The organism is Dechloromonas denitrificans, from assembly GCF_001551835.1.
GTDB lineage: Bacteria > Pseudomonadota > Gammaproteobacteria > Burkholderiales > Rhodocyclaceae > Azonexus > Azonexus denitrificans.
Map to the genome: position 1 here is coordinate 603,679 of NZ_LODL01000021.1, position 56,828 is coordinate 660,506.

Annotated in this window: 61 protein-coding genes and 1 tRNA gene (1 of these 62 running past the window's edge); 39 read left to right on the forward strand and 23 right to left on the reverse strand. The window is 56.9% G+C overall.

Features of this window, described 5'->3' with window-relative positions; translation table 11 throughout:
• Positions 1-63 precede the first annotated feature (63 nt).
• Positions 64-765, reverse strand: coding sequence for a nucleotide-binding protein (locus AT959_RS13965; RefSeq protein WP_240481838.1), 702 nt, complete (start codon positions 763-765; stop codon positions 64-66).
• A gap of 12 nt (positions 766-777) precedes the next feature.
• Here AT959_RS13965 and AT959_RS13970 point away from each other — a divergent pair, with 12 nt between their 5' ends.
• Positions 778-1,578 carry an IclR family transcriptional regulator gene (locus AT959_RS13970; protein WP_066884062.1) on the forward strand — a complete coding sequence of 267 codons (801 nt, stop codon included), beginning with the start codon at positions 778-780 and terminating at the stop codon, positions 1,576-1,578.
• A 5-nt stretch (positions 1,579-1,583) separates the two neighbouring features.
• On the opposite strand, the gene AT959_RS13975 is transcribed toward AT959_RS13970, so the two are convergent.
• Positions 1,584-1,657: transfer RNA gene (locus AT959_RS13975), tRNA-Thr, on the reverse strand.
• 46 nt (positions 1,658-1,703) lie between these two features.
• On the opposite strand from AT959_RS13975, the gene AT959_RS13980 reads away from it, so the two are divergent.
• The 14 genes from AT959_RS13980 to AT959_RS14045 all read left to right on the forward strand — a co-directional run bounded on the left by AT959_RS13980 (position 1,704) and on the right by AT959_RS14045 (position 19,059).
• Entirely contained in the window at positions 1,704-3,464 is a 1,761-nt protein-coding gene (locus AT959_RS13980) for a GGDEF domain-containing protein (protein ID WP_066884064.1), read from the forward strand.
• A 288-nt stretch (positions 3,465-3,752) separates the two neighbouring features.
• Positions 3,753-4,559 carry a glucose-1-phosphate cytidylyltransferase gene (gene rfbF / locus AT959_RS13985; RefSeq protein ID WP_338032514.1) on the forward strand — a complete coding sequence of 269 codons (807 nt, stop codon included), beginning with the start codon at positions 3,753-3,755 and terminating at the stop codon, positions 4,557-4,559.
• A complete protein-coding gene (gene rfbG, locus AT959_RS13990; RefSeq protein WP_066884075.1) occupies positions 4,556-5,614 on the forward strand; it encodes a CDP-glucose 4,6-dehydratase in 1,059 nt (352 codons plus the stop codon). The genes rfbF and rfbG overlap by 4 nt, the downstream gene beginning before the upstream one ends.
• Positions 5,607-7,007 carry a lipopolysaccharide biosynthesis protein RfbH gene (rfbH, locus tag AT959_RS13995; RefSeq protein ID WP_066884077.1) on the forward strand — a complete coding sequence of 467 codons (1,401 nt, stop codon included), beginning with the start codon at positions 5,607-5,609 and terminating at the stop codon, positions 7,005-7,007. The genes rfbG and rfbH overlap by 8 nt, the downstream gene beginning before the upstream one ends.
• Entirely contained in the window at positions 7,004-7,573 is a 570-nt protein-coding gene (locus AT959_RS14000; RefSeq protein WP_205629918.1) for a dTDP-4-dehydrorhamnose 3,5-epimerase family protein, read from the forward strand. The genes rfbH and AT959_RS14000 overlap by 4 nt, the downstream gene beginning before the upstream one ends.
• Positions 7,573-8,478 carry an NAD-dependent epimerase/dehydratase family protein gene (locus tag AT959_RS14005; protein WP_066884079.1) on the forward strand — a complete coding sequence of 302 codons (906 nt, stop codon included), beginning with the start codon at positions 7,573-7,575 and terminating at the stop codon, positions 8,476-8,478. The genes AT959_RS14000 and AT959_RS14005 overlap by 1 nt, the downstream gene beginning before the upstream one ends.
• Before the next feature lie 57 nt (positions 8,479-8,535).
• Positions 8,536-9,255: an FkbM family methyltransferase gene (locus AT959_RS14010; RefSeq protein WP_066884082.1), complete on the forward strand. Its 720-nt coding sequence runs from the start codon at positions 8,536-8,538 to the stop codon at positions 9,253-9,255.
• A gap of 81 nt (positions 9,256-9,336) precedes the next feature.
• Entirely contained in the window at positions 9,337-10,365 is a 1,029-nt protein-coding gene (locus AT959_RS14015; RefSeq protein WP_066884084.1) for a radical SAM/SPASM domain-containing protein, read from the forward strand.
• A complete protein-coding gene (locus AT959_RS14020; protein WP_066884086.1) occupies positions 10,362-11,189 on the forward strand; it encodes a methyltransferase domain-containing protein in 828 nt (275 codons plus the stop codon). The genes AT959_RS14015 and AT959_RS14020 overlap by 4 nt, the downstream gene beginning before the upstream one ends.
• A gap of 91 nt (positions 11,190-11,280) precedes the next feature.
• Complete coding sequence (locus AT959_RS14025) at positions 11,281-12,930, forward strand: B12-binding domain-containing radical SAM protein (protein ID WP_066884088.1); 1,650 nt, start codon at positions 11,281-11,283, stop codon at positions 12,928-12,930.
• Between the two features lie 286 nt (positions 12,931-13,216).
• A complete protein-coding gene (locus AT959_RS14030) occupies positions 13,217-14,272 on the forward strand; it encodes a glycosyltransferase (RefSeq protein WP_157651307.1) in 1,056 nt (351 codons plus the stop codon).
• Positions 14,269-15,432 carry an FkbM family methyltransferase gene (locus AT959_RS14035; RefSeq protein ID WP_066884092.1) on the forward strand — a complete coding sequence of 388 codons (1,164 nt, stop codon included), beginning with the start codon at positions 14,269-14,271 and terminating at the stop codon, positions 15,430-15,432. The genes AT959_RS14030 and AT959_RS14035 overlap by 4 nt, the downstream gene beginning before the upstream one ends.
• A 10-nt stretch (positions 15,433-15,442) precedes the next feature.
• Positions 15,443-18,238, forward strand: coding sequence for a glycosyltransferase (locus tag AT959_RS14040; protein WP_066884094.1), 2,796 nt, complete (start codon positions 15,443-15,445; stop codon positions 18,236-18,238).
• Positions 18,235-19,059, forward strand: coding sequence for a glycosyltransferase (locus AT959_RS14045; RefSeq protein ID WP_066884096.1), 825 nt, complete (start codon positions 18,235-18,237; stop codon positions 19,057-19,059). The genes AT959_RS14040 and AT959_RS14045 overlap by 4 nt, the downstream gene beginning before the upstream one ends.
• Here AT959_RS14045 and AT959_RS14050 read toward each other — a convergent pair.
• Complete coding sequence (locus AT959_RS14050) at positions 19,056-21,482, reverse strand: tetratricopeptide repeat protein (RefSeq protein WP_157651308.1); 2,427 nt, start codon at positions 21,480-21,482, stop codon at positions 19,056-19,058. The two genes, AT959_RS14045 and AT959_RS14050, sit on opposite strands and share 4 nt — an antisense overlap.
• A 176-nt stretch (positions 21,483-21,658) precedes the next feature.
• Here AT959_RS14050 and AT959_RS14060 point away from each other — a divergent pair, with 176 nt between their 5' ends.
• The 8 genes from AT959_RS14060 to AT959_RS20605 all read left to right on the forward strand — a co-directional run bounded on the left by AT959_RS14060 (position 21,659) and on the right by AT959_RS20605 (position 27,310).
• Positions 21,659-22,471, forward strand: coding sequence for a flagellin N-terminal helical domain-containing protein (locus tag AT959_RS14060; RefSeq protein WP_066884102.1), 813 nt, complete (start codon positions 21,659-21,661; stop codon positions 22,469-22,471).
• A 93-nt stretch (positions 22,472-22,564) separates the two neighbouring features.
• Positions 22,565-22,948, forward strand: coding sequence for a flagellar protein FlaG (locus tag AT959_RS20590; protein ID WP_157651309.1), 384 nt, complete (start codon positions 22,565-22,567; stop codon positions 22,946-22,948).
• A 32-nt stretch (positions 22,949-22,980) separates the two neighbouring features.
• Positions 22,981-24,387, forward strand: a complete 1,407-nt coding sequence (gene fliD, locus AT959_RS14070) for a flagellar filament capping protein FliD (protein WP_066884105.1) — start codon at positions 22,981-22,983, stop codon at positions 24,385-24,387.
• Positions 24,388-24,390: 3 nt separating this feature from the next.
• A complete protein-coding gene (gene fliS, locus AT959_RS14075) occupies positions 24,391-24,795 on the forward strand; it encodes a flagellar export chaperone FliS (protein ID WP_066884107.1) in 405 nt (134 codons plus the stop codon).
• A gap of 3 nt (positions 24,796-24,798) precedes the next feature.
• Complete coding sequence (locus tag AT959_RS14080; RefSeq protein WP_066884109.1) at positions 24,799-25,077, forward strand: flagellar protein FliT; 279 nt, start codon at positions 24,799-24,801, stop codon at positions 25,075-25,077.
• Positions 25,078-25,080: 3 nt separating this feature from the next.
• Complete coding sequence (gene fliK / locus AT959_RS20595; RefSeq protein ID WP_083518411.1) at positions 25,081-26,157, forward strand: flagellar hook-length control protein FliK; 1,077 nt, start codon at positions 25,081-25,083, stop codon at positions 26,155-26,157.
• The gene (locus tag AT959_RS20600) at positions 26,138-26,431 is read left to right on the forward strand and encodes an EscU/YscU/HrcU family type III secretion system export apparatus switch protein (protein ID WP_083518412.1); all 294 of its coding nucleotides are present in this window, start codon (positions 26,138-26,140) and stop codon (positions 26,429-26,431) included. The genes fliK and AT959_RS20600 overlap by 20 nt, the downstream gene beginning before the upstream one ends.
• A 93-nt stretch (positions 26,432-26,524) precedes the next feature.
• Positions 26,525-27,310, forward strand: a complete 786-nt coding sequence (locus tag AT959_RS20605; RefSeq protein ID WP_083518413.1) for a flagellar brake protein — start codon at positions 26,525-26,527, stop codon at positions 27,308-27,310.
• Between the two features lie 58 nt (positions 27,311-27,368).
• Here AT959_RS20605 and fliE read toward each other — a convergent pair whose 3' ends face one another.
• The 3 genes from fliE to AT959_RS14105 are packed head-to-tail and all read right to left on the reverse strand — an operon-like array spanning position 27,369 to position 30,230.
• The gene (gene fliE / locus AT959_RS14095; RefSeq protein WP_066884114.1) at positions 27,369-27,689 is read right to left on the reverse strand and encodes a flagellar hook-basal body complex protein FliE; all 321 of its coding nucleotides are present in this window, start codon (positions 27,687-27,689) and stop codon (positions 27,369-27,371) included.
• Positions 27,690-27,745: 56 nt separating this feature from the next.
• Complete coding sequence (locus tag AT959_RS14100) at positions 27,746-29,116, reverse strand: sigma-54-dependent transcriptional regulator (protein WP_066884116.1); 1,371 nt, start codon at positions 29,114-29,116, stop codon at positions 27,746-27,748.
• Positions 29,109-30,230: an ATP-binding protein gene (locus AT959_RS14105; protein ID WP_240481839.1), complete on the reverse strand. Its 1,122-nt coding sequence runs from the start codon at positions 30,228-30,230 to the stop codon at positions 29,109-29,111. Before AT959_RS14105 ends, AT959_RS14100 begins: the two co-directional genes overlap by 8 nt.
• A gap of 247 nt (positions 30,231-30,477) precedes the next feature.
• On the opposite strand from AT959_RS14105, the gene fliF reads away from it, so the two are divergent.
• The 13 genes from fliF (at position 30,478) to fliR (ending at position 41,155) form a co-directional block, all read left to right on the forward strand.
• Positions 30,478-32,157, forward strand: a complete 1,680-nt coding sequence (gene fliF / locus AT959_RS14110) for a flagellar basal-body MS-ring/collar protein FliF (RefSeq protein WP_240481840.1) — start codon at positions 30,478-30,480, stop codon at positions 32,155-32,157.
• A complete protein-coding gene (fliG, locus tag AT959_RS14115; protein WP_066884122.1) occupies positions 32,150-33,151 on the forward strand; it encodes a flagellar motor switch protein FliG in 1,002 nt (333 codons plus the stop codon). Before fliF ends, fliG begins: the two co-directional genes overlap by 8 nt.
• Positions 33,152-33,166: 15 nt before the next feature.
• Positions 33,167-33,874, forward strand: a complete 708-nt coding sequence (locus AT959_RS14120; protein ID WP_066884124.1) for a flagellar assembly protein FliH — start codon at positions 33,167-33,169, stop codon at positions 33,872-33,874.
• Complete coding sequence (gene fliI / locus AT959_RS14125; protein ID WP_276203689.1) at positions 33,871-35,274, forward strand: flagellar protein export ATPase FliI; 1,404 nt, start codon at positions 33,871-33,873, stop codon at positions 35,272-35,274. Before AT959_RS14120 ends, fliI begins: the two co-directional genes overlap by 4 nt.
• Before the next feature lie 6 nt (positions 35,275-35,280).
• Positions 35,281-35,733, forward strand: a complete 453-nt coding sequence (fliJ, locus tag AT959_RS14130) for a flagellar export protein FliJ (RefSeq protein WP_066884128.1) — start codon at positions 35,281-35,283, stop codon at positions 35,731-35,733.
• 60 nt (positions 35,734-35,793) lie between these two features.
• Positions 35,794-36,807: a flagellar hook-length control protein FliK gene (locus AT959_RS14135; RefSeq protein ID WP_083518414.1), complete on the forward strand. Its 1,014-nt coding sequence runs from the start codon at positions 35,794-35,796 to the stop codon at positions 36,805-36,807.
• 31 nt (positions 36,808-36,838) lie between these two features.
• Positions 36,839-37,402 (forward strand): flagellar basal body-associated FliL family protein, encoded by a 564-nt coding sequence (locus AT959_RS14140; protein WP_066884132.1) that lies wholly within the window; start codon positions 36,839-36,841, stop codon positions 37,400-37,402.
• 6 nt (positions 37,403-37,408) lie between these two features.
• On the forward strand, positions 37,409-38,425 hold the full coding sequence (fliM, locus tag AT959_RS14145; RefSeq protein WP_066884134.1) for a flagellar motor switch protein FliM: 1,017 nt from the start codon (positions 37,409-37,411) through the stop codon (positions 38,423-38,425).
• The gene (fliN, locus tag AT959_RS14150; RefSeq protein WP_066884136.1) at positions 38,418-38,864 is read left to right on the forward strand and encodes a flagellar motor switch protein FliN; all 447 of its coding nucleotides are present in this window, start codon (positions 38,418-38,420) and stop codon (positions 38,862-38,864) included. The genes fliM and fliN overlap by 8 nt, the downstream gene beginning before the upstream one ends.
• Positions 38,865-38,961: 97 nt before the next feature.
• Complete coding sequence (gene fliO / locus AT959_RS14155) at positions 38,962-39,369, forward strand: flagellar biosynthetic protein FliO (protein ID WP_157651310.1); 408 nt, start codon at positions 38,962-38,964, stop codon at positions 39,367-39,369.
• Entirely contained in the window at positions 39,362-40,105 is a 744-nt protein-coding gene (gene fliP / locus AT959_RS14160; RefSeq protein WP_066884138.1) for a flagellar type III secretion system pore protein FliP, read from the forward strand. Before fliO ends, fliP begins: the two co-directional genes overlap by 8 nt.
• Entirely contained in the window at positions 40,102-40,371 is a 270-nt protein-coding gene (fliQ, locus tag AT959_RS14165; protein WP_066884140.1) for a flagellar biosynthesis protein FliQ, read from the forward strand. The genes fliP and fliQ overlap by 4 nt, the downstream gene beginning before the upstream one ends.
• Position 40,372: 1 nt before the next feature.
• Positions 40,373-41,155, forward strand: coding sequence for a flagellar biosynthetic protein FliR (gene fliR, locus AT959_RS14170; protein WP_066884142.1), 783 nt, complete (start codon positions 40,373-40,375; stop codon positions 41,153-41,155).
• Here fliR and AT959_RS14175 read toward each other — a convergent pair.
• From AT959_RS14175 to flgB, 12 genes are read right to left on the reverse strand one after another with little or no spacing between them, the layout of a single operon-like run.
• Positions 41,149-41,631 (reverse strand): hypothetical protein, encoded by a 483-nt coding sequence (locus tag AT959_RS14175; protein ID WP_066884143.1) that lies wholly within the window; start codon positions 41,629-41,631, stop codon positions 41,149-41,151. The two genes, fliR and AT959_RS14175, sit on opposite strands and share 7 nt — an antisense overlap.
• Complete coding sequence (gene flgL / locus AT959_RS14180) at positions 41,628-42,575, reverse strand: flagellar hook-associated protein FlgL (protein WP_066884144.1); 948 nt, start codon at positions 42,573-42,575, stop codon at positions 41,628-41,630. The genes AT959_RS14175 and flgL overlap by 4 nt, the downstream gene beginning before the upstream one ends.
• Before the next feature lie 22 nt (positions 42,576-42,597).
• A complete protein-coding gene (gene flgK, locus AT959_RS14185) occupies positions 42,598-44,274 on the reverse strand; it encodes a flagellar hook-associated protein FlgK (RefSeq protein ID WP_157651311.1) in 1,677 nt (558 codons plus the stop codon).
• Between the two features lie 51 nt (positions 44,275-44,325).
• Complete coding sequence (gene flgJ, locus AT959_RS14190) at positions 44,326-45,300, reverse strand: flagellar assembly peptidoglycan hydrolase FlgJ (RefSeq protein WP_066884148.1); 975 nt, start codon at positions 45,298-45,300, stop codon at positions 44,326-44,328.
• 6 nt (positions 45,301-45,306) lie between these two features.
• Entirely contained in the window at positions 45,307-46,401 is a 1,095-nt protein-coding gene (locus tag AT959_RS14195; protein ID WP_066884150.1) for a flagellar basal body P-ring protein FlgI, read from the reverse strand.
• 23 nt (positions 46,402-46,424) lie between these two features.
• Positions 46,425-47,081 (reverse strand): flagellar basal body L-ring protein FlgH, encoded by a 657-nt coding sequence (locus tag AT959_RS14200; protein ID WP_066884152.1) that lies wholly within the window; start codon positions 47,079-47,081, stop codon positions 46,425-46,427.
• A 9-nt stretch (positions 47,082-47,090) separates the two neighbouring features.
• The gene (flgG, locus tag AT959_RS14205; RefSeq protein ID WP_066884154.1) at positions 47,091-47,873 is read right to left on the reverse strand and encodes a flagellar basal-body rod protein FlgG; all 783 of its coding nucleotides are present in this window, start codon (positions 47,871-47,873) and stop codon (positions 47,091-47,093) included.
• Between the two features lie 13 nt (positions 47,874-47,886).
• Positions 47,887-48,630, reverse strand: coding sequence for a flagellar basal body rod protein FlgF (locus tag AT959_RS14210; RefSeq protein ID WP_066884156.1), 744 nt, complete (start codon positions 48,628-48,630; stop codon positions 47,887-47,889).
• Positions 48,631-48,649: 19 nt separating this feature from the next.
• Positions 48,650-49,960 carry a flagellar hook protein FlgE gene (gene flgE, locus AT959_RS14215; protein ID WP_066884158.1) on the reverse strand — a complete coding sequence of 437 codons (1,311 nt, stop codon included), beginning with the start codon at positions 49,958-49,960 and terminating at the stop codon, positions 48,650-48,652.
• Positions 49,961-49,975: 15 nt separating this feature from the next.
• On the reverse strand, positions 49,976-50,650 hold the full coding sequence (locus AT959_RS14220; RefSeq protein ID WP_066884160.1) for a flagellar hook assembly protein FlgD: 675 nt from the start codon (positions 50,648-50,650) through the stop codon (positions 49,976-49,978).
• Positions 50,651-50,662: 12 nt separating this feature from the next.
• Positions 50,663-51,076, reverse strand: a complete 414-nt coding sequence (flgC, locus tag AT959_RS14225; protein WP_066884162.1) for a flagellar basal body rod protein FlgC — start codon at positions 51,074-51,076, stop codon at positions 50,663-50,665.
• A gap of 10 nt (positions 51,077-51,086) precedes the next feature.
• Entirely contained in the window at positions 51,087-51,494 is a 408-nt protein-coding gene (gene flgB, locus AT959_RS14230) for a flagellar basal body rod protein FlgB (RefSeq protein WP_066884164.1), read from the reverse strand.
• A 58-nt stretch (positions 51,495-51,552) separates the two neighbouring features.
• On the opposite strand from flgB, the gene flgA reads away from it, so the two are divergent.
• The 3 genes from flgA (at position 51,553) to AT959_RS14245 (ending at position 53,152) form a co-directional block, all read left to right on the forward strand.
• On the forward strand, positions 51,553-52,341 hold the full coding sequence (gene flgA, locus AT959_RS14235; RefSeq protein WP_240481841.1) for a flagellar basal body P-ring formation chaperone FlgA: 789 nt from the start codon (positions 51,553-51,555) through the stop codon (positions 52,339-52,341).
• A 62-nt stretch (positions 52,342-52,403) separates the two neighbouring features.
• A complete protein-coding gene (gene flgM, locus AT959_RS14240; protein WP_066884168.1) occupies positions 52,404-52,688 on the forward strand; it encodes a flagellar biosynthesis anti-sigma factor FlgM in 285 nt (94 codons plus the stop codon).
• Positions 52,688-53,152, forward strand: a complete 465-nt coding sequence (locus AT959_RS14245) for a flagella synthesis protein FlgN (protein WP_066884170.1) — start codon at positions 52,688-52,690, stop codon at positions 53,150-53,152. The genes flgM and AT959_RS14245 overlap by 1 nt, the downstream gene beginning before the upstream one ends.
• A gap of 43 nt (positions 53,153-53,195) precedes the next feature.
• Here AT959_RS14245 and motD read toward each other — a convergent pair whose 3' ends face one another.
• The 5 genes in view from motD to flhF are tightly spaced (each overlapping or abutting the next) and all read right to left on the reverse strand, a layout consistent with a single transcriptional unit that may run on beyond the window.
• Positions 53,196-53,978: a flagellar motor protein MotD gene (gene motD, locus AT959_RS14250; protein WP_066884172.1), complete on the reverse strand. Its 783-nt coding sequence runs from the start codon at positions 53,976-53,978 to the stop codon at positions 53,196-53,198.
• Positions 53,978-54,718, reverse strand: coding sequence for a flagellar motor protein (locus AT959_RS14255; RefSeq protein ID WP_066884174.1), 741 nt, complete (start codon positions 54,716-54,718; stop codon positions 53,978-53,980). The genes motD and AT959_RS14255 overlap by 1 nt, the downstream gene beginning before the upstream one ends.
• A complete protein-coding gene (locus AT959_RS14260; protein WP_066884176.1) occupies positions 54,711-55,463 on the reverse strand; it encodes an RNA polymerase sigma factor FliA in 753 nt (250 codons plus the stop codon). Before AT959_RS14260 ends, AT959_RS14255 begins: the two co-directional genes overlap by 8 nt.
• Positions 55,463-56,350: a MinD/ParA family ATP-binding protein gene (locus AT959_RS14265; RefSeq protein WP_066884464.1), complete on the reverse strand. Its 888-nt coding sequence runs from the start codon at positions 56,348-56,350 to the stop codon at positions 55,463-55,465. Before AT959_RS14265 ends, AT959_RS14260 begins: the two co-directional genes overlap by 1 nt.
• On the reverse strand, positions 56,343-56,828 hold the final stretch of the coding sequence (flhF, locus tag AT959_RS14270) for a flagellar biosynthesis GTPase FlhF (RefSeq protein ID WP_066884178.1). The gene runs 984 nt beyond the window's last position; only the last 486 of its 1,470 coding nucleotides appear in the window; the start codon falls outside the window, past its right edge; the stop codon is at positions 56,343-56,345. Before flhF ends, AT959_RS14265 begins: the two co-directional genes overlap by 8 nt.

The window sequence follows — 56,828 nt, forward strand, 5'->3', positions numbered from 1 at the left end:
CAGAGGGGCGCATTATCTAGAGTTACCGTCTTCACGTCAAGATATATCAGCAGTCGAGCCAGGTCAGCCTCCCAGCCACTCCAACAAAGGCGCCCATTGCTCAACATCGCGCCTATGCTTTGCTCGAGGCGGATCAAATACCGTCTGTCCGCCAGCAGCAACGTTTACGTAGTTCTGAGTATTGCGCAAATACGCAACGATCGGGATATCAAAATGCTTGAGAAACTCTTCCAGCATACCAGCAGCCTTGGTGCGAGGATCGACACGCATGGCGACAATACCCACCTTGCCTCGACTCCCCCGCATTTCACTGCGGATGGAATTCAGAAAATCCTCAGTTGCTGCCATGTCAAACACAGAGGGCACCAAGGGCACGACGACCTTATCAACAACACGAAGGTAGTCCGTCAGCTTGTACCCCTGCAAACCGGCTGGCGCATCAACCACCACCCAATCAGCCTCCTTAGGCAGATTCAGCACAATCTGATTACCGGCAAAGTAGCCTGTGACCGGTGGTAGTGCGGGTTCACGGAAAGCCATCCAGCGCAAAGCTGATTGCTGGCGATCCAAATCACACAGCGTGGTTTTTTTACCCTGATTGGCAAAATAGCCTGACAGATTCGTCGCCAGCGTTGTCTTGCCAGCCCCGCCCTTTGGATTCGCCACCATTACTGCGCGCATATAGACCCCTCGAATATTTATTCGCAGATTATATTCGGCCGACGCAAGCCCGTCATAGATGCATAGAATGTAGGTTTTGCTCAATCTAGAAAAATCATGATCACCAAAGTGGCAAGTGAGCGGCAAGGCATACAGTCCGTCGAGGTAGGGTTCCGTCTGTTGAAGGTTCTGGCCGCCGCCAACCGCCCGATGATGTTGCGTGACATCGCCAAGGGCGGCGGCATGCCAGCCGCCAAGGCTCACCGCTACATGGTCAGCTTTCTTCGCATCGGCATCGTCGAACAAGATGTAAGCAGTGGACGCTATGACCTCGGCGCCTACGCACTGGAGCTGGGCCTTTCAGGACTGGGACGACTAGACCCCGTCCGCTTGGCAGGCCCGATTCTGGAGTCTCTATGTGAAGAGATACACGAAACGGTCGGCCTCGCAGTCTGGGGAACTTACGGGGCAACGATCGTCCGCATCGTTGACGCAGGAGCTCCGATCACCATCACCGTTCGCCCCGGCACCGTCCTTTCGCTCTCGAAATCAGCCACCGGACGCGCTTTTTCGGCGTTCTACCGCTCGCCGTTCCTCAAAAAGATACTCGATGAAGAACTGCGCGAAGCCGCTGAGAGCAGCGATATCTCGATCACCACCTTACGCAGGCAGCTGGAAAAAACGCTGACCGATTTCCGCAACCACGGCATTGCCCGCGCCACCGGCAGCCTGACTCCCGGCATCAACGGCTTCAGCGCCCCTGTTTACGACCATACCGGCAGCATGGTGGCAGCAATCACCTCACTGGGATCAGTCGGGGAGTTCAATGTAGAGTGGGATAGCCCGGTGGCCAAGGCAATGATTGAAGCGGCACTCGCCTTGTCTCACCGCCTCGGTTTTGGCAGCGTAAAGGAGTGAACCGCTGGTGCCCCCGAACGGAATCGAACCGCTACCTGATGATTACAAATCAACTGCACGACCTTCATGCTACGGGGGCGCCTTACGACGGGGCCGGATTATAGCGTGATCGCCTGAAGAACAACATGACGACACTCACCAATCCTTTTGAAATTGCCCGCGAGACCCTTCGCCTGCTGGCCACGCGACGCATTCCACCGACGCCTGACAACTATTTGACGCTCTACCATGAGATAGCTGGAACCAAGCCTAGCACCGACAGCTTTCCAGAAAAACAAATGCGTTCGCTGGCTGCCGCGCTCCCCAAGAGCACCCCCGAACAACTGCGTCTCGCACGCCAACTGGACGAAGCAGTCAAAGCGGCGAACTGGGAGGATTACAAAAATCGCCTGGTCGATTTCATCAGCGCCCTCACCGAAGCCCAAAAGCTAGCCTGGTCCGACGTCATCACCGACCTTGTTCGTCAGTGGGATGCCAAGCATGTCGGGCTCACCATCGCCCGCAAACGAGAGTCACTTGAACATGTACTAACTGCCAGCGGCGCCAATCCGGAAACTTTGTTCAATCGCCTGCAAAATCTGTTGCGCTCTTGGGGACAAGGCAAGGAGGATATGGCCTCTACTGGTGAAGTCGTTCCGTCAGAAATCCATCCTTCGACGATGTCGACCGCAGCACACGCTGACCAGCTACTCCCTGAACTGCGCCAGCTATTTGCCTTCACACTGGAAACGTCAATTTCCACCCAACTGCTTGAAAGCCCACAACTGGCCGGTGACGCCAAGGCACTTGCAACGGATATCCGGAGCGCCAACAGCGTTGAGGAGATGCAGGGATTTCTGACCCGACTAAAACGCTTCGCCTTTAAACTTGAACTACTGGCCGAAGACCAAGCTGAGCTACGGCACAGCCTGCTTGGCCTGCTCAGCCTCCTCGTTGAAAACATCACCGAACTTGTCTTGGATGATCGCTGGCTTCACGGCCAAATTACCATCGTTCGCGACATCATCGAAAAACCGCTCTCACAACGCACTCTTGACGATGCGGAACGGCGACTGAAGGAGGTTTTGTTCAAGCAGGGGCAACTCAAAGCAAGCCTCTCCGAAGCAAGAGAAGCCATCAAACACATGCTTACCGGCTTCGTGGATCAGTTAGCCGACTTTGCAGAGGCAACATCCGATTATCACGACAAGATTGAAGACTACGCAGGCAAAATTAGCGCGGCTCAAGACATCGCCGCCCTCGAAACAGTTCTCGGGGAAGTCATGCGCGAAACGCGCAACATCCAGTTCAACGCCCAGCGCTCACGTGATGAGTTGAGGTCGACTCAGAAAAAAGTCCATGAAGCCGAACAGCGGATCCTGGAACTGGAGCGCGAACTGGAAACCACCAGCGATCTCGTCCGCCACGATCAGTTGACCGGCGCCCTCAACCGGCGCGGCCTGGAAGACATGTTCGCCAAGGAGATCGCACGTTCGAAGCGCCATGAAACGGTGCTCTCCGTTGGTCTGCTCGACATAGACAACTTCAAGAAGCTGAACGACTCACTGGGTCACGATGCCGGCGACCAGGCGCTGATGCATCTCGCCCGCGTCTGTCGCGAAACCCTGCGCCCGCAGGACACCGTGGCACGCTATGGCGGCGAAGAGTTTGTCATCCTGCTACCGGAAACCCCACTCGATGACGCAGCCATTGTACTCAGCCGCCTACAACGCGAGCTGACCAAGAAGTTTTTCCTGCATGACAACGAAAAGATCCTGATTACTTTCAGCGCAGGGGTGGCACAAATGGCTCCGGAAGACACCCCAGCCGTCGTAATCAAACGTGCCGACGAAGCCATGTATCAGGCAAAACAGACAGGCAAGAACCGGGTCGTCAAAGCACCGTAAACAATCAAACACAGGGCTCTTAGCTCCGCCACAAAGATACCGGGTAACGAAAATCGGGTTGATATAATCGCCCCGCGCTAAAACCAGCGAAGAGCCGCTCTACAAGAAGCAGATTATGCAGATTCGACAGTGGTGACGGCTCTCTGGATTCGCCAGAGAACAAAACATTCAAGAAATACACGCAATCGACGATAACAACCCCGGGGCCGGCTGATTGGAGCGCCACGCCAGCGCATGCGAAAGATACGATTGTGCGTGTGGGGTTGGGCGACGTGACGGATATATTCGATGAATCAAGCAGTAAAACGGAGGAGTCAAAGATTGAAGGCTGTAATCCTAGCTGGTGGCCTTGGCACCCGGATTTCTGAAGAGACCCATCTGAAGCCCAAGCCAATGATTGAAGTTGGCGGCAAACCGATCCTCTGGCACATCCTCAAGATGTACTCCCACCACGGCATTAACGATTTCATCATTTGCTGTGGCTACAAGGGCTATGTCATCAAGGAGTACTTCGCCAATTACTTCCTGCACATGTCTGATGTAACGTTCGACATGGTAAATAACCGCATGGAAGTACATGAACGGCATGCCGAGCCCTGGCGGGTAACGCTCGTCGACACCGGCGAACACACCATGACCGGCGGCCGTCTCAAGCGGATTGCCGATTTTGTCAAAGACGACGAGGCCTTCTGCTTTACCTATGGCGACGGCGTTTCCGACATCGACATTTCCCGCCTGATTACCTTCCACAAAAGCCACAACAAGCTGGCGACCATCACCGCCGTACAACCGCCGGGCCGCTACGGCGCCTTGAACATCGCGGCAGGCGCCGTCGCTGAATTCATCGAAAAGCCACGCGGCGATGGGGGCTGGATCAACGGCGGCTTTTTCGTTCTCTCGCCCGAGTGTCTAGACTATATCGACGGAGATGCCTCCGCCTGGGAAGGTGAACCGCTAGCCACACTGGCCAAGGCAGAACAACTGGCGGCCTTCGAGCACCCGGGCTTCTGGCAGGCGATGGACACCTTGCGTGATCGCATCCACCTTGAATCACTGTGGGAAAACAACCGCGCCCCGTGGAAACTCTGGAAATGATGGCCAGCAGCTATTCCGGTAAGCGCGTTCTGATTACCGGCCATACCGGATTCAAGGGAAGCTGGCTAAGTCATTGGCTCAACGCTCGTGGTGCCCAGGTTTCCGGCCTGGCCCTCGCGCCGGAAACCCAACCCAACCTATTTAACGAGCTAGGGCTCGCCCAGCATATTGACCATCGCCTTTGCGACCTGCGCGACCGCGATGCGCTGGCCCGGCACGTTGCTGCAATTCAACCGGAAATTGTCTTCCATCTCGCGGCCCAGGCACTCGTCCGACGCAGCTATCAAAATCCGGTGGAAACCTTCGCCACCAACGTGATGGGCACGGCGCACCTGCTGGAATCCTGTTTCGCCACCTCGTCCGTCCGTGCGATCGTAGTCGTCACCTCGGACAAATGCTATGCCCCGAGCAGTTCAGCCTGGGGCTACCGCGAATGCGACCCGCTGGGGGGGCACGACCCTTACAGTGCCAGCAAAGCTTGCGAGGAATGGGTTGCCACCGCCTGGCAAAAAAGCTTCGGCGGCAAAGCCGGTGCCCCACTGATCGCGACCACTAGAGCCGGCAATGTCATCGGCGGCGGCGACTGGGCGGAAGATCGCCTGATTCCCGACCTGGTCCGCGCTCGACAGGCGCATCAAAGCGCCCGCATCCGCAACCCCAATGCCGTTCGCCCTTGGCAACATGTTCTCGAACCACTGGCCGGCTACCTGCAACTTGGCGAGCGCTTGCTGGCCGAGGATGGCAAGTACGCATGCGCCTGGAACTTCGGCCCGGAAATCGGTGCCATGCGCCCGGTGGCTGATCTTTGTGCCGCCCTCGAGCCCGTCCTCGGCCTTGACTGGCAGATCGACGCAACAACGGAACACCCTCACGAGGCTGAGTTCCTCAGGCTGGATAGCAGCCGCGCCCGATTGCTGCTTGACTGGCAACCACGCTGGTCCTTCGATGAAACCATGCAGCTCACCGGGCAGTGGTATGCCCGCCATGCCGCCGGCGAATCGGCCAGGGACCTGTGTAACGAACAACTGCAGAAATACCGGAACAGCAATGGATAACACCCCAAGCCGCGATGCCATTCATCGCGCCGTCAGCCAGTACATCGCCGACGCTGCGCAAGACAACACCTTCATCCCTGGCCAAACGCCCATCCCGCCATCGGGCAAAGTGGTCGGTGAACCCGAAATCCAGGCCATGATCGACGCCTCGCTTGATGCCTGGCTGACCACCGGTCGATTCAACGCCGAGTTCGAAGCCCGCCTGACGGCCTTTCTTGGCGTCGAGCGCAGTATTACCGTCAATTCCGGATCCTCGGCCAATCTCGTCGCCGTTTCATCGCTCTTTTCTCCGCAGCTAGGGAAAAATGCACTGCGTCCGGGCGATGAAGTGATCACGGTCGCTGCCGGCTTTCCGACCACCGTCAATCCGGTCATCCAAAACGGGGGTTGCCCTGTTTTCATCGACATCTCCCGCGACACCTACAACATCGATGCGAGCCAGCTCAACGCTGCACTCTCGCCTAAAACCCGGGCCGTCGTTCTCGCCCATACGCTGGGCAACCCCTTCGATCTGGCAGCCGTAACGCGCTTTTGTGCCGAACACAATCTATGGCTGATCGAAGACTGCTGCGATGCCCTCGGCGCCCGTTATACGCTGCCCGAAGAGGAAGCCGGCTGGCGGGCCACCTTACCGGAAAATGGAGGCGACACCCTGTGGCGACGGGCCGACCCAGCCGAACACAGCGGCAAGGTCGGCAGTTTTGGCCATCTCGGCACGCTTTCCTTCTACCCCGCCCACCACATCACGATGGGCGAAGGGGGGGCCGTTTTTTCCAGCAATCCGCAATTGATGCGCATTGCGGAATCGATCCGCGACTGGGGTCGGGATTGCTGGTGCCCGCCGGGAAAAGACAATACCTGCGGCAAGCGTTTTTGCTGGAAACTGGGCGATCTACCCGAGGGTTACGACCATAAATATGTCTATTCCAATCTCGGCTACAACCTGAAAATCACCGACATGCAGGCTGCCTGCGCCCTGGCTCAGATGGACCGCCTCCCCGGCTTCATCGAGGCGCGACAGCGTAATTTCGCGTACTTGAGCGAGCGCCTGGCACCGCTCGAAGAATTCCTGATCATGCCCTGCGCCACGCCATGCAGCCAGCCGTCATGGTTTGGTTTTCCGCTGACGCTGAAAAAAGACACCGGGACGCATCGCCTGGATTTGCTGCGTTATCTTGAGCAATATCATATCGGTACCCGCTTGCTGTTTGCCGGCAATTTGACCCGACAACCCTATTTCGCGACGCGTCATTTCCGGGTTGCCGGCGCCCTGAGCAATACCGATACCGCGGCCGAAAGCGCCTTCTGGGTCGGGGTATGGCCGGGTCTGAGCGAAGCCCATCTCGATTATGTGGCGGACCGGATTGGTGAGTTTTTCGGAGTCGGCTTTTGAGCCACCCGGCCTTCGGCATTCACAGCACGGCATTGCCGGGCTGCCTTGAGCTATCCGCGCCCCACCAGCAGGACGAGCGGGGCAGTTTCGTCAAGATCTTCCACCGGGATGCCTTTGCCGCGCTCAAGCTGCCGGTGGACTTTCCCGAGGTTTATTACTCGGTTTCACAGCGCGACGTTGTGCGTGGCCTGCATTTTCAGACCCCCCCGGCCCAACATGCCAAGCTGGTCTACTGCCCGCAAGGCCGGGTCAGGGATGCCGTCCTTGACCTCCGCGCCGGCTCCCCGACCTTTGGCCAACACTTCGTTGTGGAGCTATCGAGCGAAGCCGCCAACATGCTCTACATTCCGCCCGGCCTGGCACACGGTTTCCGAACGCTGAGCGACACGGCCATCGTCGTCTATCACGTCAGTAGCCAGTATTCGCCCGAGCATGACCAAGGAATTCGCTGGAATTCAGCCGGGATTGCCTGGGGTATCGAGCACCCCATACTTTCCGCACGGGATGCCGCACACCCCGCACTGGCAGATTTTGCAAGCCCTTTCCATTACGAAGGGGAAGCGTGATGCGGATCCTGGTTACCGGCGCTGGCGGATTTGTCGGGCAACACCTGATACCGCAGCTGCTTGCCGAAGGGCATGCGGTAGCCTGCCTGACGCGCGACCCGGCGAAGCTGCCAGAGGCCTGGGCCGATCTCCCCCGGGCAGGCACGGACCCTGACGGTCTGGGCATTCGTGCCCTTTGCCAGCAATTTCGGCCCCAAGTGGTCATCCACCTAGCCAGCCATTACATCACCGAGCACAGTTTCACCGACATCGCGCCGCTCATTCAAGCCAATCTACTGCTCGGCACCCAGTTGCTGGAGTCGATGCGGGAATCCGGCTGCGATGCCCTAGTCTATGCTGGCACATCGTGGCAACACTATCGCAATGAAGAATACTGCCCGGCCAATTTGTACGCGGCAACCAAGCAGGCGTTATCAACCTTGGCAGAATACTACCGGGATGCCTGTGGCCTGCGTATATTGGAGCTTCATCTTTACGACAGTTACGGCGAAGATGACCCGAGAAAAAAGTTAATCAATCTACTTGAGCTTTCCAGCCAATCGTCCGATAAATTAAAAATATCGGAAGGTCGCCAGTTGCTCCACCTAGTCCACATTGATGATGTCTGTCGCGGCTTTGAGTTGGCTTGCCAGCAAGTAAGTAATTTCGCTGCCGGCGAAAGAAAGGTATACCGATTGCCGGCAGGTGAACTTCTCAGCCTGCGAGAGTTGGTTGCCCGCTTTGATGCGGCGGCCCCCACTTACCCCGCACAACTGGAGTGGGGAGCCAAACCCTACCGGCTACGAGAGGTCTTTGAACCTTGGGAAGACGCCCCCGCGCTGCCCGGCTGGCAAGCAGAGGTTTCAATCGACGAAGGAATGCGGCGTCTTCGATGCCCTGACGTGGCCCGCTCAAAGAAATCTTAGTATCACCCAACCACTCCCCAAAAGGGCAACGCGACACTTAACTAGAAGGCTTAAGTGATGGTGCAGCAAAAAACAGTTTTTGATCTAGGCATGAACAATGGCGACGACACCGCCTATTATTTGCACTGCGGTTACAAGGTAATTGCCATTGAAGCAAATAATGAGCTTTGCAAGGCCGCATCCATTCGTTTTCAGCGCCAGATCGAAAACAATCAATTAAAAATAATAAACCAGGCAATTTCAAATGAAGAGAAGGAACTTACGTTTTACGTAAACACTCTAAATTCTCACTGGAGCAGTCTCGACATTAACTGGGCTAGTCGAAACGACAGCCAGTTCGTTGAATTAAAAACGCGAGGAGTTACTTTGTCATCGCTTTTCGAAAAATTCGGTTGCCCTTATTTCATGAAGGTCGATATTGAAGGCGCCGACTTGATTGCCATTCAGCAGTTAATTGGTCAGAAATCAATTCCCGAATTTTTAAGCATCGAAGATTGCAGGTACGGTTTTGAATACATCGATACTCTTCGAAAAATCGGATATAAAAAATTCGCACTGTCAAACCAGGCACTCGTTCCGCAATCCCCCGACGTTAAGAGAAATTACGAATTTCCGGCTGGGGCATCGGGAATGTTCGGCGAGGATCTAAAAACTGTCTGGCTTGAGCATGATGACTTTGTTGAACAATATGGCACTCTGGTCAGAAACCGTACAACCCTGCAGAAGATTGCCGACGATCCAAATTCAATCTGGTGGGATATCCATGCCCGCTTTTAATTATTCCAGAAAGCTAGCGACCGGCGATTTGGCCACCGCATACAGCACCAAGAAAACCTGGCCAGAACCAAGGAAAATCCAATGAAGGCTCAATTAAAACCCCGAATTAATCTGGAAAACAGGACACCACTGGAGCAGGTAATTCCCTTATCGACCCCATATGTACTGTTTGTGGACCCAGCCAACACCTGCAACTTCCGTTGCTCGTTCTGTCCGACAGGTGATCGTGAACTCATTAAATCGACAGGCCGTTGGCAAGGGCGCATGGATTTCGAGGTATACAAGAAGGTCATCGACGATCTGGGTGATTTCGACAAACCGCTCAAGGTACTCCGCCTCTACAAGGAGGGCGAACCCCTATTGCACACACAGTTCGCGGACATGGTCCGCTATGCCAAGAACAGTGGTCATGTTGAATATATCGACACCACAACCAACGGCTATTTGCTGACCCCCGACCGTGTCGACCAGATCCTGGATGCAGGGATCGATCGAATCAATATTTCCGTTGACGGCATGTCCAAGGAGCAATACTGGGAACTAACCCGCACCAAGGTCGATTTCGACGACTTTGTCAGCAAGGTCCGCTATCTCTATGAGCACAAGGGAAATTGCGAAATTTGCGTAAAGATTCCAGGCGACATTCTCAACGAAACCGACAAACAACGCTTTTTCGACACGTTTGGCGACATTGCAGACCGCGTTTCAATTGAGAACTTCGCCCCCTGCTGGCCGACATTTGATATTGAAGAACGTATGGGCATCCAGATCACCGAGGGAATTTACGGCAATTCCATCATGGATACCCAAGTCTGCCCCTACATATTCTATTCAGTTGCTGTCAACTCAGATGGTAGCGTCAGTCTGTGCTTCCTCGACTGGGCCAGAAAACTAGTCATCGGCAATGCACGCACAACAAGCCTGAAGGACATATGGAATAGCGCGGCTCTCCAGCAGCATCGTATCGCTCATCTTGAAGGACGCCGTAAGGAAAATCCGACTTGCGCGGCCTGCGGCCAATTAAGCCACTGCTTGCCCGACAATATCGACGCCCATGCCCAGAACCTGCTGGCGAAATTTGTAGATAACCAGGCCATAATAAAAACATGAACATGGAGGCCTTTCCGGGAGAAGAGGTCTACCTCTGGCTATTCGACGATGTCGCCAAACAGCTAGAGGAAGGCCAGATCAAATCAGGTCGCGAGCATTTCGAAAAAACTGGAAACAAGGAAATACGCGATGGCGTCCGGCAGTTGGCGACTCGAAAAATGCTTGCTTACCGGTGGTTGCGAGGCAGCGGGATAGAAATCGGCGCGTTGCATAATCCGCTCCATGTGTTTTCGTCGACAACACAGGTTCGCTATGTTGATCGTCTCAATGAAGCCAACTTGCGCTGCCACTATCCCGAGTTGAATGCGCTGGATCTGGTCCCGGTCAGCATCATTGACGACGGGGAAACCCTTTCGTCCCTGCCTGATAACTCCCAGGACTTCGTGATCGCCAATCATGTTATTGAACATACCGAAGACCCCATTCGTGCCTTAAACACCTGGTTCAGGGTGCTGCGGCCGGGCGGCACGCTCTACCTAGGCGTCCCGGACAAACGATTCACCTTTGACCAAAACAGGGTCAACACCCCCTGGATTCACTTAGTCGCAGATCACACTTGCGGCCCAGAAGGTTCGCGCAAGCAACACTACGAAGAGTGGATCAGGTATATCGGCAAACATACCGAATACGCAGAGGTCGAAATATTGGTCCAGCAACTGATGGCCCAGAATTACTCGATTCATTTTCATGTCTGGGATGCTGAAAATTTTACGGACTTTCTCAACAACTATCGGGAAAGCTACAACCCTGGTTTCGGCCTGAATGAGTTTCAGCAAAATCTGGCGTCTCAGGAAATGATCTATATCCTCAAGAAAGACGAATAACTGCGAGCAGTGAAAGAGCCAACAATTAATGGGGCGACAAGACAAACCATAACTGCCCGTTTTCCCCACAAGCAGAGAGGAAATTATTACCATGAACCAGGCAGCAAAAAAAATCCTGTTTGTTATCCCGCCCTATTTCAATATCGATGATTTTCTGAATCAGCATCACAGTTATGTGCTGCCCTCGTTTACCGTTCCCTATGGCGTACTATCGCTAGATGCTTTCCTGAAGGGTAAATGTGTCTCTTCCGTAGAAACCAGGATTCTTGATCTGAATATATTTCTCAAGGCACTGGTCGACAGCAAACGGACAGATGTGGACTGCATGGCCTTATTTGCCAAGCAGGTAATGGAAAGTATCGAGGAATTCAAACCGGATTTCGTCGGCATTTCTGCGCTGTTCAACTCCTCTTTCCGTTACATGGAAGCACTGGCCAGCGCGGCAAAAAAGGCGAGTCCGACAGCATTGGTCGTTGCCGGCGGAGGCCTGCCATCCGCTGCATCCTACAAGATGCTGGACTCCTGCCCGTCGCTGGATGCGATTTGCAAAGGAGAAGGCGAAATTCCTCTCTGTGAGTTGCTGGATGCCGTCGTGCCGCAGGAGATCCTCGAAAACCATGCCTCGTGGATCACCCGCCGGGGTTGTGACAAGGGCAAGATTGCCGCGCATACCTTTGTCCAGAATCTCGACGACATTCCGCCGCTGAATTACGGAATCATTGATCTGGACAACTACAACTCCCGCTCGATTGACAAACGCTTTGTCGGCCAACCCAAGCGGGAAATGGCAATCCACACCTCACGCGGCTGCCCGTTCCTCTGCGTCTTTTGCTCAAATCCTTCGCTACATGGTCGCGATGTTCGAATGATGAGCATCGACCGGGTAATTGCCGAAGTCCAGCGAATGAAGGATCGGTTCGGCCTGACCGTGCTGATGATAGAGGATGATCACTTCTTCCACGACGTTAGTCGCGCTAAGGAGATTCTGCGCCGCGTGATCGATCTCGACATCCGGATCGAATTTCCGAATGGGGTGGCGGTGTACGCGATTGATGACGAGGTCGCTTCGCTATTCAAGGAGGCCGGCGTTTCAACGGTTGCGCTTGCTGTCGAATCGGGCTCTGACTATGTCTTGAACCACATCATCAAGAAACCGTTAAAAAAGAAACTGATCCGGCCAGCGGTTGAGGCATTACGGCGGCACGGTGTGCTGAGTCACGTTTTCATCGTCATTGGCCTGCCCGGTGAAATGCCGAATCATCGCCAAGAGACGCTCGAGATGCTGCTCGATGTAGGCTTTGATTGGGCACATATTTTTTGCGCAATCCCGATCTTTGGTAGCCGGCTCTACGATATCTGTGCTGACAATGGCTACATCGAAAACGCCAACCAGTTGGACTACATTGCTACAAAATCCTTGATTCGAGCGCCTGGCGTGGATCCGGAGGAAATTGAGAAACTGGCCTACGAAATCAATCTTCGGGTCAATTTTGTCGACAATCACAACGTAAAACTGGGCAATTACGACACCGCACTGAAGTACTTCAAGAATGTTTGCGACAAGTATCCAGACCACGCATTCGCCCACTATTTCATCGCAGAAGCCTACCGCCGCTCTGGCATCGACCCTGCAAAGGCAACGGCGCACTATAATCAGTTCGCAGAGATCATTGCCCGCGACCCTTGGTGGGCGGAACAATCTGAAAAATACAATCTCCGTACCGAACTGGCTATCGCCTGATCACGCACAGAATCGACCGCTCCATTCCGTGCCGAACTTATGTTAAGACTACCCTTTGCCTGAAATACTTCATATCACCGCGCATCTGGGCGGCGGCGTCGGCAAGGTCCTGTCACGACTAGTCGAAGAGTCCTCGCGCCGGTGCGATGGCTTCCGACATGTCGTGGCCTGTCTCGAAAAACCGGAAAAGGATGTTTTCAGTACGCATCTGGCCAGCCATGGCGGTGAACTGCTGATCTGCCCGAGTTCAGAGGAACTCGACCGCAGAATCCGCGCCGCCGACATCGTGCAGATCGAGTGGTGGCATCACCCGCTCGTAGCCCGCTGGCTTGGTCAAGCAACGCTACCACCGTCTCGATTGATCGTCTGGAGCCACGTCTCCGGCTTGCACCCGCCGACCATCCCGGCGGATTTCGTGGCGCTGCCCCACCGCTTTTTACTGACTTCGCCCTGTTCGCTCGAATCAGCTGAATTAAAAGCCTTGCCGACGGCAGTCCGGCAAAGTGTCGATGCCGTTTTCAGCTCTGGCGGCTTTAGCGACCTGCCGCCCGCCAATCCGCGCAGTTTCTCAGGGCCACTGCGCGCCGGCTACGTCGGCACCCTGAACTTTGCAAAACTGCATCCTCGGATCCTCGATTTTCTCGGCGCCCTCAAACTCGACAACTTCAGGCTCGACCTGATCGGTGACCTCGACAACGGCGAGGCCTTGCAACAGGCCGCCACGGCGGCCGGGCTGGGAGATTGCCTGAAGCTTCTCGGCTACACTCACGACGTCGGCAATGTATTGAAAAATTACGATATTTTCGTATATTTGCTCAATCCACTGCACTACGGAACAACCGAAAATGCCCTGCTGGAAGCCATGGCCATGGGCGTCGTACCCATTGTCCTTAACAATCCGGCGGAGCGGAATCTGGTGCAGCACATGGAAACCGGACTGGTTGTGAACACCCCGGACGAATTTGCCGACGCCATCACCTGGATGTTTTCCCATCCCGATCAATGTCGAGCCATGTCGATGAAGGCGGCCGCCCAGACCCGCCAACGCTTTGCCATCGGCCACACGCTAGACCAATTAACCCGGCACTATCGCGCCGTACTCGCCGAAGACAAGCGTCCGGTGGACTTTCGCCCGGTTTTCGGGACACAGCCCGGAGACTGGTTCCGCCGTTGCCAAGGCGATGAATCCTGGCGATTCACCGACCCGCCGACCGGCCCGAGCACCGAGGGACCGCACTTCCTGTTCGAACGCAACAAAAGCTCGGTATTTCACTATGCCCGGACCTTTCCGGATGATCTGCGCCTGGCCCGCTGGGCCCGGGCCTTGGAGAACCCGCAATGAATTTCGCCGCCCTCCCCGACGTCCAGCACAGCATCGAAATGTTTCGCACCCTGCTCAGTCAAAGTCAGTCTGGCAGCCCGCGCCAGGTCGACAAGCCGCTGATTCTCTATGGTGCGGGCAAGCTCGGCCAAATGGCGGCTGAACTGTTTGCCAAGCTGGATATTCCGGTGCGCTGTGCCATCGATCGCCACCCCCCTGCCAGCGGGCTACTGAATGGGAGCATCCCCGTCCTCACCCCGGACGACATCCCCGCAAGCGATCGGTGCGACAGTCTGATCGCCGTCTGTGTCGTCACCGCGCCTTACGAACCGATCCGCAATTTTCTGGCGGAGAGTGGCTGGTTGGACATCGTGCCGGTTTATGACGTATTTGAAGCGTATACCGCCCGCCTGCCGATGGCGAATGGCTGGTTTACTGAGGCGCCGGCAGAGGCCGAATGCAAGGCGATCGAAAAGGTGCTGACCGCCTGGTCGGATGACGAATCGCGTGCCGCCCATCTGCAGTTCATGGCATGGCGCCTTGGCCGGCAGGAGTGGAGCTTTCCAGACGCTCCGGTCAGCCTCGACGATCGTTATTTCATCCCGCAAATTTGTCACGCCCTGAGTGACAACGAATATTTCCTGGATGCCGGGGCCTATCACGGCGAAGTCTCGCAACGGGTGATCGGCATGCTGGCTGATCGCTGCCAAGGCATCCTGGCCATCGAACCCGACCCCGAAAATTTCCGGCAACTGGATAGCTGGTATCGCGCCCAGCCTGCCTCCTGGCAAGAGCGCATCACCGTGCTGGAGAAAGCCCTCGGTGCGACTGGGGAGGACCGGCCATTTCGGGATGGGCTCGGCATGGCATCACGCAGTTGCGATTCCTCAGGTAGTCACGTCGATGCAATACGCCTCGACGACCTGGAATTTCCCGTTACTTTCGCCAAGATTCATGTCGAGGGCGATGAATTGGAGGCGCTCAAAGGTACCACTACGACCCTGCAACATCGGCGACCTCTGCTGTCCATCACCGTTTATCACAACGCTGACGGACTCTGGAGAACGCCCGCCTATTTGATGCAAGCATTACCAAACTACAATTGGCGGATGAGACTGCATGCTTGGTGCGGCACGGGGGCTGTCGTGTACGGCATTCCGGCCGAGCGAAACGACCATTAAGAGAAAAAACATGTTCAACGAAGTACGGCCCAAAGTGTCGGTTTTCATCCCAACCTACAACTATGGACAATTCATCGGCAAGACGCTGGCCTCAGTTGCAGCCCAGACCTTTCAGGACTATGAAGTCCTGATCATCGACAACGCCTCCGAAGACGACACGACAAATATCGTCAAACGCTGGACGGAAAGCGACACTCGTTTCCGCTATCACCGCAATGCAACAAACCTTGGCTTGTTTGCCAGTGCCAATATCGGCTTCGATGCTGCCAGAGGAACCTATCTGGTTATGCTATCAGCCGACGACTATTGGGAAGACAGCTTTCTCGCCAAGTCTGTTGCCGCACTTGATGCCAATCCGGAATGCAGCTTCAGCTATAGCGCCTGGCGGAATTTCAACATGCTACCGGGGTCGGAGGAAACCAATACCGTCGGCTATATCGTGCCGCCGAAAGCCAGCGGGATCTACAACGAAACCGCCCCCCTGATGGCCCATAACTGGATAACCAATTCGATTGCCCTGATCCGCAAGGATCTTTGCTCGAAGATTGGTGGCTATGTCCATCCGCGGCTATATCATCTCGGCGACTGGTTCCTTTGGTTACGCCTCCTCACTCAGGGCCCCGCCTACTACATCAACGAGTCGCTGGGCAATTACCGTCTCCACTCAAGCTCTGAGAGCGCCCGATTGATTAACAGCAATCTTTCGGGCTTTGACCACATCGTCTGTTTCGATCTGTTGACCACGGAAGACTACTGGACGATGCCCATTAAATTGCTGGCCAAGGCCAATCAGATTCGCTGGCTAACCGGTCGTCCGCTCTGCGCGATTGTCCTGGAACTCGGCGGAAACGAAGCACCACCATTAATCCAGGCATTCTTCGCACATTATCAAGCCGAACTGTTCACCGAAGCGGCCCATTGCATTCTCGATCAGCCCGTTCTGAAAACAGATTCCGACGAAAATGCGTTGAACTTGCTGCGACGAGCCTTGCAAATCAATCCAAATTTGGAATCAGCCCGGAAACTGGCGCTCCGCTTCCTCCCGTCAAGCGAAATATCACAGCTGACCGGCCAGCACCTTGCCCCCCAGCTCGACTCGGTAAATCCGCTGAGCAAGGGCATTGAGTATTTCGAGAAGGCCGACTACGAAACCTCGCTCGAATGGCTATCGAAGGCACTCGAGGCTATGCCAGAAGATCCAATGTCGGCCGTTTACATCGCACTGATCTCGGCCACCCAGGGGCTGGAAGAAAATGCCGATGCACTGATTTCACACGCCCTGATACTGTCCCCAAACCGCAACGACTTTCTCGCCGCACTGGGTGAAACCTTCCTCAAGGCCGGGAACTCTCGCGCCGCACTCAGATATTTGCAGCAAGCCGTTCGCACTCAACCTGATTTATTCCTGGCCTATCCGGCAATGGCCGAGGCCTTACGCCTTGAAGGCGACCCCGACGCAGCGATCCAGCTATTGAGCAGTGCCGTCCATATCGATTCGGATAGCCAAGAAAACATCTTGTCGGTGCTGATCGAATTGCTCACTCGGCGAGGCGATATTGCCGGACTCGCTGAAACCTGCATCCGACTGCGCAATCGCCCCGCTTACCACAGCCTCGCATTGCGCCTGCTTTCGCGCACCGGGGTCAATGCCGAAAGAATTCTCGAGGAAGCTTCATGGCATTTCCAGAAATTCCTGGCCAGCCCGCATCGCTCACCACCGAACATCACTCGCCCAGACCAGTCAACGCTTACGCTAGCCTTCATGGTCAGCGATTTCCGGCGCGAGGAGCAAAGCGGACGACTGGAATCACTGTTGATGCACCTTTCATCGCAGCGATTCCGGACACTCGTCATCGACAATGATGCAATGGCTTCGGAGAGTGAGACTGCGCAGCGTTGCTCCTTGATCAGCGACCAATGGCTTTCAATCAGCGGCAAGGACGACCATATCGCGGAAGCAGACCTTACTCAGCGCGCCCCCGATATTCTGATCGATCTCGATGGGCATGGGCCGAAGCAACGCCTCAGCCTGATTCAAGCCACCAGTATTCCGCTCAAGGCATCCTGGAGTGACGTCCCCATCGGCGATGCCTCGGGTATCCATCAACTCATCGGCCGTGCTCTGCTGCCAAGCGACTCGACAATCGACTCGACAATCGACTCGTCCCGGCAGATTACCCTACCCGGGCTTGGCGAGACATTCAGTTTGCCCGAATTAGCATGCGCCTCTGATGACAAGACTCAGGCAACAAGCTTTGGCTGTCTGACCGCAGCCATTCACATCGACGCCAAAACTTGGCAGGTTTTTGCCGCACTGCTCAGCGAAATCTCCGGCAGTCGCTTGCGAATCAACCTAGCCGAACTGGGCCCTCCTGCCGAAGCGTTCATATCCGGAATATTCGCCGCTGCCGGGGTCGACTCGGCTCGACTCGAGTTTATCCATGCGACAACCCGGGAAGACATCTGCCATTACTGGCGCGATATCAACGTGGGCCTCGCTCCTATTCATGCCTCGGGAGACCAGGCTTTGCCGGCTTGCCTCTGGATGGAGACTCCATTTGTCGCCATCCGTGGACAAACCCCTTGGGCTAGTCGCCCATCGGCGCTTCTCGATGCAGTGGGCTGCCAGACCTGGATTGCGGAAGACTTTGACGGCTACCTGGCGATTGCAAAATCCTTGTTTTTGGCGAGTCCACCGCAAGGATTGCGTCAGCGCCTCAAGAATGCCGGACTCACCGATGCCGCCGGGTTCACCCATTTATTCGAAACGGCACTTAGCCGTGCCTGGTCCGAAGGCCGCCCATGAACACGCAGAAAATCTCCATCATCATTTGCAGCATCGAGGCGGGAAAATTCGCCCGTATCAGTGAGTCGTACAAGCACCTGCTCGCCGGTCATACGCTGGAAATCATCGGCATTCATGATGCAAAGTCACTGGCCGAGGGCTACAACAGGGGCATTGAGCAATCGAGTGGCGACATACTTATCTTTTCCCACGACGACATCCTGATTATCGATCCTGATTTCCACGAAAAAATCGTCAGTCGTCTGGAAACCTACGATGTGCTTGGTTTCGTCGGAACCAACCGATTGATCACCGGCACCTGGTTTGGCGCCGGCCAACCTTACTTGCACGGCGTGGTTTCACATGCGCGCCCCAAAGAGGCCAAACTAACCATCGATATTTTTGGCGTCGCGGACTGGCCAGTTATCAGCGACATAAAGGCTGTGGATGGCCTGTGCATGATCACCAAGCGAGAGGTCGCAACGGGCATCGGATTCGATGCCGCCACATTTGACGGCTTTCACCTCTACGACCTGGACTTCAGCTTCTCCGCCTATCGCGCCGGATACAAACTCGCCGTGTGCTGTGACATACCGATCATTCATGAATCGACCGGTCAGTTCGACAGCAAACATCAGGAGTTTGCCAACCGGTTCATCAGCAAGCACGGTAAATTTCTCGACGCAGGAACCCCTGCCGACAATCGCCGAGGCCAACAAAAAACCCCGGCCGGCCGGGGTGCCTTGTTACCCGATTACCACGCCCTGCTTCGGACCTGGCAGCCTGAAGTGCTGAAGCGGACAACCGCGGCAATTCACAGGGAAGCGCTGACAGCGAGTTAAGCGTCTGCCGCTTTAGTCGAAGCCACCCAGCGCTGCCACATTTCGCCGAAAGCCGATTCGAGTCCCCGGGCCAGGCGGGGTGCATCCATCAATGGGCTGCCTTGCATTTTTTCACGCAGGCCAGCTCGCATGCGCTTTAGCCGCTCTCGCTCATTGGCGAGCGCCACCGCCTTGCTGACATAGGCCTCGGCGCTATCGGCAACCAGTTCGTTCAGCCCGACATTTTCCAGAATTGCTTTGCCCATGCGCGAAACCAGCATATCGCCCGGCCAGGTGATATAAGGCACCCCCATCCAGATCGAGTCATAACCGGTCGTCCCGCCGTTGAAGGGAAAGGGGTCCAAACCGAGGTCAATGTCGTTGTATGAATTGAAATACTCGAGTTGCGGCTGTATCCCTCGGATCTCCAGTCGTTCCGGCGCCACCCCGTAACGGGCAAACTGATCATGAATATAGCTGACCAGCCCGCCCTCGGTTCCCCCGCGAGCAACGACGACGAGCCGGGAATCCGGGACCCTGTTCAAAATCTCGGACCAAAGCTTGATCGCCAGCTGACTGACCTTGCGAAAGTTATTGAGGCAACCAAAGGTAAATGGCTTTCTGCTTCGCTCGGCGGGTAACCCAGGCATGATTGGCACATCAGGTATCCCGGTTCGCACCCCGTAGCAATCTGGCAAAGGCCATGGTGTTTCACTGCACCAGCTACCTTCCGTCAATACGGGATCGGGTGGGACAAAGATATAGTCCACCGCCGACATCCCGCTCGTACCGGGAAAACCCAGCCAAGTCACGACAATAGGCGCCGGCTTGCAGGCGACAACGAGCAGACGATTGCCTTCGGTATTGCCGTTGAGATCGACGAGGATATCTATTTCGTCCGACTCGATCAGGTTCGCCAGCGCTTCGTCGCCAATTGCCAGCACATCCCGCCACTGATCGACCGCCGCCCGGCAACGCGCTGTAATCTCGTCAGCAGCCTGCGAGTTGTAATAAACGACGCTTTCAAGCTTGGTTCGGTCAAGCTTGTTCAAGAAGGGCAGCACGAATGCCGCCACTGGATGCGTACGGAAATCGGAGGTCAGCCAGCCGATACGCAATTTTCTCCCGGGAGATTTATCACGCGCGGCAAAATTTGGCTCGCGCCAATGCGCCGAACAAAGATTACGGTCAAACTCCTGTGCCAGACTGAGAACATCCTGGGCCGAAGCCTCGCTGGAATGCACCAGCACCCACAGCGAGTTGATGTAAGCAGTTGCCGATTTGGGGTTAACCGCCAGCGCCTTGCGATACTGTTCGAGCGCCTCATCGTTACGGGCTTGATCGCCAAACCAACTGCCAAGATTGAGCAAGGCATTGACGTGATTCGGGTTGATCGCCAAAACATGTTCAGCGGCCTGCCGAGCCTTCTCGCTTTGCCCAAGCTTGGTATAAACCACGATCAGGGTATTCCAGGCATTCAGGTTTTCCGGATGCCGCTCGACTGCCATTTCCAGATTCTCACGTGCAATCTCCATCTGGCCACGTGTTGTGAACAGCAGGCCCATATGCTCGTAAATCCAGTCATCGGGAACACCGAGGGTATGCGCCTTTTCCAAGGCATCAATGGCCGGCAGCGTGTTGCCGCATTGAACCAGCGCAATGCCGAGCTTGGCCCAGAGTTCGGCCGATTCAGGATTGAGGTCCAACGCTCGCTCGAAATAACTGGCGGCTTCGCGCGAATTAGCCTTCGCCAGTTCAATATCACCACATACCGTAAGGATGGCTGGAGATGCCGGATTCAAACTCAGGGCTTGTTGGGCACAAGGTGCGGCCTTCTCGAGTTCCCCCCGAGCTCGATAGAGATCGGCCAGCGAAAGCCAGGCATCAGCATAACCAGTGTCCAAACGGGCAGCCGCCTTGAAGTCAGCCAAGGCATCGTCCAGCTCGCCGAGGTGCTGCGACGCCATGCCCCGCAAACAGTAATGCCCCGCCAGAGCACCTTTTCGCTTGATCACCTTGTTCAATATTTTTTTTGCCCCAGCCCAGTTGCCCTGTGCCACATAGGCACCACTCAAGGCACAGGCGATATCCGAATCATTGGGCTCAAGCGCAACTGCTCGCTCCAGTTGAGAGACCCCTTGTTCGACAAGGCCAACCCGGCAACAGGCCTCTCCCAGGCGTTTTTTGTATTTTGCCGACCTGGGGGAAAGGGTTACTGCATGTTCAAGCAGGGACAGGGCGGACTCGTTATCGCCAATTCGAAAGGCGAGATCCCCCAAACCGAACCATGCCCGATGATTTTCCGGCTGTGCCGAAACGACTGCCTCAAAAAGACTCCCAGCCTTTTCATAATCACCCGCTTTCACGGCGACCTCGGCCAAGCCCAACTCGTGCATCCGCCCCTGTTTCATAAATGCCATGTTTCCGAAAACGATATTGCGCAAGTTTAACGTTTTGCCTGCTACTCAAGATGGCTGGAACAGCGATTAGGACGGATGAAAAAAATCGCTAAAGTTCCAGCACGGCTATCCGTTAATGAATTCAAGCGGCGAAACTTCTTCCCAGACGAAACGCCGAAGTAAGTTGAACCATCGAACAAGCCCTTTCAAGGAGATCGAAAATGGCACAAATTATCAACACCAACGTTGCATCCCTGAATGCTCAGCGCAACCTGGATACTTCGCAAAACTCTCTGAAGACCTCCCTGCAACGTCTGTCTTCCGGTCTGCGTATCAACAGCTCCAAGGATGATGCTGCTGGTTTGGCCATTGCCGAGAAGATGAGTTCGCAATCCCGCGGCATGACGGTCGCGATGCGTAACGCCAATGACGGTATCTCTACTGCCCAAACGGCCGAAGCCGGTCTGGCCACCGTCGCAACCCACCTGCAACGTATGCGCGAACTGGCCACGCAAGCTGCTTCCGGCCAATACGACTCGACCAACCGTGCAGCGCTGGACAAGGAATACCAAGCACTGGGCAGCGAAATCACCCGCGCCGTAGCCGCCACCAACTTCAACGGCACCAAGCTGCTCGACGGCAACTACTCCAACGTTTCCTTCCAGATTGGCTCGACGACTTCCAGCGAATCGCAGATCTCGATTACCGTCGGTTCGCTGAACACCTCGGCATTTGGCAGCATCAGCTCCGCTGCTGGCGCAACCGGTGCCATGTCGGCCTTGGATACCGCCATCGACAGCGTCAGCTCCTCCCGCGCCGACCTGGGTGCTCTCCAGTCCCGTTTCGAGGGCGTGCTCTCCCAACTGTCCTCGGCCAAGGAAAACACCGAAGCAGCCCGCAGCCGCATCATGGATACCGACTACGCCGCCGAAACTGCCAACCTGAGCCGCTCGCAGATTCTGCAACAAGCCGGTACTGCCATGCTGGCACAAGCCAACGCGCTGCCGCAGAACGTTTTGTCACTGCTGCAATAAGCTTCAGCAACTCCTCGAGTTAGCTAAAGCCAAGGGGCGCGTCAGCGGTAACGCTAACGCGCCCGCTTCCACATTAGGAAGGAGCGTTTGATCATGAGTATTTCGTCTTTGGGCATGAGCCCCAGCGCAGTCGCCCCCCCCTTGACGTCACCCTCCGACAATTCGGTGACTTCAGGCAAAGGCTTGCAAGCAGCAGCGACATCATCTGGTACCCAACAACCCGTTGCTGGCCAAACAAAAAAAGAAGAACCGTCATCGAAGGACCTTCAGGATGCCGTGAAGAGCATGAATGACTTTGTTGGCACCATTAATAACAGCTTGAAATTTAGCGTTGACGACGAGACCGGCAAAACGATCGTCAAGGTCATGGATGTCGACACCAAAGAGGTCATCAAACAGATTCCCTCCGAGGAAATGATCGCCATCGCCAAAGCGGTAGATCAGCTAAAAGGATTGCTAGTACAGCAAAAAGCGTAAGATAGGGCAGTTAAGCAGCAAGGAGGCAACAAATGGCCACAATCACATCACTAGGCACCGGCTCGGGGCTTGAACTCGAATCGTTGGTTACAAAGCTGATGGCTGCGGAGAGCGTGGCATTGACCACGCTTCAGACCAAGCAATCCTCCTATGAAACAAAGATTTCTGCCATGGGGTCTTTAAGGAGCGTGCTTGCCTCACTGCAAACGGCAGCCAAGTCAATGAGCACCGATCCCTTGCAGAAGGCCACGGACAAGTTCGCCTCCTACACAGCCGCTGTTACAGATACGAAAATTGCCAGCGCAACAGCGTCGACCGGTGCCGTTGCAGGCAAATACTCCCTTGAAGTCACCGCTCTAGCGGAGAGCCAACGCCTGACCAGCTCATCCTTTGGCAGCAGCGCCACCAGCATCACCGCAAGCGGCGGCTCCATTACATTGGATCTGGGCACCCTCAGCGCAGGAACATACACTGCCGACAGCAGCAGGAGCTACACGCTCAACCTTGCAGCAGGTGCCACGCTGGCAGACCTCCGTGATGCAATTAACGACTCGGATGCCGGCGTTACCGCAACGATCATCAACGGAACCAGTGGCGCTCAACTGGTCTTGTCTGGGGCGGAGGGAACAAATAACGTAATGCGCCTGTCGAGCAGCGACATTACTGGCTTCAACTTCAACCCAGAAACAGCCGGCACCCAGGACTGGTCGGAAGATCAGCCAGCCGTCGATGCCGCGTTCAAGCTCAATGGAATTTCCGCCACCAGCCACTCCAATACGGTAACAGGTGCTCTTGACGGCGTTACGCTGGAACTGACAGCTACCAACATTGGCAGCCCAACCACACTGAAAATTACGGAAGATTTGTCGACCAACGTCACGAAGGCGCTCCAGTCCTTTGTTTCGGCCTATAACAGCGCATCTTCCGCAATGACTGCCCTGGGGGCCTACAACCCCGACACCAAGGTTATCGGCAACCTGCAGGGTAACAGCACCCTCCGTTATGCGATGGGCCAGATTCGCCAAACCGTTTTTGGCACGACATCCGACAACGCGTCATCGCAATATCAAACTCTGTCAAACATCGGCGTAACGATCAATTCCAGTGGTCAATTATCAATTGACACGACCAAGCTGAATGCCGCAATCAAGGCCGATCCATCGACAGTTTCCAACTTGGTCACCAAAGTTGGCGACTCCTTCGATACGACAGTCGAGAACCTGATCGGTACGACCGGTTCGGTTACAATTGCCACCAGCGGCCTGACAAAAACTGTCAGCGACCTGGAAAATCGCCAGGAAAAACTTCAGGACCGCCTTGATGCGATCGAAAAGCGATACAGATCCCAGTTCGGCGCACTGGATACGCTGATCTCCTCTCTCTCCAGTACTGGCGATTTTTTAACCAGCTTCATTTCAAGCCTTTCGAGTAACAAATAGCCCATGTTTGGAAGAAACCTGAATCCGGTTGCCGCTTATGCCGAGGTTGGTATTGGCGCAAAAGTTAAATCGGCGACGCCGCATCAATTGATCCTCCTCTTGTTTGAGGGTGCGGCTTCGGCGATTACCGTGGCCAAACTTCATATTGAGCGCGGTGAAGTGGCACAAAAGGGAAAATTGATTTCCCAGGCCATTGACATCATCACCAACGGGCTGAAGGCCAGTCTCAATCTGGAGGCCGGCGGCAAACTGGCTGAACAACTGGCAGCCCTTTACGACTATATGGCCAGGCGTCTGCTGTCTGCAAATCTTGAAAACAACATTGCCGCACTTGATGAAGTAAGCAAACTGCTGGATGAAATCCATTCCGCCTGGATTGAAATCACCCCAAAAAACGGCCAACCCTGAAGCATGCAAACAGACAGTGTATTAAGCGAGATTGATCACCTAACCCTAAAAATGAGGGATCTCGCTCGCTCCGAGGATTGGGACGCACTAACCCTCCTTGAAAATGCTCGTCGTACGCTGTTAGTCAAAATTGATGCGAAAGCAGTGCGCGCGCCCAACAATCAAGCGCTAGTGCAAAAAATCGTAAGCAACAACGAAACAATCATGCACCTTGCCCAAAACCGCAAAGAGGATATTGGACTCCTACTGGGTGCCTTTGGTGGTCCGAACACTGAGAATTGATCCATGATTCCGGCTGACGTCGCCAGCCGTCTAAAACTGGCGGTTCCGGATCAACCCGCTGCGACGCAGCCGGTTACCCCGTTAAAAAATCTCCCCGACGTACTATCCGATCTAGTTCCCGGCCAGCGAGTCATGGCCGAGATCCAGGCACTCTTGCCCAATGGATCGTACCGAGCCGTCGTCGCCCAGCGCGACATTACGCTGGCCTTGCCATTTTCGGCCAAGAAAGGTGACAGCCTCGAACTGGAGGTGGTCGAATCCGATGGCAAGCTGACGCTGGCGGTCGTAAATAGCCGCTCAGGCAGCACTTCAGCCAGTAGCACGCCGGACTCTGTCTCAACAAGCTTGAGCAATACCGGGAAACTGATTGGCGACCTTCTCGGTGGCGTAGGTGAGCAGGGGAAACGGGCAGCGCCAGCGCCCTTGAATGGCAACCAGCCCCTTGTGGACGACCTACCCGGCAGCGCGCCTCAACTCGCACCCATTCTTAAGGAAGCACTCAGTAAAAGCGGGGTTTTCTACGAAGCGCACCAAGCCCGATGGGTAGCAGGTGAACTACCCACTGACGCACTGAGACAGGAGCCACAAGGAAAGCTCTCATCAGCAACGCCCAATGCAACAATCGAATCTAAAAATACAGATTCGGCACCGACCTCCGTAGCAGCACGCGCCGAATCATCAGCTCAAGCCGGCACAACAATTCCTCGTGACCTGACACCGATCGTCCAGCAGCAACTAGATGCGCTGGCTACCCAGAACTACGCTTGGCAAGGCCAGATCTGGCCGGGACAGCAAATGCAGTGGGAAATTACGGAGAATCCCGATAATGCCCGCTCCGCCGACAGCGAAGCTGCCGGCCGCTGGCAAACCCGCTTGAAACTGACTCTGCCAATGCTTGGCGGTATCGATACCGTTCTCCGTCTGCGACCGAACGGCGAAGTCGATATTTCCATGACCACCGATTCGGAAAATAGTGAAAGCCGTCTGCGCCAGGGGGCAACAGCGTTACGTACGCAAATGGAAGCCGCCGGCCTCAACCTAACCCAGCTACTGGTCCAGCATGGCGAAGCGACCAGCTGACTCAACGCGCGAGGCGATCGCCCTCGCTTATGGTCAAACCGATGCCGCGCCCCGTGTCGTCGCAAAGGGCAAGGGACTGATTGCCGAGCAAATTATTGCTCGCGCCCGTGAACATGGCGTATATGTCCATCAGTCACCGGAACTGGTTGCTTTGCTGACGCAGGTCGATATCGACGAACATATCCCCCCTCAGTTATATATGGCAGTTGCCGAATTGCTGGCTTGGCTTTACCGAATAGAGCATGGCGGCGCGACTGCGGAGCCACCGCTCTAATCCCACATTTCGTTCAGATCAAAACCCGATTAAATGGCATTTCCCTGGCGATGGCCTACCATTGTGTAGCCTGCCCATGCCCGAAAATTATCCATGACTGAAGAATCTTCTATCCCCGACTTTGAAATTGACCATCATGGTGAATTTGCCCAGTTTTTTCTGTGCACTCGGAGTGAAATTCTCCTTTACCTAAATCTACTCGCTCGGCGACATTGTCTTGTGACGGCTTATATTGACCAGGGCAGAAAGTTCTTTCAAACCTCGGTCATCGCACTCGATGAATCCGCAGGCACCTTGCTCCTCGCACCACCGCAAAGGATGCCAGCTGGCCCTGAACTGACAAATGCCAGCCGAATAACACTGATGACCAATCTTGATAGCGTCAAAATCCAGATTCGGCTGCCTCAGGTTTCATCGGGGATATATCAGGGCCAAGACGTCTTGGTATCGACGATTCCAGAAGCTGTTCTACGCCTGCAACGACGCGACTTCTTCCGCCTTGAGCCACCGGCCTCCACCCCGATTCACTGCAAACTGGCCGGCCTTTCACCAGACGGAACGACGAGAATTTTTGAGTTGCCGCTTTCCGACATCAGTGGCGGCGGCATCAGCCTGATCGCGCCGACCGAAATTGCCGCCTATTTCCCTGAGGACTCCCTGTTTCGACAATGCCGCCTGGAAATTCCGAACGATGGTGTCGTTCAGGTCAATTTGCGCGTCAGAAAGAGCGTCGAAATGTCATCTATCAATGGCTTGCACAGCCTGCGGATCGGCTGCGAATTCGTCAATTTCCCCGCCAGCAGCCAGAGCTTTATTGAACGGTATATCGCGCGCATCGAGCGCGAGAGAAAGGCCAAGGATTCAGGCCTGATGGACTGAGATAGATTGCCGCACCTGACAATTGCCGGATAAATGAGGCCGCGAGTTCGGGCGCAGCTTAAACCTGCATGTTCATCACGTCCTGATAGGCCGTAACGAGCTTGTTGCGCACCTGCACCATTTCCTGGAAGGAAACGCTGGCCGTCTGCAGCGCGATCATCACTTCGTGCAGATTCTGGCTCGTATCGCCGGCGGCAAGTTTTTCCGCCATCTGATCGGCCTGTTGTTGCGTCTGGTTAACCTTGTCGATGGAGCCTTTCAGAATATCGGCAAAATCGGGCGCTCCAGCCGCAGGCGTGCTCTCGGCCGCTTTGCCGGTTGCCTGTGCGGCGGTGGACCGCAGCACGCTCAACATTTGTTCGATTCCTTGGGTGTCCATTTTCAGCTCCTAAAACATCAGCCATATACAAGCAATTCCCAGGCCAGAAAACCGGCCTATTCCTTGAAATAGCCCTCATCCCGATACTGCTGCAACTTGTAACGCAAGGTTCGTTCGGAAATTCCGAGACGCTCAATCGCCTGTTTGCGGGAACCGCCGACTTCGGTCAGCGTGCGCAGGATATGCTCGCGCTCCAAGTCTTTCATATTATCAGCCCTTTTTTCGACTGCGGGCGGTGCTGCGCTCTCCGCAAACGAAACCTGCGGCGCCGGCGCGAGAGGTACACCAGCCAAGGGACGCGGTGCCAGGTTCAGGTGCTCAGACCCGATGCTGCTGCCGCTAGAGAGAATCAGGGCGCGCTGGATAACGTTCTCAAGCTCCCGCACGTTGCCCGGCCAGGCATGGGCGACAAGTGCCGCTTCAGCCGCCGGAGAAAGCGAAACGCCGGAGCGCCCAAGACGCCCGCCATGCTCGACCGCGAAATGCCGAGCAATGGCGACGACATCCTGAGGCCGCTGCCGTAAAGCCGGGATGGCTACCGGAAAAACGTTGAGCCGATAGAAAAGATCCTCGCGAAATACCCCTTTGGCGACCGCTTCAGCCATATCGCGATTTGAAGTAGCAACGATGCGGATATTCAGTGCCACCGGCTTTTTGCCGCCTACCCGCTCCACCTCGCGCTCCTGCAAAACACGCAACAACTTGGCCTGGAGCCCCATCGGCATCTCGGTGACTTCATCCAGTAGCAGCGTTCCATCCTGGGCCTGTTCGAACTTGCCGGCCTGGGCTTGCTGGGCACCGGTAAAAGCCCCCTTTTCGTAGCCGAACAACGTGGCTTCAAGCAGGCTATCCGGAATGGCCGCACAGTTGATCGCGACAAACGGGCCATCCTTGCGTCCGGAATTACGGTGGATATAGCGCGCCACCACCTCCTTGCCGACCCCGGATTCACCGGTCAACAGCACCGTGGCATCGGTTTGGGCGACCCGCTTCGCCATCGCGAACATGTCGCGACTGATCGGGTCGTTGGCGACCACCCCGGCCGATTCGCCGGTATCCGGCAATTCGTATTTGTTGATATGGGCCAACAAAGCCCGCGGCTCGAACGGTTTGAGCAGGAAATCGCAAGCCCCTGAGCGCATCGCATCCACCGCCTTATCGACTTCGGCATAGGCCGTCATCAAGACCACCGGCAAATGCGGCAAGCGGGCACGAATCTCCTTGAGCAAGCTGATGCCATCCATCGGCATCATCCGCACATCGCTGACGACAATCGAAAAGGCCTGTTCACCGAGCACCTTGAGCGCGGCCTCGCCCCCATCGACCGCGACGTAGGGGCGACCGGCCAGTTCCAGCGTATCGCCAATCGCCTCGCGCAAGCTCGGATCGTCCTCAACCACCAGAATCGGCAAACTATGCTCAGCCATTGCTTTCCATTTCGCGATCTACCGGCCCGACCGGCAATGTGATGACAAACTCGGCCCCGGCACCAGGCTCGGAGAACAATTCGATCCCGCCACCGTGCGCCCGCGCCACACCAAGGGCAATCGCTAGGCCAAGGCCGGTGCCCTGCCCCTTGGTCGTAAAGAATGGCTCGAATATTCGCGACTGGGTCTCGCGGCTAATCCCCGGGCCGCTATCACGGACACCGATCGCCAACAAATCGCCGCGCCGTTTGCCGGACAGGCAAATTTTGCCGCCTGCCGGCGTTGCCTGCATGGCGTTCTCCAGCAGATTGACCAGCGCCCCAAAGAGCGCCTTACGGCTACCGATGATTTTTGCCCCTTCGCAGCCGTCGACCGCAGCAAATTCCAGGCCGTGCTCGCGCATCAGCGGCTCGACTGTCTGCGCCGCCTCCAGCAACAGGTCCCCGGCCGGAATCACATCACGGCCGATGCTTTCGCCGCGCGCGAACAGCAGCACATCCTGAATCAGCCGCTCGAGGCGCCGCAACTGCCCGCTTGCTTTCTCGGAAAATTTCGCCCTCGCCTCATCCGGCACGCCGGATTGCCCCAGATTGGCGGTATAGAGCAGCGCTGCCGCCAGCGGCGTCCGTAACTGATGCGCCAGCGAAGCCGCCATTTCCCCCATCGCCGCCAGACGCTGATTGCGCTCCAGTTCGGTTTTCATCCGGTGGGCGGCGGTCACGTCGTGAATCAGCAGGATTTTTCCGCCCGCCGAAGCCAGCACACTTTCGGCAATCGAGACCCGGCCCTGGCCAAGCAGCCACTCGCCGACCGTCAGGGTCGGTTCCAGAAAGGCGCGCACGACATCGCCCCAATGGCGACCGACCATGTCAGTACCGAACATCGCCATCGCCGCCGGGTTAACCGCGGCGACAATGGCGCCTGAATCAAGCAGCACCACCCCGGCCGGCAAGGCATCGAGCAGCGACGACAAACGCTCCGACAAAGCCTCCTTTTCCTGATACTGACGACGCAACTCACCATTGGCGATCGCCAATTCCTCGGTCAGCGAAGTCACCCGCGCTTGCAGTGCCTGATAAGCCTGGGTCAACTCGGCCGAAACCTGATTGAACATGGCAAAAGCCCGTTGCAATTCGGCGGTCTTGGAGTCCGGGTCGGGCGTGTCTGGAGTGGCCGTGGAAGCGGCTTGGGAAGGGGGCATCGAAAAAAGTTAGGGTGGATTCAGCGCGGGTAATAGTAGAATATTTCTAGGAAAATTTGGCTTCTCAATTGATTCTTCTTCTGTTTCATCGAAATTCACCCGGGCATTAATGGCAGCAACAACTGAAACGACGGCAGGTACCGCTCCGGATCTAAACTCCGTGGAGCGCCTGCGCGAGGCGTTCAACCGGCTCGGCAATCAACAGAAGATCTTTTTCATGGTGGCGCTGGCCGCCATCGTCACGGTCATTATCGGCACCATGCTGTGGAGCCGCCAGCCCGACTGGAAAGTGCTGTTTTCCAACCTGAATGAAAAGGATGGCGGGGCCATTGTCGCCATCCTGGAACAACAGAACGTTCCGCATAAATTCAACGAAAGTGGCTCCTTGCTGGTTTCCAGCGACCGGGTACACGAAGTTCGGCTGAAGCTTGCCTCGCAAGGCCTGCCGCGCGGCGGCATGGTGGGTTTTGAACTGATGGAAAACCAGAAGTTCGGCACCAGCCAGTTTGCCGAACAGGTCAATTATCAGCGCGGGCTGGAAGGTGAGTTGGCACGCACTATCCAGTCGATCGGCGCGGTGCAGGGGGCGCGCGTCCATCTGGCCATTCCGAAACCCTCGGTCTTCGTCCGCGAAGAGCAGAAACCGACGGCCTCGGTACTGCTCAATCTCTACCCCGGTCGCACCCTCGACAATGGCCAGATCGCCGGCATCGCCCACCTGATTTCCTCCAGCGTGCCGCAACTGCCAATTTCCAACGTCACGGTCATCGATCAAAACGGCTCCCTGCTCTCGCAGCTAAAGAGCAAGCTGACCGAGGCCGGCCTCGATCCTGCACAAATCAAGTATGTGCGCGATATCGAGGACAGCATCATCAAGCGCATCGGCGAAATCCTGAAGCCGGTACTGGGCAGCGAGAACTTCAAGGTGCAGGTGGCCGCCGATATCGACTTTTCACAAAGCGAACAGACCGCCGAAAGCTATCGGCCGAACAACACGCCGGAAAGTACCAGCATCCGCAGCCAACAGAACAATGAAACGGCCAGCGTCAACCAGGCCGCCGGTGGCGTTCCGGGTGCGCTGACCAACCAGCCGCCGGTGCCGGCGACGGCGCCACTAACCCAACCGGCAACCGGCAACCCCGCCGGTCAACCGGCAAAAACGACCGAATTGCCGGGCAAGATCGATGCCGCCGGCGTCACCGCGCCGCTCAATGCCGCCGGTCAACCGATCAGTACGGCCAAGAACGCAACAATCAATTACGAAGTCGACAAGACGATTCGCCATACCCGGCAGGCCATGGGCAATGTCCGCCGTCTTTCCGCCGCGGTCGTCATCAATCACCGCAGGGATGTCGGCAAGGACGGCAAGCCGACGACCAAGGCCATCCCGGACGCCGAGATGAAGCAGATCAACGATCTGGTCCGCGAGGCGATGGGCTACAGCAAGGAACGCGGCGACACCCTGTCGATCGCCAACTCGCCCTTTACCGCCAGCGAAAAGCTGGAGGCCGAACTGCCGGTCTGGAAGGACCCGGAAAACATTTCCTACGCCAAGGATATTTTCAAATATCTGCTGCTGGCCGGCATCATCGCCTTCCTCTATCTGAAGGTCATCCAGCCTTCGCTGAAGGTGATGTTCCCGCCGCCACCCGAAGCGGAAAGCACAATCGAAGGGGTCGCTGGTGCCGCCGGACACGTCGCCATTGCCGGCGAAGAAGGCGAAGATCATGTTCAGATCGACCACTACGCCGCAAAGATCCAGAAGGCACGCGATATTGCCCAGAGCGACCCGAAGGCTGTAGCCAACATCATCAAGGACTGGATGGGCGCCAATGGCTAATCCCGACGAGGGCCTGGAAAAGGCCGCAACGCTGCTTATTGCGCTGGGCGAGGACCACGCGGCGGAAGTTCTCAAGCACCTGGGGCCGCGTGAAGTGCAAAAACTCGGGCACGCCATGGCCTTGCTCAAGTCAGTCCCACGGACAAAAGTCGAAGCTGTTCTCGATGATTTCCACAAGACCGCTGAAGAAAGTGCTGCGGTTCACGTCGACACGGACAACTACATTCGCTCCGTACTGACCAAGGCACTGGGCGATGACAAGGCTGCGAATCTCATTTCGCGCATTCTGCAGGGCGGCGAAACCTCGGGTATCGAAGGTCTGAAGTGGATGAATGCCCCGACAGTCGCCGATCTGATCAAGAACGAGCATCCGCAGATCATCGCGACCATTCTGGTGCACCTGGAACACGATCATTCCAGCGAAATCCTCAACCACTTCACCGAGCGTCTGCGCAACGACGTGGTCCTCCGCATCGCCACCCTGGAAGGCATCCAGCCAGCCGCCTTGCGCGAGTTGAACGAGGCGATGATGCGCATTCTTTCCGGCTCGGCCAGCGTCAAACGCACCGCGATGGGCGGCGTCCGCACCGTCGCCGAAATTCTCAATTTCATCGGCACCGCCAACGAAACCTCGGTGGTCGATGCCATCCGCGAATACGACCCCGATCTGGCCCAGAAGATTCTCGATGAGATGTTCGTTTTCGAGAACCTGATGGATATCGACGACCGCTCGATCCAGCTCATCCTGCGCGAAGTGCAGTCCGATTCGCTGATCCTCGCCCTCAAGGGGGCCTCGCCCGATCTGCGCGAAAAAATCTTCAAGAACATGTCGCAACGGGCTGCCGAAATGTTGCGCGAAGATCTCGAATCGAAAGGCCCGGTCCGCCTCTCCGAAGTCGAAGCCGAGCAGAAGGAAATCCTCAAGGTCGTCCGCCGGTTGGCCGACGAAGGCCAGATCGTCCTCGGCGGCGCCGGTGGCGAACAGATGCTTTAAGCGAGCCCGCCCAAGATGTCCGGCATTATTCCCAAGGAAGAAACAGGCAGTTACCAGCGCTGGCAGATCGGCTCCTTCGATAGTCCGAAGCCGGCCGCCGTTCGCCCGCCCTCCCCGGCAACGCAGGCCAGCTCGGTTGCCGTCAGCGAAGTCGACGAACAGCCGCAGCCAGTGATCAACCTGCCGACTGCCGACGATATCGAGCGAATGCACGAAGAGGCGCGGAGCAGCGGTTACCAGGCGGGCTACGAAGAAGGCCTGCAGGCGGCCGCGCTCGCCGGCCGCGAGGCCGCCAACGTCGAGGCTGAACGTTTTCTGGCACTGGCCGACAACCTGCAAAACGCGCTCGCCGAACTGGATCAGACGGTCGCCGAGCAATTGCTGGCCCTGGCCACCGAAATTGCCGCCCAAGTGGTCGGCGCCAGCATCACGGTCAAAGAAGACCTGCTACTGCCGATCATTCGCGACGCCATTGCCGCCCTGCCCCTGCACCATGCCCATCTGGGCATTCGCCTGAACCCGGCTGATGCACTCCAAGTACGCACCCATCTCGGCGAGCAACTGGCACAAACCGGCGCCCAGATTATTGAAGACAGCACCATTAGTCCCGGCGGCTGCCTGGTCCGTGCAGGCTCCAGCGAAGTGGATGCGACGATAGAAACCCGCTGGAAACGCGTCCTCGAAACAATCGGCGCCCCCCCACGGGAATGGCTGAATCCATGACCCCGTCACTGCCCGACCACACCGGGCGCTGGCAAGATTTTCTCGACAACTGTCGGATGGCCGCCAGCAATGCCCAGCCGCTCTGGCCGATCGGCCGGCTGACCAGGATCAACGGACTGGTCATGGAAGCGGCCGGACTCAAACTGCCGCTCGGCAGTTCCTGCCGCATTTATCCGCTGAGCGGCGCCCCGGTCGAAGCGGAAGTTGTCGGCTTTGCCGGCGAAAAGCTGTATCTGATGCCGTCCGACGATGTCTATGGCCTCGCCCCCGGCTCCAAGGTGGTCGCCTTTGAAACGGCAACGCCTCCGCCACAAATTGGCGGCCCGCCACCGTTTCGCCGCCGCGCTATCGACCGCGCCAAACAGGTCCCGGTCGGCGATGAGTTGCTCGGACGGGTGCTGGATGGGGTCGGCCGGCCACTCGACAACAAAGGCCCGGTCAACACCGCACAGTCGCGCTCGCTGCAGAGCCGGCCGGTCAACCCGATGTCGCGGGCAGCCATTCACCAGCCGCTTGATGTCGGCATCCGCGCCATAAATTCGCTGCTGACCGTCGGCCGCGGCCAGCGGATGGGCCTGTTTGCCGGCTCCGGCGTCGGCAAATCGGTGCTGCTCGGCATGATGGCCCGCTACACCGAGGCCGAGGTCATCGTCGTCGGGCTGATCGGCGAACGTGGTCGCGAAGTTAAAGAATTCATCGAGCAGATCCTCGGCGAGGAAGGCATGCGGCGCGCCGTCGTCGTCGCCGCGCCGGCCGACACCGGCCCACTGATGCGCCTGCAGGGCGCAGCCTACGCGACGACCATTGCCGAGTACTTCCGCGATCAGGGCAAGCAGGTCTTGCTGATCATGGATTCACTGACTCGCTACGCCATGGCCCAGCGCGAAATCGCCCTGGCCATCGGTGAACCGCCAGCCACCCGCGGCTACCCGCCATCCGTCTTCGCCCGTCTGCCGCAACTGGTTGAACGCGCCGGCAACGGACCGGAAGGCGGCGGTTCCATTACGGCCTTCTACACGGTACTCGCCGAAGGTGACGACCAGCAGGATCCGATTGCCGACTCGGCCCGGGCAATTCTCGACGGCCACATTGTGCTGTCGCGGACGCTGGCCGATGCCGGGCACTACCCGGCCATCGACATCGAGCAGTCAATCAGCCGGGCGATGGTGAATCTGATCGAGCAGACGCACCTCGACCAGATCCGTCGTTTCAAGGTGCTTTTTGCCCGTTACCAGCGCTCGCGCGACCTGATTGCGGTCGGCGCCTATGCGCCAGGTTCCGACCCGGTCCTCGACCAGGCAATCAGCCTCTATCCGCGCATGGAGAGCTTCCTGCAGCAACAACTGGTCGAACAATCAAGTTTCACCGAGAGCACCACTGCCCTCGGCACCCTGTTCTGATAAGCCATGGCCCAGCCATTTTCGTTACAGCCGCTCCTCGAAATCATGCAGACCCGCACCGACGATGCGACGCGCAAGCTCGGCCAGCTGATCGCGGCGGAACAAAGCCAGCGCAGCCGGCTGCAGATGCTGGAACAGTATCGCGAGGAATACGCCCAGCGCATGCGCCAGGCCACCGCAGAGGGCATCACCCGCCTGGTCCTGCACAACTACCAGGACTTTCTTGGGCGGATTGACGAAGCCATCGAACAACAACGCATTGCCGTGCGTAACTCCGAAGACAGCACCAAGGCCGGGCAAGAGCAGTGGAAAAGCCAGAACAAGCAATTGAAGGCCATCGACACGCTATCGCAACGCCACGATGCCCGCGAACGCTACCGGGAAAACAAGCAGGATCAGAAATTGCAGGACGAATTTTCAACACGGAAATACGGCACGGCCGACCCGCAAGACCAATAAGCACGTTAGGCATGCCTATTGCTAGACATGATGCAGCGCACTGTCTAACAAGGGTTCAAAATGGGCATTACCGTAATTTCATCTCCCAGCATGTCGACCGCAGCAGCAAGCAGCCCACTGCCCAGCGCAGGCGCCGCCGATGCGCCATCGTCAGGATTTGCCGCCCTGCTCTCCGGACAGCTTGGCCAGGAAGCAACAACCGGAATCGCAGGAATTACGTCACCAGACAAAGAGCTCGATCCTCAAGCGGTGCTTGCTGAAGAGCCCCCGCTCGATCCGGGACTGGCCTTTCTGATGGCAACGCCTGCCACACCGCTCCCGGCGCAGACAAAAGTCGAGACCACTGCCGGCGACAGCATCGATGTCATCGCCAACGGCAACCGCGCCCTGCTTGGGCAACTCGGGGTCAGCGACGATCGGCTCGCCGAACTGGCAAGGCGCTCGGCCGGTACATCGGAAGCAGAAAATGGCGCACTCGGCACGGCCGCCAATCCATTCGACGCGGCTGCGGCAAAAGCCAAGGGACAGGCATTCGAGACGGCAAATATTGCCGCCGAAACAGTGAACACCGCCGCCTCGGCCGGCACCTCCACGCAGCAAGCAAGCAATGCGTCCGCCAACGCCCAGATCAGCAGCAAGCTGGAAACACCACTGCACAGCAGCAACTGGACGCAAGACTTTGGCGAAAAGATCGTCTGGATGGCCAAGAACGATCAGCAATCAGCCCAGCTCAACATCAACCCACCACAACTGGGCCCTGTGCAGATTACGCTCCAGATCAACGGCGACCAGGCCTCGGCCACTTTCGCCTCACCGCACCCCGAGGTGCGGCAGGCCATCGAGTCCTCGCTGACCCAACTGAAGGAAATGCTCTCCAGCGCCGGCATCAATCTTGGCCAAACGGACATCGGCGCCAATCTGGCGCAACAAAACCGTGACACGCCATTCCAGAGCGCGAACGGAAACCGTTCCACAGACGAAAACGCTATACTCCCGGGCATTGGAAATGCAACGGACAATGGGCATTCTTCCCCGATTCAACGGGGTCGCGGCTTGGTTGATCTGTTTGCCTGATTGAACACCGGGGTAACAGGAGAGGAAACGTATGGCCAAGGATGCCAAGCCGGCCGCAGAAGGGGCAGAAGCCCCCAAGAAAAGCAAAAAGCTGTTGATCATCATTCTCGCGGTTGTGCTCGTCGTCGTCCTAGCTGGCGGTGGTGCCGCCTTCATGTTGATGAAGAAGGGCGATCACGCCGAGGACGACGAAGAGGCCGCGGAAGAGACGGTCAAGAGCAAAAAGAAAGACAAGAAGAAGGATGCTCACGCCGCACCGGTTTTCGTCAACCTGGACCCGTTCACCGTCAACCTGATTCCGGAGACTGGCGATCAGTATCTGCAGGTCGTACTGTCCCTCGAACTGGACGAAGCCATCGCCGAGCCGTTGCTCAAGGCCCAGATGCCGAAAATCCGCAACAACATCACCTTGTTGCTGTCGGCCAAGAAGGCTTCCGAGCTCTTGCCCAAGGAAGGCAAGGAGCATCTGGCCGAAGGCCTGAAGGATGAGATCAATTCAGTCATCGAGCCACCCAAGAAGAACAAGAAAGGGGAGTTGATCATGCCCGAAGGTCCGGTCAAGTCCGTTTTGTTCACCTCCTTCATTATTCAGTAAGGAGTCATGGCGGGCGACTTTCTTTCCCAGGACGAGGTTGATGCCCTACTCAAGGGCGTCACCGGGGAGGCTGACGAACCCGAAGAGGCCGCGGGTGAAGGGGCCGGCGTCCGCTCCTACAATCTTGGCACCCAGGAACGCATCGTCCGTGGGCGGATGCCCACGCTTGAACTGGTCAATGAGCGCTTTGCCCGCTATCTGCGGATTGGCCTGTTCAACTACATGCACCGCAATGCCGAGATTTCGGTCGGGCCGATCCGGGTCCAGAAATACAGCGAGTTCATCCGCAACCTGGTCGTACCGACCAATCTGAACCTGGTCATCGCCAAGCCGCTGCGCGGCACCGCCCTTTTCGTCTTCGATCCCAATCTGGTATTTCTGGTGGTCGACAACATGTTCGGCGGCGACGGACGCTTTCATACCCGGGTTGAAGGGCGCGACTTCACCCCCACCGAGCAGCGCATCATCCAGGGGCTGCTCAATGTCGTCTTCACCGAATATGGCAAGTCCTGGAAACCGGTGCACGACATCACCTTCGAATACATCCGTTCGGAAATGAACTCGCAGTTCGCCAATATCGCGACGCCTTCCGAAATCGTGGTGTCGACGACATTTACGCTGGAATTCGGTGGCGCCACCGCCGACATGCACATCTGCTTTCCGTACTCGATGCTGGAGCCGATTCGCGACCTGCTCTACAGCACCATGCAGAGCGACCAACTATCGACGGACAAGCGCTGGATCGGCACCTTGCGCAAGCAACTACAAGGCGCTGAAGTTGAAATCGTGGCCCAACTGGGCTCCGGAAAAATCACTCTCGGCCAGATTCTGAAACTGAAGACAGGGGATGTGATTCCCCTTCACATCCCAGAAAAAATTCCGGCCCTGGTTGATAGCGTGCCGCTAATGGAATGCACTTATGGCCAGTTGAATGGCCAATACGCACTGAAAGTCGACCGGTTCATAGCATCCCCCCCCGAAGTAGTGGGTCTTGAGCCGGCGCTCGGAGAGAAAAATGGCTGACGAAATGGAAAACATCGAAAACACGGCAACCGAGGACGACGGCCAGATCAGCGAGGATGACTGGGCGGCCGCAATGGCCGAACAAACCATCACGGATTCGGCAATGCCTCAGGCTGCCGCCCAACCGGCAGACATTTTCCCTTCCTTCGGCGGCACCACCGGCAGTGGCGGGATGATGAATGAACTCGACATGATTCTGGACATTCCGGTCCAGATCACCGTCGAACTCGGCCGCACCAAGATCACCATCAAGAACCTGCTGCAACTGGCGCACGGCTCGGTCGTCGAACTGGACGCCATGGCCGGCGAACCAATGGATGTGCTGGTCAATGGGACGCTGATCGCCCAAGGCGAGGTGGTCGTCGTCAACGACAAATTCGGTATCCGGCTGACCGACATCATCACGCCCTCGGAGCGCATGCGTAAGCTGAATCGCTGAAAATCGACCGTTTTTGGCGGTCGACCGCAGCGGTCCGGTCGGACCGCTTTCGGTTTAAGATAGCGGCCTGTTTGACCTTTACCTCAGGCCACTTTCCTTGTTTCGCACCCTCCCCCTCCTGCTTCTTTCTCTACCCGCCCTCGCCAATGAGGCACCGCCCCCCGGGGTATCCGGCAGCACCTATATACAGGGCGGCCTGGCGCTGGCGCTGATCGTCGCCCTTATCTTCGGCCTGGCCTGGCTGGCCAAAAAGCTGTCAGGCGGCAAAGGCTTTGGTCAAGGCGGCATGAAGATCGTTGGCGGCGTAGCCCTCGGGCCGCGCGAGCGTATCGTGCTGGTTGAAATCGGCGAGGACTGGCTGGTCATCGGGATCGTCCCGGGCCAGATCCGCACCCTGCATCGCCTGCCGAAAGGCAACCCCTTGCCGACGGACCTAGCCGAGAATGGCGACAAGCCTTTTGCCCACTGGCTGAAAACAGTGACCGAGCGTAGCCGTCATGATTAAGCGCCTCGTCGGACTACTCGTCATGCTGCTGCCGGCCAGCCTAGCATTTGCCCAGGCTGCGGGCCTGCCGGCGATCACCAGCACGCCCACCGCCGGTGGCGGCACCTCTTATTCGCTGACGATCCAGACCCTGCTGTTGATGACGGCACTGACCTTCATCCCGGCCGCAATGCTGATGATGACTGGCTTCACCCGAATCATCATCGTTCTCTCCCTGCTCCGCCATGCGATGGGTACGCAGACCGCACCGCCCAATCAGGTGCTGGTTGGCTTGGCACTGTTCCTGACCTTTTTTGTGATGGCACCGGTGCTGGACAAGGTCTACAACGATGCCTATCTGCCGCTCGCCGAAAACCGCATCAACGTCATGCAAGCCGCAGAACGTGCCGCCATACCGATGCGCGGCTTCATGCTCAAGCAAACCCGGGAGTCCGATCTGGCAATGTTTGCCGGTATCGCCAAAATCGACCGTCTTGAAAAGCCGGACGACATTCCACTCCGCATCCTGGTCCCGGCTTTTGTGATCAGCGAACTGAAGACCGCCTTCCAGATCGGCTTCATCGTCTTCATCCCGTTTCTGGTCATCGACATGGTCGTCGCCAGTATCCTGATGTCGATGGGTATGATGATGATGTCCCCAGTCATGATCGCCCTGCCATTCAAGCTGATGCTGTTCGTCTTGGTCGATGGCTGGCACTTGGTTATCGGCTCGCTGGTTCAGAGCTTCGGCACATGACGCCGGGCACCGTCATGGAAATTGGCCGCCAGGCCATCGAGGTTGCGCTGACGATTTCAGCACCGATGCTGTTTGCCGCACTGGTCGTCGGCTTGATCGTCAGTATCTTTCAGGCAGCAACACAACTCAACGAAGCCACGCTGCAATTCGTTCCCAAGCTGGTTGTCATGCTCATGGTTCTGCTACTGGCCGGCCCTTGGATGATTCAATATTTAATGGACTACATCCAGCGTCTCTTTGAAAGCATTCCGCAGTTGATCGGCTGAGATGATCAGCCTGACCTCCGCCCAGATTGACGCATGGATTGCGGCCTTCATCTATCCGCTCGCCCGCATTCTCGCCTTCATTGCAGCGGCCCCGCTCTGGAGCACGGCCGGCATTCCACGCCGGACGCGCCTGATTCTCGGGGTCGCCATCACGATCGCCATCACCCCCAGCCTGCCCGCCATGCCCAATGTTCAACCAGGCTCGCTGCACGGGCTTTGGCTGCTGTTCCAGCAAATGGCGATCGGCATCGGGATGGGATTTGCGGCAAAGATCGTTTTTACCGCGGTTGATCTGGCTGGCGAACTCATTGGCTTGCAGATGGGCTTGGGCTTTGCCACCTTCTACGACCCCCTCAACTCCTCGCAAACCCCGGTCATCGCAGAGTTTCTCGGGCTGATGTCACTACTCACCTTTCTCTCGCTGAATGGCCATCTGATCTACATCGCCACGCTCGCCCAGAGTTTCAATGCGATTCCAGTCAGCGCCATTTCGCTGGGTGCGGATAGCTGGCTGAATCTCGTCGAACTGGGGGGAAAAATCTTTTCGGCCGGCTTGCTGCTCGCGCTGCCAATCATCGTTGCTCTGCTGATTACCAACGTTGCTCTTGCCGTCCTGACCAGGGCCGCGCCCCAACTGAACATCTTCGCGCTGGGTTTTCCGCTGACCTTGAGTGGCGGCTTCATCGGCCTCGCAATCAGCCTGAATTATCTTGCTGCGCCGCTGCAGGCGCTCTTTGAGTTCGGGATGAGCGCCCTGCTCGGCTTTGCCGTTCCTGTTCAGTAGCGTTCGTTCTGCATGAACGAATCAGCCTGCTGGCGCTGCACCAGCTTGATCGTTCCTTCGGCCATCCGGCGAGCCCCCAGCGTCTGCGAGTCAATCCCCTCGGTGTACTCCATCAGCAGGTAAGCGGCATAGCCCTGCTGCATCTGCAACTGGCTGGCCCGGCGCTTCAGAATCTGGATCGACTCACCGGCACCACCGGTGTGATAGCGCTTCATTTTCAGCGAAAAGCGATAGGTGTCCTCATTGATCCGCGCTTCCTCGATCTCCCAGTTCGGCGCCAGCGGATCGTAGTACAAGTGTATTGCACCGATAATCAAGGCACCGGTGACCACATTGGCGAGCGATACCGAGGTCGTCGCAGTCAGCTGGATGATCTTGTCCGGGACAAGGGGCGACGCAGTACTGCCTGGCGAAGAGCATCCGCTCATCATTGCCGCTGCCAGCAGGCAAAGCGGCAAGGTCGAACGATATTTCATATGTAGTTGAATAAGGATAGCTTCGACGTACTGGCAAAAGTTGCTTGCGCGGCTTCCAGTTGAATTTTCTTCTGGGAAACATCGGTCAACGCCTTGGCGTAATCAAGATCCTCCAGATTGGAGAGTTGGGTTTTGTATTGCAAAGCCCGGTCACTGGCCGTGTTCGTCATGCTTTCGAGTGAGGAAAGACGGGCGCCAACGGTTGCTCTGGCACGTGAAACCGTTTCCATGGAGGCATTGATGCCATCCAGCGCGGCCGAATAAGTGACAGTTCCTGAGCCACGAAGGTAATCCACCATATTCTTGACCGAGTCAAAAATGCTGCCCCCAGTCAGATTGCCAGTGGAGTCACGAACATCGGTGAACACGTCATTACCGGGAATATTGGTCGCGAGGCTGAAACTGGCAGTGACCTGCAACTGCTGTTGCCCCTGATCGCCGTTATATTGGATGTACTGATTGGCACTTGAAAATGGCCCGGTCGCATTTCCGGTCAGTGAAAATGGACGAGTCGTACTATCAAACCCGGCAAAGACATAACGCCCGGTACCATCCTGAGTGTTTGCCAAGCCGACCAGACTGTTCAAGCGCTGTTCCAATTCTGTCGCAATGGCGGCGCGCTCGGTCGCCGAATAACTGCCGTTACCCGCGGCGACAGATTTTTCGTAGATATTCTGCAGTTCTTCGTTGACACCACCCAGCGTGCTATCGAGCGCCGACAATTTGGTGTCCGCCGATGCCTGGTTCTTGAGGTACAACTCATTCACCGACTTGGACTGAGTCACCACCAGAGCCTGCGCGGCACCGACCGGATCATCCTTGGGGGTAACGATACGCCGCCCGGTGTCGATCTGGTTTTGCAGGGTATAAAGGCTGCTCTGCAACTGCTGAATACCACCGACACCGGCGCTATAGAGTTGGGCTGTACTGATTCTGAGACTCATGGGTGACTCCTTCAATTACCTGTCAGAGAGCAAGCAAGGTATCGAACAGACTGGATGCAATTTCGAGCACCTTGGCAGATGCCTGATAGGCCTGCTGATACTCAATGAGCTTTGCTGCCTCTTCATCGCGATTGACGCCGGAGACCGCCTCTTTTGCCGAGTAGGCCTGGTTGTACAAGGCAGTTTGGGCCTCTGAGGAAATTTCAGCTGATGCGGTCTTGTTACCGATGTCGTTAACGAAGGCAGCATAGTTATCCTGAAAAGTGGCCTTGCCGCCCGAGGTTGTGTTCTGAATTTGCAGATTCCCAAGCTTCAATGCGTTGCTTCCGTCCTCTGCACCGGTAGATCCAGCAGCCGAAGCGGCAGCGATGCCTTTCGGATTTGCCGCGATGCTGGCATTGACGGAAAACAGGCGAGCGATATCCTTGGTCGGCTGGATCGTAAAACTATCTCCGGAGGCCGGCGCCCCTGACAAAGAGAATCCCTGCGTCTGGGCCTGAGTATTGATGTTGGCAAATGAACTATCAACCCAGGACTGATTATCGGACAAGCGCTTGAGCGTGTAATTCGTACCGTCATAGGACAGCTGATAATCACTTGCCGTCACATTGGTATAGAAATTGGTCCCGTTGTTCGGCGGCGGCGTGACCCATGTAGCGCTGAGCGTGCCTGAATTAGTTGATTTCCCAATCACGGTCGGATCGCTGATCGAGAAGAAATCATTGGCTGGCGCGTTCCCATCGAGATCCAAGCCGAGATCATGCTGGGCATTGAAAGTCAGGGCCAGCGAAGTTGCCATCAAACCCAGTTGATTGAAAGCCGTATCCAGTGCCTCGGAGCGAAAACTGAGCAGCCCGCCAAGTTTGCCACCGGTCACCAGGGATTCAGGCAGTTCCTGAACGTTACCAGTGGCGCCTTTCAGACCAACAACAATACGCGACTGATCGGCCGAAGAATTGAGTGCAACCATTTCGGTGACGCGCGTGCCGATGACAAGTTGCTGCCCGGAACCGACAAAAACGTTATAGCTTCCATTGCTATCCGTCGTCGTCGTGACCTTGACCAACTCATTTAGTTTGGAAACCAGTTCATCCCGCTTGTCGAGCAAATCGTTGGCCGGCTGCCCATTCAAGGCGCTTGCCGAAATGATTCGCTGGTTCAAGCCGGCGATTTCCTGAGTATAGCTGTTGATCGACTCGACAGTACTGCTGATCTGCGAATTGACCCCTGACTCAAGTTCATCCAGCCGGCTGTACATGCTTTGAAAGCCCGTAACCATGGTCTGCGCAGCAGAAATCATCGATTGGCGAGACGAAATCAGCGATGGGGTACTGACCACCGACTGGATGCCATTGAAAAATTGCTGCATCAGCGGCGTGATACCGGCGTCCTTGTCGGCCAGCATGTTGTCGATCTGGGAAATCTGGGAGTAGTAAGTATCCAGCGAACTGACGCTGGTCTGCGCGCTCAAGACCTGCTTGTTCAGTGCCTGGTTGTACATACGCTCAACCGTCACGACATGCGTGCCCTGACCGATACCGCCAGCCCCAGTCATGACCGTCGGATTCGAGGCCTGAACAATACGCTGCCGTGTGTACCCTTCGGCACTCATGTTCGCGATATTGTTACTGGTCGTCAGCAGGCCTGTTTGCGCCGCGTTGATGCCAGTCATTGCAATGCTGATTAAGCCGCTTCCCATATCCATCTCCTTCCCGTTTGTTAACGGCACAAACAGGATTAACTTGATTCTTTAGCCGACCAGCGCCATGCGCAAACTGGGACCATTGATGATCTTGCTCAACTTGTCGGCGTAGCTGGGGTCGGTTGCGTAACCAGCCCGCTGTAAACCTTTAGCAAACTCCGCGCCATCCTGAGAACCAATCACACCGCTATAACGCGGGTTACTGCGCAACAAGGAAGCATAGTCACGGAAGGCCTCGTCGTAAGACGAATAGGCGCGGAAGCGTTCGACGCTCTGCTGTGCCTGACCATCGACATATTCTGTGGTTGTCGCATCCACCGTTGCGCCATTCCAGTTTTTGCCGGCCTTGATCCCAAACAAGTTGTAGCTTGATGAGCCATCGCTCTTGCGAATTTCGCTACGCCCCCAGCCACTCTCCAAGGCCGCATGACCGACCAGAAATTGGGGTGGAATGCCGGTCGACCGCGAGGCTTCGACCGCCTGTGGCCAGATGCGATTGACGAACTCCTTCGACGAAGTCGGCCCCTCTGCGTTGCCCAAAGCCGCACCAGCGTTGTTCGACGAAGCAATACCGGCATACGCTGCCGATGTTGGCAAAGCGCTTGGTACTGGCGTGTATTGCAGATGACGCGCATCGGCAGCGGTCAGCGGCAAGGCACTGCCGGCAGCATTTGCCGGTGCATTCAGACCGGCCTGGGCGTCGGTACCAACCAGGTTGCGGCCAAGTTGCTGCTCGATCAAGCGGGCAAAACCGATACCCTTGCCAGATCCGGCAATATTCTGGGCCATCTGCTGATCCAGCAGTCCCGTATAGAAGCGGGACTGATCGCTGTTGAGCAAACCATCCTGCGGCGTCGCATCGCGCATGCTCTTGATGACCTGTTGCAGAAACAAGGTCTCGAACTGCTGCGCAGCCGCCTTCAGCCCCTGCTGCGGATCTTTCTGAAACTGGCTACGCAAGTCCTGCGCGGACTTGACGTCAAACGCTGCCCGGCTAGGACTGTCCTGAATTTTGACTGACATTGCGGATCAGATGATTTCAAGGTCGGCACGCAAGGCACCGGCCGCCTTCATGGCCTGCAAAATGGCCAGGAGATCGAGCGGGTTGGCGCCCAGCGCATTCAATGCCTTGACCACATCGGCCAGGTTGGCGCCAGCCTTGACGTTCATCAGACTGCCATTGTCCTGCTTGACCTGGATATCGGCGCCTTGCCCAAGCTGGGGTTGCGCGGCATCGACCACGACGGAAAGGCTGCCGTGAGCAACGGCACAGGTCTCCAGGGTGACTTTCTGGTTCATCACTACCGACCCTGTACGCGGGTTCACAATCACCTTGGCCAAACCGACCACCGGCTTGACATCCAGATTATCGATCCGGCCCAGGAAGGAAACCCGGGCATCGACATCCTCCGGAGCGCGCACCGCAATCCGCCGGCCATCGACCGCTTGCGCCGTGCCCGGCCCCATGCTTTTATTGATGGCGTCGACGACATTTTGGGCGGTGCCGAAATCGGTGCTGGACAGTTCGTAATAGACAAAGCCGCCTTGCCCCAAGCCCGATGGCACCGCGCGCTCAACCGTCGCGCCACTGGGGATTCTGCCCGCCGAAAGATGGTTGACCGTAACCTTGGAGCCGCCGGAAGAAGCCCCCACGCCGCCAACCAGCACATTGCCCTGGGCAATGGCATAGACCTGCCCGTCAGCCCCCTTGAGTTGGGTCATCAGCAAGGTACCGCCGCGCAGGCTCTTGGCATTGCCCATCGAGGAGACGGTGACGTCGATCGGCTGGCCGGGCTTGGAAAAGGCCGGCATGCTGGCGGTAATCATCACCGCAGCGACATTCTTCAGTTGGAGCTTTTGTCCCTGCTCCTGAGTCAGATTGACCCCCATCTGCGACAGCATGTTGCCAATCGCCTGCGTGGTGAAAGGGGTTTGCGTCGTCTGGTCGCCGGTATTGTCGAGACCGACCACGATGCCGTAACCGATCAACTGGTTGTTACGCACCCCCTGAATGCTGGCCAGATCCTTGATCCGCTCGGCAAGCACCGTCTGGCTCCAGAGCGGCAACAGACAAGCGGCCACAATTGCCGCCTGCCGGTATACCTTGCCGCTATTCGTCTTCATGATGCTCCTCCGCGAGATTTTCCCTAGAACGGCATCACATTAAGGAAGAAACGTGCCAGCCAGCCCATGATCTGCCCTTCGCTGATCTGACCGGCTGATTTGTACTCGATCCGGGCATCGGCGACTTTGGAAGATTCGATCGTGTTGAAGGCATCGACAAAGCTCGGGTTGATAACTCCGGAAATCCGGACGAACTCCTGCTCGTGACCAATCGCCAGTTGCTTCTCGCCCGACACCAGCATGTTGCCGTTCGGCATCACATCAATAACCGTCACGGTGATATTGCCGGTAAAGACATTGTTGTTGGCCGCCTCACCCTTGCCGCTGAAGGCATTGGAACTCGATGCATCGAGATCGAGGCCAAGCAGGCCCTTGCCGGGCAAGCCGCTCAGTGCGGAAACCGAGGCCTTCGAGGAGTTCGACTTGTCCAGCTTGCTGTTGGACTTGGCGGAAGCCGTCGTGCTTTCGGTAATCTTGACGGTAATCGTATCGCCGACAAACCGGGCGCGCCGGTCTTCAAACAGCGGCCGGCTGTACCCGACCTGATAGATCGAGCCGTTACCGTTGGCCATATCGAAACGCGGCGTCGGCCTCGCTGTCATCGGCTGATGCACATTGGTCGGCGGCACTGTCGTACATCCGGCGATGGCCAGCATGGCGATCAAAAGAATACGGTTCATGGCGTTACCTCACAACTGGGTCAGGCGCCCCAACATGGCATCCGAGGTCGACACGACCTTGGAGTTGAGTTCATAGGCGCGCTGGGTCTGAATCATCGTCACCAGTTCCTCCGCCACATTGACGTTGGAGGTTTCGACATAGCCCTGATTGACGGCGCCGGCACCGTTGGTGCCCGGGGTGTTCGGCGTCGGCGTGCCGCTCGCCGCCGTCTCCTGAAACAGGTTCTGCCCGATGCTCAGCAGACCGCCCGGATTAATAAAGGTGGCCAACTGGATACTACCGATCTGGGTCGTCGCGGCATTACCGGCCTGCGTGATGGAGACGGTGCCATCGGTCCCGACGGTGACCGACAGCGCATCGGCCGGGATGGTGATGTTGGGCTGCAGCGGATATCCATCGGAGGTGACGATCTGCCCCTGGTTATCCTTCTGAAAGGCGCCATCACGGGTATAGGCGGTTGTGCCATCAGGCAGCAGCACCTGGAAAAAGCCATTGCCCTGGACCGCTATATCGAGCGTGCCATCGGTCTTCTGCAGATTACCCTGAGTGAAGATTCTTGCGGTCGACACCGGCCGGACCCCGGTTCCCAGCTGCAAGCCGGTCGGAATCTGCGTCTGCTGCGAGGACTGCGCGCCGGGCTGGCGCAGGGTCTGGTAGAGCAGATCTTCAAAGACAGCGCGCCCGCGCTTGAAGCCATTGGTACTGACGTTGGCCAGATTGTTGGAAATGACATCCAGCTGAGTCTGCTGGGCATCGAGGCCGGTACGGGCAATCCACAGGGAACGGATCATGATTCAGGTCCTATCAGGAACTCATGGAGAGCAGCTGATCCGCCCGCTGGGCGTTGGTATCGGCTGTCTGCAGCATCTTCACTTGCATTTCGAACTGACGGGAAAGGCTGATCAGATTGACCATGGCATCCGTCACATTCACGTTACTGCCTTCCAGCGTGCCGGCAGCGAGCTTGACCTGCTCATTGGCTGGCGCCGGCTGGCCATCACGCATCCGGAACAGGCCATCGGCACCGCGCACCATGTCGGCCTCCGGCGGATTGACCAGTTTGATCCGACCGATGGCATTGGAAATATTCGGCGTACCAAAAGTCGGGACGACGGACACGGTGCCGTCTGGTGCGATTTCAATATTATTATCGGGCGGGATATTGATTGGCCCGCCATCGCCAGCCACGGCGTAGCCGCCCTTGGTTTGCAATTGGCCGGTCACGTCCACATCCAGGCTGCCGGCTCGCGTATAGGCTTCGCTGCCGTCGGGCAACTGCACCGCGATCCAGCCTTTGCCATTGACCGCAACATCCAGATTGCGCCCGGTGAACATCAGCGGCCCCTGATCCATCACATCGCTGACCGAAGCATCGACCACGAACGCCCGCGTCGGCATGCCCTCGCCTTGGATCGGTACGGCGCGGAAACGATGTTCCTGCGACTTGAAGCCGATGGTGCTGGCATTGGCAAGGTTGTTCGCCGTCCCGGCCTGCTGCATGAAAACATGCTTGGCGCCGGTCATCGCGGTGTAGATCAGACGATCCATTCAATCAGCTCCGTGCGGCTTAGCGGATATTGACCAGGGTCTGCATGATCTGATCCTGGGTCTTGATCGACTGTGCATTTGCCTGGTAATTGCGCTGCTGAACGATCATGGCGACCAATTCACCGGTCAGGTCAACGTTGGACTCTTCCACCGCGCCCGACTGCAGGACGCCGAGCGTCCCGGTATCCGGCGTTCCCACCATCGGCTGACCGGAAGCGGCGGTTTCGATCCAGGCATTGTTGCCGATGGCCATCAAACCATTCGGATTGATGAAGTTGGCCAGAACGATCTGCGCCATATTCTTGGTCTGGCCGTTGCTGTAGTTACCCTGGACGACGCCGTCCGGGCCGATGGAGAGACCCGACAGGTTGCCGGAGGCATAACCGTCCTGGGTCAGCTTGTCGACACTGAAATCGCTACCGTATTGGGTACATTCACCAAAATTGATGGTAAACGCCAAGGGAGAAGTTGCACTATTTGTCAGGCCATTGGCGGTCATCACCGCGCCAAGATTGATACTGACGTTGGTCGGCGTTGCCGTCGTAGGAGACACAATCTTGCCATTGGTGTCGAACTCGAGGCGAGTCGGTGGAATACCATGGGCACTCTGATTTGTTCCATCCACTTGATAGCGTACATCCCACACACTATTTCCAGCAGTGGCCGGTGGGTTGGCCGCAGGATCCAGCTTAACGAAATACATTGTCAGGGTATGAGGATTACCCAAGGTATCGTAGATGGTCAGAGCAGTTGAATAGTTGTAGCTATTCGTATCGGGTGCGGTAGTTGCTGTAGCCGGATTCACCCATGTTTTAACTGATTCAGTCGAATCGAGTTGCAGCCCGGCCGTTACGCCGTCCGATGTCGAGCCAGTGACCTTGGGCGGAATGCTCGCCGTCGAGATCTGCAGCGCAGTCGGCGTCGTCGGTGTGATTTTCCCGGAGGCATCGGCCATATAGCCGGTCAGATTATCCTGGGAGTCATTGACGATGAAACCGTTCGAATCAACGTGAAACTGGCCGTTTCTTGAGTAGGTAACGGCGCCATCCTGAGTTAGCCGATAAAAGCCCGAGCCGTTGATCGCAACATCCATCGAGTTGCTGGTCGTCGTAATATTGCCCTGCGTGTACTGCTGGACGATGGCCGCCGCGGAAGTACCGATACCGACCTGCGAAGCACCACTACCGGACAGCGATGCGGCGTAAACATCCGCGAAATGCGTGGATGCCCCCTTGAAGCCGACGGTACTTGCGTTAGCAATATTATTGCTGGTCACATCCAGCGCCCTGGATGCAGAGTTGAGGCCACTCAGCCCTTGTTGGAATGCCATTACTGTCTCCCGGAATTACATGAATTGCAGAACTTCATCGAACGCCACCGTTTCGCCTGAGCTCAATTCCAGTTCGAAACTCGATCCGTTCTTAACGACAGCAGATACCGTGCCAACCTGAATCGGCGTGGCGGTGACCTTGGTTCCCGCCTTGCTGGCCTCGATCGTGAAGGTGTATTTGCCATCGGCAAGCTGTGTACCGCTGGCGTTCTTGCCATCCCACGCGAAGGCGACGATACCCGCCGACTGCTTGCCCAGGTCCTGGGTCTGCACCACGGCGCCGGCAGCGTTTTTGATGGTGACGGTGACCTTGTCGGCAGCACTGCCCAGACTGACACCACCTTGGGTTACACCCTTGGAGAGGACAAGGTTCGAGCCTTCGGTTAGCACTTGCGAACCAATGGCGCCCGCCGCTTGCAGGGCCTGGGAGGTGTTATACGAAGAAAGCAGCTTGGTCAGTGTCGTATTCAACCCCTGAATCCCTTCCAGCGTGCTGATCTGCGCCAACTGCGAGGTCATCTGGGCGTTGTCCATCGGATTCAGCGGATCCTGGTTCTGCAACTGGGTCGTCAGCATGGTCAGAAAACTGTTCTGCAGATCCTGGGCTTTGTTCGTGGAAGATTTGCTGTTTGTGCCATTCAATGCCGCAATAACATCGGCATTCGAACTGGTTGAACTCACGGTGCTCATTGGAATCTCCGGTTAGTTTTGGCCAATGCTCAGGGTACGCAGCATCATGGTCTTGGCGGTATTCATCACCTCGACGTTCGTCTGATAGGAACGCGAAGCAGAAATCATGTTGGTCATTTCCTCGACCACGTTGACGTTCGAAAACGCGACGTAGCCCTTTTCATCTGCAGCCGGATTCTTGGGGTCATAGACCATGCGTGGCGGTGAGGCATCCTCGACGATCTGCCGCACACGAACACCTTTTGAACTCTCGCCCACATTGCCCATCGGCGTCGCCTCGAATACGACCTGTTTAGCCCGGTAAGGCTTGCCGTCGGCAGAAATGACACTGTCTGCATTGGCCAGGTTGGAAGCGGTTGTATTCAGGCGCATCGACTGCGCCGTCATGGCGCTGGAGGAAACCTTGAAAACATTGAAGAGGCTCATCTAAGACTCCTTAGCTCGAAGTATTCGCCAGGGCGCTACGGATACCCTTGAACTTGTCGCTGATAAACTGGCTGACGATCTGGTACTGCAGGGCGTTTTCGGCAATCTGCGAGCGCTCGACGTCCATATCGACCGTGTTGCCATCCGCCGCCGACTGGGTTTCAGTCCGAAACTGCAGGGCCGCCGCACCAGTCATACCACTACCCTGCTGATGGCCCGATGCGGTCGTCGCCAAGGCAATGCTGCCGTTGCCACGCCCGGACATGGCGTTCTGCATGGCCTTGTCGAAGCTGAAGTCCCGCGCCTTGTAATTGGGTGTATCAGCATTGGCGATATTGGACGCCAGTACCTGATGGCGCTGCGTACGCAGGTTCATCGCCTGGCTATAAACTGAAAGGTGTTGTTCAAGACTGCTCATGCCGGACTCCCAAAGAATGCTGAGCTTTAAAAGCAGACTTCATGCCACTTGAAAAATCTTGGAAATCGGCAGAATCCGGCAATGGCTTTATCTGTATTCGGCAAAACTTGCCGCCATGGCTAGGCAATTATTTGCCCCATGCCCAAGCGGCGTCGGGCAAAATGTCGAAATGCCTTCCAGAAGCCTTCTTTTTGCCCTGCTGCTCGTCATCGCAAGCCCCCTGCTCTGCGCTGAATTTGACCCGGTCCTGGACACTGCCGAGCGGTATGTTCGCGCCCAGACACAAGGCTTACCCGGCAAGGTGACGATCGCAATGGGCAAGCTCGACGCCAGCAGGTTGCCGCCGTGCACCGCGCATGAGGCGTTTTCCCCCCCTGGCACCCGTATGATCGGAAAGACACACGTCGGCGTCCGCTGCCTCGGCCCCAACATCTGGAGTGTGCTGGTCCCCGTCCAAATCGCCATCACCGGCAATTACGTCAGCACCGCCCGCGCCCTGGCAGCCGGCCAGCTCATCCAACCGGGAGATCTGGTCAGCAGTACAGGCGACTTGAGTACGCTGCCCGCCGGGGTTGTTGCCGACCCCGCCCTCGCCATCGGTAAAACCTTGCGTAATTCGCTAGGCGCAGGGCAACCCCTCCGCGACAATCAACTGCTCGCACCGATGGTCATTCGCCAGGGACAAACCGTTCGTGTGCTATCAAAGGGCTCGGGATTCGCCGTCAGCAGTGAAGGCAGAGCTCTTTCCAACGCCAGCGAAGGACAGATTGCCCAAATCCGCATGCCATCCGGGCAGACCGTCAGCGGTATCGCCAAAAGCGACGGCAGCATAGAAATTTCTTTTTAAGCTAAAGTTTCAGCTAAATTGGTCGTTATCCGGATTGAGTTCTAAAGTATTGCGAGATCAAAATGAAAATCGACAGTTCATATATACCTACGACACCGCCCGTAACGCAGCGTCAGACGGCAACCCCTGCCGCCAGCACTGGCTCGGCGCAAGAGGCGGTCAGCCTCAGCCAACTGGCCGGCAGCCTGCAAAGCAGCGAGAAGCCGCCGGTCAACACGGCAAAAATTCAGGAAATCAAGCAGGCCATCTCCGAGGGGCGTTTCAAAATCAATCCGGAGGCCATTGCCGACCGGCTGATCGAATCGGCACGCGACCTGGTCAACTCCAGCAGTAAACGTGAAGCCTGATGCATAAGCTGGCCGCGATTGCTGCCCGGGAAACCGCTCAGCTAACCGAGTTCATCGCATTGCTGAAGCTTGAGCAGGATGCGCTGAAACGAGCGGATGCGAGTGCCTTGCCGGCCATCAGCGAACAAAAGCTCCGCTTGGTCGAAGCGCTGAATGCTATCGAGCAGGAGCGCGGCGTGGCACTTGGCGCCGACGCGGGTGAGAACGCTCGCTCCGCAATGACGCGCTGGCTTGCCGCCAATCCCGAGCAGAAGGACATCGCATCAAGCTGGAAGCACCTAATGGATTTGGCTCGCGAAGCCAAACAATTGCACGAACTCAACGGCCAACTGATCAAGATGCATCTGCATCAAACGGGAGAGTTATTGGCCGTGCTCACCCAGCAATTTCAGAAGAACACGCTGTACGGCAGCGACGGTCAAACCTCGTCAACTTCAGGCAGCCGTATCGTCGACTCAGCCTGAGCAGGCGGCCTGACAGCAAGGCTTGCGCCGCCTTGCCTTAAACTCATCGATTACTCCGCCCTTCCTGAATCTCCAGTGGCTCTTCCGGGCGATTGGAGTCGATCAGAATGCTGACCCGTCGATTGCGGGCGCGCCCCTCGGTCGTCACATTGGTTTCGACAGGACGCGTCTCGCCATAGCCGATAGCGGTCAACCTCTCTGCTCCCACACCACCATCATTGAACAGACGTAATACGGTGGTCGCCCGCATCGCAGACAATTCCCAATTCGATGGAAATTGCGGGGTTGCAATCGGTACATTATCGGTATGACCCTCAATGGTGATCGGAAAATCAGAGACAGCCAAGACCTGCGCAATGGCCAGCATGGCATTGATTGATGCCGGCTGCAGCTTGGCCTGACCAGCCGGGAACAAAATGCTATCGTTGATTTCAATCGTGACGCCCCTACTGGTTTCGAGCAATCGAACCTTCCCCTGCGCCACCAGCGGCTGCAAGGCTTTCATGAGTTTGCCGGCAACGTTTTTCATTTTTTGGCGCTGCTCCAGCTTTTTCTGATCAGGCAGCTTGTCCGGCTTGGCGAGTGGCCGCGGCGGGATCGGTGGCATCCCTTGAATTACAGCAATCGGTGGCCCTTCGGGTTGGCCCGTCACATTCCGGAAAGCATTGGTCAGCGAATTGGAAAGCACCTTGTACTTGCCCTCGTTAACTGACGAAATGGCGTACATCACGACAAAAAAGGCAAAAAGCAGCGTGATGAAATCGGCGTAGGAAACGAGCCAGCGTTCGTGGTTCTCGTGCTCCTCCTCACGACGCTTGCGAGCCATTACAGTAGATAACCCTTGAGGCGGCTTTCAATGATGCGCGGATTGTCACCAACTGCGATGCCGACCAGGCCATCGATCAGCATCTCCCTGGAGGCAACCATACGCATGATGTAATACTTCAGCTTGCCGGCAATCGGCAGATAGATCAGGTTGGCCAAACCAACACCATAGATCGTCGCAACGAATGCAACGGCGATACCTGACCCAAGTTTGGTCGGATCCGAGAGATTTTCCATCACGTGAATCAAGCCCATGACCGCCCCCAGAATACCGATCGTTGGCGAGTACCCCCCCGCCGACTCCCAGATCTTGGCTGATTGCCGCCACTCGTCCTCAAAGGTGTTGATTTCGACCTCAAGCAGTTCACGAATGCGCTCAGGATCGGCGCCATCAACCAGCAACTGCAGTCCCTTCTTAGTGAATTGATCCTTGATGCCCGGAATATGGTTCTCCAGCGCCAGCAGACCTTCACGGCGAGATAGCTGACTCCAGTTGAGAATCTGGTCAATCATGCGTTTCTGTTCAATCACCGGGGGCGCCCACACCCACTTGGCCATCCACATGCCGCGCTTGAAAATATGCAGCGGACTTTGCAGCAGCACCGCACCCAGCGTGCCGCCACAGACAATCAGCAAGGCGGTTGGCTGCACCAGAGAGCTGACATGACCACCTTCCAGCACCTGGCCACCGACAATAGCGACCATACCGATGGCCAGACCGGCCAAACTGATCTTATCCACCGGTTTTCTCCTTGCCCCGCTTCTTGGCGAGCGGTGCATCACCAACCAACTGACTGCGCAGACGCGCTATTGCCTGACTGTGCAACTGGCAGACACGGGACTCGGTAACCCCCATTACTTCGCCGATTTCCCGCAAATTAAGTTCCTGCTCGTAATACAGGGCCATCATCAACTTTTCCCGCTCGGGCAAGCGACCAATCGCCTTGACCAGCAACTCCTTGACGTTCTTGTCCTCGAATATGTTTGCCGGGTCCGCACTATTGTCGGTGAAATGGCGCTCGAGAAAATCCTCGTCGCCATCACCGCCAAAATCATCGAAATAGACCAGTTGATGTCCGCGCGCATCGTGCAGGGTTTTCTGGTAATCGGCCAGCGATATGCCAAGCGTCTCAGCCAGTTCGCTCTCGGACGGCGCCCGGCCATGCTCATGCTCCAACTGATTGATCGCCGCCTCAATCCGGCGCAACTCGCGGCGCAGATTACGCGGCAACCAATCATTTTCCCGCAGGCCGTCAAGCATCGCACCACGAATGCGTTGGGTCGCATAGGTCTCGAATTGAGCACCAAAACCGGTCTCGTACCGGTCCATCGCATCCAGCAAACCGAGCATGCCGTTCTGAACAAGGTCTTCGAACTGAACGCTGGCCGGCAAGCGGGCCATCAAATGGTAGGCGATGCGTTTCACCAGCGGCACGAAGCGCTGAACCAACTGTTCCTTGTCAGGCTGCCCGGCAGCGGTATACATCAGGCTCGGAGTACGTTCGGGGTTATGCGTTGGCTCAAGTGTAGCAGTTGCTGCATGAATTGCTCGACACCACCCACCTCGCTATCGCTGCGCTGCCAATAGAGCAGATCGGAAGCAATATCACGGAAGGCATGCGCCGACGGAGAGTCAGGGGCTTGGACAAGAACCGGCCGACACAACTGAGCCGACTGACGCAGCGATTCATCCAGCGGAATGGCACCGGCGTAGTCGAGGCGGGCAACCCCCCGCTGCGCAGCGACTTGGGCGATGTTCTCGTAAATTGAACGGGCGTCGGGCTGGCTACGAACCTTGTTTACCAGGATCCGGAAGTGCTTACGGGCAAACGCATGACTGACTTTTTTGATCAGCGAATAGGCTTCGGTAATTGACGCACCGCTCCCGGACAGGACGACGACCGCCTCCTGGGAGGCCAGACCAAAAGGCGAGAAGCCATGCGGATGTGCCATGCTGGCATCAACCAGGATAACATCGACCGGTCGCTCCAGGCCCGACATGGCATCCAGCAAGGTCTGCTGCTGCGCTAGCGAGAGGCGCCCGAGCGTCCTGACTGCCTTGGCCGCCGGCAAGATTCGCAAGCCGCTCATCGGTTGCAACAGGACTTGCGGCAGGTCAAGCTCGCGCTGCACCACGTTCAACAAGTCGTAGCGCGCCAGCAAGCCGAATGTCGAGGCAATATCGTCACGCGAGCTATGCTCGTCGATGATCAAGACCTCTTTGCCCAGGCGAGCAAGCGCCACGCCAATATTGGCGACCGCAACACTACGCCCGACACCTTCACAGCCCGCGACGAAAGTGACGACCTGCAACTGCCCGCCACCAAGGAGACGACGCAAGCCTGCCGCCTGATCCACCCGAAAATCAGCCACGGCGCGCTCCAGCCGCAATCATGCCGGCATTGGCCATCATCAAGCCAGGTTCGACACCATCGTATTTGTGCGGCGAACTTTCCGGCACGTCCTTGAAAGCACGGTGCAACAAATAGCCGCGGTTCGGCAAATGCAGATCTTCCGGCACACGCTGCCCATTTGAAACATAGTGCAGCCGCAAGCCATGGCGCATGATGACGTCGAGCGGCGTCGCCAGACTGGCGGCCTCGTCGATTTTGGTCAGGATGCAGCCGGCGAGGTTATCCCCTTCGTAAGCCCGCACCACATCATCCAAGGTATCGCCGCGCGACGTCGAGGAAAGCAGCAGCAGGCGCTGAACATCACAGCCGGCGAGCATGTCGGTCAGTTCCGGAACCAGTTTGTCCCTCTGGCTCATCCCCATGGTGTCGATCAGCACCATATGCTTATGCTGAAGTTCGACCAGGGTCTGACGAAGCTCGGCGGCGTCCTTGACCAG

Bases quoted from the DNA above. Each gene is read 5' to 3' on its own strand.
- AT959_RS13970 (WP_066884062.1), top strand. From the start codon at position 778: ATGATCACCAAAGTGGCAAGTGAGCGGCAAGGCATACAGTCCGTCGAG.
- AT959_RS13980 (WP_066884064.1), top strand. From the start codon at position 1,704: ATGACGACACTCACCAATCCTTTTGAAATTGCCCGCGAGACCCTTCGC.
- rfbF (WP_338032514.1), top strand. From the start codon at position 3,753: ATGAATCAAGCAGTAAAACGGAGGAGTCAAAGATTGAAGGCTGTAATC.
- rfbG (WP_066884075.1), top strand. From the start codon at position 4,556: ATGATGGCCAGCAGCTATTCCGGTAAGCGCGTTCTGATTACCGGCCAT.
- rfbH (WP_066884077.1), top strand. From the start codon at position 5,607: ATGGATAACACCCCAAGCCGCGATGCCATTCATCGCGCCGTCAGCCAG.
- AT959_RS14005 (WP_066884079.1), top strand. From the start codon at position 7,573: ATGCGGATCCTGGTTACCGGCGCTGGCGGATTTGTCGGGCAACACCTG.
- AT959_RS14010 (WP_066884082.1), top strand. From the start codon at position 8,536: ATGGTGCAGCAAAAAACAGTTTTTGATCTAGGCATGAACAATGGCGAC.
- AT959_RS14015 (WP_066884084.1), top strand. From the start codon at position 9,337: ATGAAGGCTCAATTAAAACCCCGAATTAATCTGGAAAACAGGACACCA.
- AT959_RS14020 (WP_066884086.1), top strand. From the start codon at position 10,362: ATGAACATGGAGGCCTTTCCGGGAGAAGAGGTCTACCTCTGGCTATTC.
- AT959_RS14025 (WP_066884088.1), top strand. From the start codon at position 11,281: ATGAACCAGGCAGCAAAAAAAATCCTGTTTGTTATCCCGCCCTATTTC.
- AT959_RS14035 (WP_066884092.1), top strand. From the start codon at position 14,269: ATGAATTTCGCCGCCCTCCCCGACGTCCAGCACAGCATCGAAATGTTT.
- AT959_RS14040 (WP_066884094.1), top strand. From the start codon at position 15,443: ATGTTCAACGAAGTACGGCCCAAAGTGTCGGTTTTCATCCCAACCTAC.
- AT959_RS14045 (WP_066884096.1), top strand. From the start codon at position 18,235: ATGAACACGCAGAAAATCTCCATCATCATTTGCAGCATCGAGGCGGGA.
- AT959_RS14060 (WP_066884102.1), top strand. From the start codon at position 21,659: ATGGCACAAATTATCAACACCAACGTTGCATCCCTGAATGCTCAGCGC.
- AT959_RS20590 (WP_157651309.1), top strand. From the start codon at position 22,565: ATGAGTATTTCGTCTTTGGGCATGAGCCCCAGCGCAGTCGCCCCCCCC.
- fliD (WP_066884105.1), top strand. From the start codon at position 22,981: ATGGCCACAATCACATCACTAGGCACCGGCTCGGGGCTTGAACTCGAA.
- fliS (WP_066884107.1), top strand. From the start codon at position 24,391: ATGTTTGGAAGAAACCTGAATCCGGTTGCCGCTTATGCCGAGGTTGGT.
- AT959_RS14080 (WP_066884109.1), top strand. From the start codon at position 24,799: ATGCAAACAGACAGTGTATTAAGCGAGATTGATCACCTAACCCTAAAA.
- fliK (WP_083518411.1), top strand. From the start codon at position 25,081: ATGATTCCGGCTGACGTCGCCAGCCGTCTAAAACTGGCGGTTCCGGAT.
- AT959_RS20600 (WP_083518412.1), top strand. From the start codon at position 26,138: ATGGCGAAGCGACCAGCTGACTCAACGCGCGAGGCGATCGCCCTCGCT.
- AT959_RS20605 (WP_083518413.1), top strand. From the start codon at position 26,525: ATGACTGAAGAATCTTCTATCCCCGACTTTGAAATTGACCATCATGGT.
- fliE (WP_066884114.1), bottom strand. From the start codon at position 27,689: ATGGACACCCAAGGAATCGAACAAATGTTGAGCGTGCTGCGGTCCACC.
- AT959_RS14100 (WP_066884116.1), bottom strand. From the start codon at position 29,116: ATGGCTGAGCATAGTTTGCCGATTCTGGTGGTTGAGGACGATCCGAGC.
- AT959_RS14105 (WP_240481839.1), bottom strand. From the start codon at position 30,230: ATGTTCAATCAGGTTTCGGCCGAGTTGACCCAGGCTTATCAGGCACTG.
- fliG (WP_066884122.1), top strand. From the start codon at position 32,150: ATGGCTAATCCCGACGAGGGCCTGGAAAAGGCCGCAACGCTGCTTATT.
- AT959_RS14120 (WP_066884124.1), top strand. From the start codon at position 33,167: ATGTCCGGCATTATTCCCAAGGAAGAAACAGGCAGTTACCAGCGCTGG.
- fliI (WP_276203689.1), top strand. From the start codon at position 33,871: ATGACCCCGTCACTGCCCGACCACACCGGGCGCTGGCAAGATTTTCTC.
- fliJ (WP_066884128.1), top strand. From the start codon at position 35,281: ATGGCCCAGCCATTTTCGTTACAGCCGCTCCTCGAAATCATGCAGACC.
- AT959_RS14135 (WP_083518414.1), top strand. From the start codon at position 35,794: ATGGGCATTACCGTAATTTCATCTCCCAGCATGTCGACCGCAGCAGCA.
- AT959_RS14140 (WP_066884132.1), top strand. From the start codon at position 36,839: ATGGCCAAGGATGCCAAGCCGGCCGCAGAAGGGGCAGAAGCCCCCAAG.
- fliM (WP_066884134.1), top strand. From the start codon at position 37,409: ATGGCGGGCGACTTTCTTTCCCAGGACGAGGTTGATGCCCTACTCAAG.
- fliN (WP_066884136.1), top strand. From the start codon at position 38,418: ATGGCTGACGAAATGGAAAACATCGAAAACACGGCAACCGAGGACGAC.
- fliP (WP_066884138.1), top strand. From the start codon at position 39,362: ATGATTAAGCGCCTCGTCGGACTACTCGTCATGCTGCTGCCGGCCAGC.
- fliQ (WP_066884140.1), top strand. From the start codon at position 40,102: ATGACGCCGGGCACCGTCATGGAAATTGGCCGCCAGGCCATCGAGGTT.
- fliR (WP_066884142.1), top strand. From the start codon at position 40,373: ATGATCAGCCTGACCTCCGCCCAGATTGACGCATGGATTGCGGCCTTC.
- AT959_RS14175 (WP_066884143.1), bottom strand. From the start codon at position 41,631: ATGAAATATCGTTCGACCTTGCCGCTTTGCCTGCTGGCAGCGGCAATG.
- flgL (WP_066884144.1), bottom strand. From the start codon at position 42,575: ATGAGTCTCAGAATCAGTACAGCCCAACTCTATAGCGCCGGTGTCGGT.
- flgK (WP_157651311.1), bottom strand. From the start codon at position 44,274: ATGGGAAGCGGCTTAATCAGCATTGCAATGACTGGCATCAACGCGGCG.
- flgJ (WP_066884148.1), bottom strand. From the start codon at position 45,300: ATGTCAGTCAAAATTCAGGACAGTCCTAGCCGGGCAGCGTTTGACGTC.
- AT959_RS14195 (WP_066884150.1), bottom strand. From the start codon at position 46,401: ATGAAGACGAATAGCGGCAAGGTATACCGGCAGGCGGCAATTGTGGCC.
- AT959_RS14200 (WP_066884152.1), bottom strand. From the start codon at position 47,081: ATGAACCGTATTCTTTTGATCGCCATGCTGGCCATCGCCGGATGTACG.
- flgG (WP_066884154.1), bottom strand. From the start codon at position 47,873: ATGATCCGTTCCCTGTGGATTGCCCGTACCGGCCTCGATGCCCAGCAG.
- AT959_RS14210 (WP_066884156.1), bottom strand. From the start codon at position 48,630: ATGGATCGTCTGATCTACACCGCGATGACCGGCGCCAAGCATGTTTTC.
- flgE (WP_066884158.1), bottom strand. From the start codon at position 49,960: ATGGCATTCCAACAAGGGCTGAGTGGCCTCAACTCTGCATCCAGGGCG.
- AT959_RS14220 (WP_066884160.1), bottom strand. From the start codon at position 50,650: ATGAGCACCGTGAGTTCAACCAGTTCGAATGCCGATGTTATTGCGGCA.
- flgC (WP_066884162.1), bottom strand. From the start codon at position 51,076: ATGAGCCTCTTCAATGTTTTCAAGGTTTCCTCCAGCGCCATGACGGCG.
- flgB (WP_066884164.1), bottom strand. From the start codon at position 51,494: ATGAGCAGTCTTGAACAACACCTTTCAGTTTATAGCCAGGCGATGAAC.
- flgM (WP_066884168.1), top strand. From the start codon at position 52,404: ATGAAAATCGACAGTTCATATATACCTACGACACCGCCCGTAACGCAG.
- AT959_RS14245 (WP_066884170.1), top strand. From the start codon at position 52,688: ATGCATAAGCTGGCCGCGATTGCTGCCCGGGAAACCGCTCAGCTAACC.
- motD (WP_066884172.1), bottom strand. From the start codon at position 53,978: ATGGCTCGCAAGCGTCGTGAGGAGGAGCACGAGAACCACGAACGCTGG.
- AT959_RS14260 (WP_066884176.1), bottom strand. From the start codon at position 55,463: ATGTATACCGCTGCCGGGCAGCCTGACAAGGAACAGTTGGTTCAGCGC.